Below are 57671 nucleotides of genomic sequence, written 5' to 3'. Positions count from 1 at the left end.
CGATGGGCCAAGCAGTCCGAACTGCTCATTCACGATCGCGACGCATCGCCTGCTTCGGCACGGTGGGAGCGGTCGCCGCTGCTGCAACACTGATGTTCAGTGGGGTCTCCGGCGCGGCACCGAGCTTGGGCAGCTCAGGCAGTGGCAGCGTCGGTTCCGGATCGACGGTACCGGACGCGTTCCAAGAGGACCCCGGCCCGCCGCCGGTGCTCCGCGACGACATCCTCGCTCCGGCGATCGAAAAGATCAGCCAGTCCGGAAACCACGTTCGGTACAGGGTGGAATCACCGGCACTTCGCCGTGCGGTCACACTCGATGTCCTGGTGCCCACGGATAATTCGGTGAAGCGTCCGACGCTATACATGCTCGACGGGGTGAGCGCCGGGGACAACGCCAGCGGCTGGATGTACCAGGCTGATGCCAAGGGCTTCTTCGCCGACAAAGACGTCAATGTGGTGATGCTCAATGGCGGTCGATCGAGTGTGTACACCGACTGGGAGAAGGAAGATCCGGTCCTCGGTCTGAACAGGTGGGAAACCTTCACCGCGAAAGAGTTGCCACCACTGATCGACAACGCTCTCAACACCAATGGCGTCAACGTGATCGCCGGAAACTCCATGGGTGCGCAAGGTGCAATGATGCTGGCCCACAGGAACCCGGATGTCTACGACGGGGTCGCCGCGTTCAGTGGGTGTTACTCGACCACTGATCCGGTGGGCCGTCTTTCCATCCAGCTCACCGCTTCACACCAGAAGGGCGACCCTGCCAATGTCTGGGGTGAGTTCGGCAACGAAGCGTGGAAGGCACACGACTCCGTCCGCAATGCAGAAGCGTTGCGCGGCATGCACATCTACATGTCGGCCGGGAGCGGCTTGACCGGCCCGCATGAAGATCCGAATGATGACGACTACCTGAACAGAGTGATCGTCGGCGGTGCAATCGAGGCGGGCTCGAACCACTGCACCCGGACGCTGGAGAATCGCCTGAACAGCCTCCGTATTCCTTCGACGGTGACGTACGAGCCGGTCGGGATACACAATTGGCCGTATTGGAAGGACCAACTGCCGAAGGCATGGCCGACGATCAAGGCGGGCCTGGGTCTCTAGACGCCTGGCACATCATCAACGGGCGGGCTCACCGGGACAATTGTTCTCGGTGGGCCCGCCCGTTTGTCGAACTGCTCCCGCGACTTCGCAATCGATTGTCGTACCCCTCGTTTAGAATCAAACGTATGTTCGAGGGGGAGATCGAAGATGCAGGTGGGGACGATGAAATCGGTCCTGTCGAGTCGCTGGGTGTCAACGAGTTGTTGCGTAACACTGAACTCGCGGTGGCTCAGCAGTCGCGGATGGAGTGGGAGCGCTATGCCGCTGCGGCAATGCTGCACCGACATCTCGTTGAGCCCACTGCCGGGTCTGAGGCGGAGATGCGGGCGCTTGATCCGTTCGCGCAGTGTGCGGCGAGATTGTCTGCCGCACAGGGTCTGACGCAGCGGACCGCGGAGTTGCAGATCAACCGTGGGGTGGCGCTGCGCGATCGACTGCCTGCGGTCAATGAATTGTTGAAAGCCGGGCGCATCGCCGCGCACCATATTCCTGACATCATCGCGCGGACTGAGTTGATCGAAGGCTCAGCCCATATGGTCGATATCGATGCGGCGATCGCTGAACGATTGAACCGTCCGGGGGCGTGGTCGAAGGGTCGGATGCGAGACATGGTCGATGCGATCATCTTCCGCCGGGACCCGGATCTGGTCCGTAAGAACCGGGAGGATGCGAAAAACAATCGTGGGGTGTGGGCCAACAACACCGACCACGGCATGGCGGTACTGGATGCGCATTCCACCGCTGAGGAATTGACGTTGATCATGGCCAGGTTGGAGAAGCTGGCGATGGCCACGTGCAAGGCTGATCCGCGAAAAAAGGCTGATCGGATGGCCGATGCGTTGTTCGCCACCGTGATGGGCCGCGAGTTCCGCTGTGAATGCCCGAACGATCCGAAACATCCCTGCACCGCTGAGACCATCACCGTCCCTGCCGGACAGGTCATCTCAGGGGTGGATGTGAAGATCGTTATGCATGTGATCACTGATCAGGCCACCCTCGATGGTCGCGCCGAAAATCCAGGCTTCATGGATGGGCACGGTGTCATCTCTGCTGATCATGTCCGGGATATCGCCGAGCGTCCCGAAGCCGTGCAGCGGACGATGGGCAACAAGACCGAACCTGCACCAGCGCAACCCGAGCAGCCCGAGCCGGTGGAGCCGGAACCCGAGCCGCCCGAGCCGGAGACGCCGAAGCCGAAGCGGCCGACCGTGTACATGCGTGGACCGCAGAACCCGCCAGCCGAAAGCGTTCCCGATAACGGTGATGACAATGCGATCGCAGCGCCGTTCCCGCAGGTGATTCCACTGCTGGCCACCCAACCCGGTGACCAGTACCGGCCGTCAGCTGTGCTCGACAGTTTCCTCCGGATCCGCGACGTCTACTGCATGTGGCCCGGCTGTGAGCACAAGGCCTGGGGCGCGGATCTGGACCACACGTGCGAGTACAACCACAACGATCCCGAGGCCGGTGGCTGCACCCATCCATCAGAGATGAAGACGCTGTGCCGTTTTCATCATCTGCTCAAGACCTACTCCGACTGGCTTGATGATCAGTACCCCGATCCTGAGACCGGGCGGACCCGGCTTGTCTTCACCACACCCGAACGCCGGCACTATCACGGTCCGGGATGGACCGGCGATGACCTGTTCCCGACACTGCGGTTGATCGTCTTCGACAACCAACGCGGCTCACCGAACCGGCCGCCGCCGGGACCACCGTCAAGAACGCGGCCCCGCACCGCTGCCAAACACGCACGCCGCCAACAAGAACGACTCGCCAACCGCCGCCAGCGCGAACTGGCAGACCAACTCAACCGGGAGCGCCGCGAAGAACGAGGAAGGAACGAACCACCGCCGACGTTCTGACGGTGTGGATGTCGCAGACTCCTCAGAACTTGGCGAGCAACGAGCCGAAGCCCTCGACCTGATCGTTGATCCCATTCGCCCGCAACGCATGCCAGATTGTGGCGAGGTTGATGGCGATCACCGGCTTGCCCAGTTCACGCTCGAGGTCGGCAGCGACATCCATCGCCTCCAGGTTCGTTCCGCACTGGATCAATGCGTCGACGTCAGGGCCGTCGACGGCCAGGAAGCCCGCCCGGATGGTTTCCGGGGTCTCGTCCGCGATCGACGTGGCCGACGCCGACTTCAGACCGTGCACGCCGGCCACGTCAAAACCGAGCTCGGTGAAGTACTTACGCACCTGCTCGTCGCCGACCGGCTGGTAGGGGGTCATGACGCCGATTCGGCGCGCCCCGAACGCTTTCAGTGCCTCACCGGCAGCGGTGGCCCCGGTGGACACTCCCAACCCGGTCAGTCGGCGAACGTTGGCCTCGAACTCGGCGTTGCCCGCCACACCGCCCCAGAAGGTCTCCGCAGACATCCCCATCACGATGTAATCAGGGTCGGCGGTCATCACCGTCTCCAGCGCTGCGGGTAGTGCCTCGTTCAGGTTCTCCCGGAACAGCCCGAACGCGTCGGCTGAATCCAGGGCCACGGCCTTGATCATGATCCGTCCGGTGTGCCAGGACGAGTCCTGCAACCGGATCCGGTGGAACTCGCGCTCCACCGATGTATTCGTCGAGGGAACGATCAGCCCGAACTTCTTGCCCTTGGTGATCACTGATGTACCGGTTCCTGCCATTGTGTCTCCGTCTCGATTGAAGTGGTGGGCACGGCCAGTTGGGCCTTCGCCCACCGGCCGACCTCGGCGTCGGTTGCCAGCTCTGCACCGACGCCGAGCAAATCGGTGAAACCCCGCCAATCCTGCTGGGAACGGCCCGAGGCACCGGTACGACGGATCGACCGGTACGTCTGCGCGACCGCTCCGGCCGCGGACAACAGCGGGCCCACCGGGTAGATCATCAGGGCGACACCGCATTCGGCCAGTATCCGCGTGGGCGGAAGCGCCGAGTGATCGCCGGCCTCCGACAGGTTCACCATCAGCGGCACGCCGGGCACCGCATCGCGGATCCGACGCAATTGCGCCTCCGCATAAGCACCCTCGACAAAGATCAGGTCGGCGCCGGCAGCGGCATACGCGCGGATCCTTGCCAGTGCGGCGTCCTCGCCGTCGACCGACAGCGCATCGGTCCGGGCGATCACCAGCGCGCTGCGCCTGCTGCGCACGGCCATCGCCACCTTGGCCGTCATCTCCTCGACCGGGATCAATTCCTTGCCGTCGAGATGCCCGCATCGCTTGGGAGCCAACTGGTCTTCGAACTGGATGGCCGCGGCACCGGCCCGCTCGAGACGCTCGACGGCCTCGCCGACCTGTAGGACGCCGCCATAGCCGGTGTCCCCGTCCACGACCAACGCCAGATCGGTCACCGCGGTCATGCGCCGGACCTGTTCGGTCATCTCGGCCAGCCCCAGGTAACCCAGGTCGGGACGACCCAGCGCGGTCGCCGATACGGCGGCCCCCGAGACATACGCGACACCGAACCCTGCATCGGCCGCAGCGCGTGCCGTGACCCCGTCATACACACCCGGAGCGATCACCGGGCCGTAGCAGAGCCGCTCCGACAGGATACGTCCGGCGGGGCGAGCCGTCTTCGGCACCGCATGAAGCTCGCGGGCCAAGCGTCCCAGCGTGATCCGCAACGACGTGAACATCGCCGAGGCACGCAGGTGGGCCCGCTTGTCGAGCAGCTCGATGTCCATCTCCGAGAGTTCATCGGCGCGGGCAGCCCGGGCCTCGTCGTCCTCGGAGCGCATCGAGTCGTAGTTCTTCTGCGCCTGGGCCTGCACGTGGTTGAGTGCGGCGTCACGACGCAATTCGCTGTACAACGTCGCCGCGTGGGTGTCGTCGGTGTCGGTCAGTGCCGCGTCGACACAGAGTGCCGCGGCCCACGCGTCGTGGATACCGCTGTTCATACCCATGCCACCGAGCGGGTTGTTGACGTGCGCGGCGTCTCCGACCAGCAGCGTGTGGCCGACCGAGAACGTCGCGGCCGCACGCATGTTCACCTTGTAGATGGAGGCGTGCGGGATGTCGTAGGCCGACGGCTGAGCCGCGATGCCCTGCAGTCGGGCCTCCAAGGCGGCCGGCTCGAGAGCCTGCTCGTCGGACTCGGCGTCGCGGATCGGGAACAGTGCACGCCAGTGGTTGGGGGTACGCAGCAGCACACCCCAGTCCTCGGGATCGGAAATGTACGAGACATACGCGAGATCGGGGAAGTCGTCGCGGAATTCGTGCGTGGTCGAGATGACCAGGAATCGCTCGTCATAGGTCCGGCCTTCGAACGAGACCCCGAGCGATTTGCGAATCGCCGACTGTGCGCCATCGGCGGCGATCAGCCATCGGGCCAGGATCGGATGATCACGGTCGGTGTCGGGCAGGAAGATCCGGGTGTGATCATGTCCCTGTTCGACCCGGACCACCGGACTCGAGAACCGCAAGGTCACATTGGGCATCGTGACCAGGACCTGGTGGATGATGCGGGTCAGATTGTCCTGTTCGCTCTGAATCCGGTACGGGTACTTGGTCTCTCCCTTGAGCAGACCCATGTCCATCTCGGAGAGGACCGTGCCGTCGCGCTCCCGGTATTGAAAGACCGGGGCTTCCAGGCCGACCGCGAGCAGGTCGTCGACAACACCGAGCTCTTCGAGCAATTCGAGTGTCGACGGATGAAAGGTGGACGCCCGCGATTCATCGGACAGGCGGTCGCCCGCCTCGAGAACCAGTACCTGGTGGCCCAGTTGGGCCAGCTTCAGGGCCGCGACCATACCCACCGGGCCCATGCCGGCCACGACAACCGTCTCCATGGCGCGTTCTTTGTTCACAGACATGTTCTGTCTCAGCTCTTCTCGGCAAGCAGGGGCCCGTACAACTGCGGTTGACGGCTACCGACGGGGTCCAGGTGGTACCCCATCATCTTGTTGTGCGATTCACGCAGATCCAGCCGGACGATCAGCTGCTCTTCAAAGCCGTGCCTGGTCCACTGCGCGGACGGATACCGCATGAGCGCAATCGGCTGGCCGGGAATGAACGGATCAGCGCGGACGATCTGGCTGCCGATGACGGCCGGGCTGTCGAGCCGGTTCACCGACACGAGGTGCACGCGGTTCTCTTCGGTGCGCTCCGTGGCCGCCATCTCGGGGGCCTCTCGGCGATCCCAGTTCGCCGGGTGTACAACGACTTCGGCGCCGCGCAGGGTCAGCAACCGCATCACCTCCGGTACCCACACCTCTGAGCCGATCATCATCCCGATCGCCCCGATCTCGGTATGGGCGACCTCGATGTCGTCACCGGGGCTCGCCCACTGCAGATCTGCGTGGTCGAGGTGGGTCTTGCGGTATCGGAAGACGACGGTGCCACTGTGATCGATCAGATACGCGGTGCTGTGGTGTGCCCCTCCATCGGATTCTTCGACCAGGTTGACCACCACCCACAGCGAATGTTCCTTGGCCGCGGAACAAATGGTCTCGAGAACCCGCTCCGATACCACCGCGGCGGCGGCCGGGTCCGCGGCCACCTCACCGGGCTTGAAACAGAACAGCTCCGGCAGCACACCGAGAGTCGCACCCTGCGCTGCGGCGTGGGCGATCTGCCCCACCGCACGGGTGATCGTCCACTCCTGGTTGTGGAAGTACGACACCTGCAGCGTTGCGACATCGAGGAACTGGGACGGCCGGTCCGGATCCACCGGACCGAGCATCGAGGCGACGGGCAGCGAGGCATGGTCGCTCATCAGGTCACCGTAGAGATCCGGTCGGCGCCAGCCGAGGACGTCGGCGAAACCGGGGACATCCTTGTCGTCGGCGGTGCCGGGAGTGATGTCGGCCCAGATCAGGCCTTCGTCTTCCTCACCGGCGCAGACGAGCGATTCGCCGGTGGGACTGACGATCTGCGAACCGCCCATCCACGGCCAGGCATCGGCCGGACCGCCTACGGTGTTGGCCGCAATGTGCCACACGTGATTCTCCATGGCCCGCAGGGGAACATGGACCCGCAGTTCATCCGGCCCACGGGAGTTGAGCGAGTTGCAGAAAACCTGCGCGCCAATGGTTCCCAGCACCCGGGGCACGTCGGGAACGATTCCGTCGGCACACATGAGCAGCCCGAGACAGCCGACCTCGGTGTCGATGACCTCGAGTTCCTTGCTGCCCGGGGTGAACAGCGTGTACTCGTAGTCCCAGAACACCGTCTTGTGGTGGACGTACAGCAGGTCCCCCGACGGGCCGATCAGCAGTGATGCGATGTAGACATCCGGTGCCGTGGCACCTCGCACATCCACGCCGACAACGGCATGGATACCGGCATCACGACAGGCCCGCTTGAGACCGGCGACGAACTCACCCTCGAGTGTCTCGGAGAGCTCGTGGCACTCTTCGCGGCCGCTGTAGTTCCGAAGCCGATTGCTGTTCTCGGGCAACACGACCAGCTGCGCGCCGGCCGCTGCCGCGGCCCGGATGTAGGCGGCACACAGTTCGGTGTTCGCAGCGACGTCGGTTCCGGAGAAGAATTGTGCGGCAGCTACCCGGACCGTGTCCGCGCCGCGGGACTCAAATGAGTCCAATGTTGTGATTTCCATATTGTGGTTATCGCCTTTCCAATATATGGGTAACGATACCGCTGCGAGCGGCACCGTCACCATGCGGGATGTTTCACCGCGCGACGTTCACCACCGTGCGCTGACTGTGCTCGTATACGCCGAAACCGCCGTAGTCGATACCGATTCCGGATTGGCCGGCAAACGGCATCGGGATCGCGGCGTCGAACGCGCCGTGTTGGTTCACCCAGGCCGAGCCGACGTCGAGCCGCGTGGCAACCGCCTCGGCGGCCTCCACATCGGCGCCCCACACCGAACCGCCGAGTCCGTACTCGCTCGCATTTGCCTGGGCCACAGCATCATCCACCGAGTCGAAGGCGATGATCGGGAGCACCGGGCCGAACTGTTCTTCGACCACGAGCCGATGCCCGGGTTTCAGACCCGACACCACGGTAGGTGCGATGAACAGGCCCCGGTCCGGAACCGATCCCTGATGTCCGTGAACCCGGCCGCCCGCTTCTCTTGCGGCGGCCTTCAGCCCCAGCACCCTTTCGTACTGGGGTCGATTCTGCATCGGCCCCATCTCGGTGGTGATGTCGAACGGATCGCCGAGTTGCACTGGCCGCAAACGATTGTCGAAGAGGTCGAGCATCTCGTCGATCCGGCTGCCGTGGACGTAGATCCGCTTGACGCCCGCACAGAAGGCACCGCAGTTGAGCAGACCCACCTGGGATGCCGTTTCGACGAACCGCCCGAGGTCGGCATCCGCCATGACGATCGCGGCATCGTTGCCGCCGAGCTCGAGCGTGACCCGCTTGAGCTGATCTGCAGCGGCCCTTGCGATCACCTTGCCGGTCGCCGTCGATCCGGTGAACGAGATCTTGGCCACGCCGCGGTGGGCGACCATGGCCGCCCCGACCTCGTGGCCCCCGTTGATCACGTTGAGGACGCCTGCCGGGAAGATCTCCCGGGCCAGCATTCCGAAACGTAGACCCGACAGCGGTGTGAACGGTGAACTCTTGAGCACCATCGTATTTCCGGCCATCAGGGCGTTCGCGACCTTCACCACCGCGAGCAAGACCGGGGAGTTCCACGGCGCGATCGCTCCGACGACTCCCAGGGGGCGTCCGGTCAGCCGGACCGATTTTCCGGGATGGACCATGTCCGTGTCCATCTGAGCGGTGTCGGCGATCGTGCGGACGAAGCGGGCGGCACTGAGCACCTCGCTGACGCAACGCCGCAGCGGGCGACCGGTCTCGGCGACGAGCAGGGTCGACAACGTCCGGACATCCTCTTCGAGCGCTCCGGCGAACAGATACAGTCCGGCCCGCCGCTGTGCCCACGAGATCGCCTGCCAGCCGGCGGCTGCGGCGCTTGCCGCCTCGACAGCGGTGTCGACCACATCCGGGTCGGCGAACGGCGCCAACGCGATGATCTCTTCGGTGGCCGGGAAAGGTACCGGCTGCCGGGTGCTCGCCGGCACACCGGTTCCGGCAACGGTCTGTTCGAGACCGAGTCCTTCGATCCATCCCCCGACGTCATCTGGTGTCTGGCCGTACAGCTCGTCGAGGTCAGGGGCTTGTGGCGCGCTCTGGCTCATGTCAATTCCGGGTTCTGCGGTTTGGCATGGGCGCCGGGGTTGAGGGCATCGCGGACCGCGTCGCCGATCATGTTGAAGGACAGGACGATCAGGAGCAATGCCACACCCGGGAACGCGATCGACCACCAGGCCAGACGCAACGCGGTCTGACCGTCACCCAACATCGACCCCAATGAGAACCCGGGCGCCTGCACGCCCAACCCGAGCAGACTCAATCCGCTCTCGGCCAACACGGTCACGCCCACGCTGACCGACCACAACACGATGACCGGTCCGATCACGCTGGGCACGATGTGACGCAGCATGATTCGCGAGGTCGACGCACCGAGCGTGCGGGCCGCGACCACGAAATCGAGGCGACGCACCTGGGACACCGAACGCACGATCGTGCGGGCGTAGATCGTCCACGACCACACCGACAGCACGACCACCAGGGTGACGATGCCGGGCCCGAGGACCGCGGTCAGGGCGATGCCCACTGCGATGAAGGGAATCGCGAACTGGATGTCGGCCAACCGCAGCAGGGCGGGACCGATGAATCGTTCGAAGTATCCGGCGAGTACGCCCAGGAGGAGTCCGAGCAACGCGCTGATGGTGGCCGTGACCACGCCGATGGTCAGGCTCAGCCGCAGCCCATAGAGCACGCGGCTGAACACATCTCGCCCGAGGGAGTCGGTGCCGAGAAGGTAGCCGCCCTCTCCCCCCATCCACATCGGCGGGGTGTCGGCGTCGGCAAGGATCTGCGCGGTCGGATCGTGCGGCGCGATCAGCGGTGCGAACACCGACAGGATCACCAGCACGGCCAGCAGGCCGAAGCCGATCTTTCCGGCCGGATTCGACCAGGCCTTGCCCATGATTTCGCGGACCCGGCCCTGTGACCGGCGCGGTGTGGTGGTCGTCGTCGCGCTCATGAGGACGCCTTCGCTCGGAGTCGGGGATCGAGGAGATGCACGATGGCATCCATTGCAATGTTCATCACGGTGATCAGGACCGCGATGACGAAGACACAGGCCTGCACCGTCGGAAAGTCTCGCGCCGAGACGCTACGCACCAGCAGTTGTCCGAGCCCGGCGTAGTTGAGCATCGGTTCCAGGATCAACAGCGATCCGATCAACAGCGAGAAGAGGATGCCGAGATACGCGACGATCGGCGGAATGGCCAGCGGGAATGCGTGTTTGACCAGAACAGTCCTCGGTGCGAGGCCCTTGGACTTCGCCATGGTCACCGGGCCCTGTGCGAGCGCATCGATGAGTTGTCCGCGGACCAACCGCGACAGGGTGGAGAAGCCCTGGATGGTCAGGACGATGATCGGCAGGACCAGACCGATCGTGCCACCGGCCCCGGTCGCCGGCAACCAGCCCAGGTTGATGGCAAAGACGAGTACGAGCAACAACGCGGTGATGAAGTAGGGAATGCCGTCCAGGACGAAGGCGACCGCCATCAGCAGCCGGCCCCGGGACTGGGCCTGGTGTAGCGCGGCGTATCCGCCGACCACCGCGGCCAGCAACACCGACAGCAGCAGCGCCGGGATGACCAGCGACAGACTGGGTCCCAGCCGAGACCACGCCTGCGAGCCGGAATCGAGCTTGGAGACGAACGAGGTGCCGAAGTCCATGGTGAAGGCGCCGCGCAGCGAATCGAGGTACTGCACCACGACCGGAGCGTCGAGACCGAGCCGGACTCGCGTCGCCTCGACCGTGGCCTCGCCGGCCTCGGGCGGTGACATCAGTTCGGCGGCATCGCCCGACATCCGGACGAGGATGAAGATGAACGTGGTCACGCCGACGATCACGGTCGCCAGCAGCAGTAGTTTGCGGATCAGATAGCTCGCGACTTTCATGGCCGGACCACTTCCAGGGATGCCCCGCTGGCCGCCGCCATCAGCCGCTCGGTGAGCAGGTTGCGTTGTTCGGCGAGCAGGCCGGCGAGTTCCGGGTCGGTCACCGGCTGATCGACGGCTGACAGGTCGATGCCTGCTCCGGCCAAGGTGTGCTCGATGACCGTCAACCGGTCGCGCAGAACCCACGTCTCGGACGCGAGTTCGAGCATCATGCGCATCAGGGCGTCGGTGTCACCGTTCGCGGTGAGGTACGGGGCATCCTCGCGGGCAAATCCGGGCATGGTGGAGGTCCTAACTGCTGGTCGCGGTGAGCGCTGACGAAGCCGGCGAGCCGGCCGCGAGGGAGGTGCGCATCGACGTGGGAAGTGGTGCCGCCGGAGCGGTGGCGTGGTCCGGTTTCTCGGCGAGGGTGAGTTCACCGGGGAAGTGGCAGGCGACCTGCCGTTCGGTGCGCACGTCATCGGCCGGGACCAGCGCGGGGCGCTCCACGGCGCAGATGTCGCGTGCGATCGGGCACCGCGGATGGAAGGGGCAGCCGGACGGCGGATTGCTGGGCGAGGGCAGATCGCCTTCGGGCACGATGCGCAGGTCGGGGGCGAGTTGCATCGAGGCCAGTGATGCCGCATACGGGTGCAGCGGATCATCGAATACCTCGGCTGCGGTGCCGGTTTCGACGATGCGACCGAGATACATCACGGCGATCCGGTGGCTGAGGTGCCGGACCAGCGCGAGGTCGTGACTGATGAACAGGTATCCGAGCTCGCGTTCGGCCTGGATGTCCTGCAACAGATTGACGACCTGCGCCTGCACCGAGACGTCCAGCGATGCGGTCGGCTCGTCGGCGACGATCAGCGCCGGATCGAGCATCAGCGCGCGCGCGATCCCGACCCGCTGGCGTTGTCCCCCGGAGAGCTCGTGCGGGTAGCGCGAACCCATCTCGCCGCCGAGCCCGACCAGGTCGAGTGTCTCGACCACGCGGCGTCGACGTTCGTCGCGGTCCCCGACGCGATGGACGATCAGCGGTTCGGCCAGCGCGTCCTCGATCCGCAGAAACGGATTGAGCGAGGTCGACGGGTTCTGAAAGACCATGGCGCTGCGTTGCCGCAGTGCCCGGGTCAGTGTCCGCCCTTTGAGCCGGGTGACGTCGGTGCCCTCGAACAGGATCTTCCCGTCGGTCGGCTTGTACAACCGCAGGGCGGCCCGACCGACAGTCGTTTTACCACTGCCGGATTCGCCGACGAGCCCGACGGTCTCGCCCCGCCGCACCTGCAGCGAGACGCCGTCGACCGCGCGGACGGTGGTACCGCCGGGGCCCGGGAAATGTTGCACGAGATCTTGGATGTCCAGCACCGGGCCGACACCGGGGTCTGTCTTCGATTCGCTCACGATGTCAGGCTCTTTCCGGAGAGGGCCGCCGCGGTGTCCTCCTGGACCCCGGACGACATTTCGTGCTGCACCCGCAGGCAGGCGGTGGCGTGCTCGGGTGCGGACAGCAATGGGAGCAGGCGCGGACGGGTTTTGATGCAGTCGTCGATCGCGAAGTCACAACGCTGCGCGAACGCACACCCGGGCGGCAGGTTGTCCAGCGCCGGCGGACGGCCCTCGATCGTTCGTAACCGCCTGCCCCGGTTGTGTTCCGGGGCCGTCTGCAGCAATGCCCACGTGTACGGGTGCTGCGGTTTGGTCATCAATTCCTCGACCGGCCCCTGCTCGACGACCGCCCCGGCATACATCACGACCAGCCGATCCGCGATACCCGCGATGACGTCGAGGTCATGGCTCGCGATCACGATCGTCAGCCCGGTCTCACGATTGAGGGTGCGGAGCAGTTCGAGGATCTGTGCCTGTGTGGTGACGTCGAGAGCAGTGGTCGGCTCGTCACAGAAGAGCAGGGTCGGTTTGGCGACCAAGGCCATCGCAATCACCACCCGCTGCAACTGGCCACCCGACATCTGGTGCGGATACGTCTTCATCCGCGCCTCGGGGTCGGCGATACCGACCCTTGTCAGGGTGTCGACCGCGAGTTCCCTGGCCGCCGACTTCGACAGTCCCGGTTCACCCGAGCGCGCCGATTCGATGAGCTGGGAACCGATCGTGTGCATGGGATGCAGGGAGCTCCACGGATCCTGGAGTACGACGCGGGCGTGGCGGGCCCGGAAATCTCGCAGCTCTCGCTTCGACATCGCGACCACGTCGACGCCGCCGGCCTCGATGTGGCCACCGATCCGGGCACCCCAGGGCAGCAGTCGCAACGCCGACAACATTGCCGTCGACTTGCCCGACCCGGACTCGCCGGCCAGCGCGACCACCTGGCCGGCCGGAACCTCCAGGTCGACTCCGTGCAGGATCTGCAGATCTGCACTGCCGCTGCGTGGCAGTGCGACGGTGAGCTCGCGCATCGACAGTGCGATGTCGGCGCCGGTCTGCTGCTTCGAAACATCCACGGTGGGCGCGGGATTCACGACAGTTGCTCCTGTGCGGGCTTGGTGGCGGTGATGACCCAGGGATAGGCGTCGGCGCCCAATGCCTGCTGTTGGACATCGACGAATCCGGCGGCGCGGGCCGCCGCTTCGAGGTCGAGGGTGGCGGCGGTACGCCACCATGGTTCATTTCCGTGCTCGGCATCCCAGTCGTCGAGCCAGGCCTGGTACGGAGATCGGTGTGCGTAGGGTGCCACGTCCGAGAAGTGCACGTGCCCACCGGGTTCGAGCAGACGGAACGCTTCAACGAACGTGTTCCGCGTCGCGTGTGGTGGCATTTCGTGGTGCAGGATGAATGCCGTCACCAGGTCTGCACATCCGTCCGGGAGCCCCGTGGACTCGACGTTGGCGTGGACGGCCGTGATCGCCGTGCCGGCGTCCTCGGCCCGCCGCAGCGCGTAGCGAACCTGCGTCCGCGACAGGTCGACAGCCGTGATCGCGGCCTCTGGATACTCCTGCGCCAGCTGCAGCGTGTATTGGCCGGTGCCACAACCCATATCCACGATGCGTCGGTAGTCGTCCCGGGGCGCCGCGGCGGCCACCTGACGACGTTGGGCGAACAGGTCACCTGGATAGATCTTCTTGAGCAAGAAGTGATAGATCATCTCGTGGTGCACAAAGCCCATGTCCGGGTGCCCATCCCAGCCACCCGCCGTGGCGTGGAACTCGTAGTCCCAGTACCGCGGCGGGTTCGCGCCGGTGTCGACCACGGTGCCGGCCGGAGCCGCCAGAGGTGCCAGGACCTCCCGGCGACGTTCGAATGCCGCGACCGCCCGGGGAGTCGCCGCCTGGCGACTCCACCGGAGGACGGCCCCGACGATCCGATGATCGGCGTTGTCGGCCAGAACACCATCCACCCGTTCCCGCAGATCCTCGATGCCCACGAACGGCGCCTCGAGTGCCCCGGAGTCCTGGACCGTCGCCCGGATCCGGTTGCGCAATGGCGCAAGTCCGACGCGCAACGCCTGCAGGAACTCCAGTTCGGCGCGACCGCGCTGATCGATCAACTCGCCTGCGGGAAGGGTGGTGGTGTTCATGTTCACCTTCGTTCTCGGGTCAACTTCGGCTGGTCGGGTCAGCTATCGGACGAGGTCGACACGGTGTCGAACTGCAACATGATGCCGGTGCCGAAGTCGACGCCGGAGGTTCCGGCGACAACGGCTCCGACCGACGGACGACCGTAGGTGTAGAGCACATAGTTCTTGTCGAGCAGGTACTGGCTGGCGGCAATCAGCTTCTGTTCCCGCGCATCCCGGTCCATCTCGGTCTTGGTGGCCTGGTACAGCTCGGTCCACTTCGGGTCGGTCACCAACGGACGCTCGCCCTGCGAGATGAACGAGAACGGGCGATCTGCGTCGAAGACGCCGGTGTACGAGGTGCCCCGGAAGAAGATGTCGGCATTGGTGCCCGAACGGAACTGCTGCAACCACACGGCGGTCTCGTTTGCCTCGATCGTCGGCTTGAAGCCGGCCTCGGCCAGCTGTCCGCCGACCGCCTCGAGCAGGGGCCGGTAGAGAGACATCCCGGAAATGGTGATCGGGGTTCCCTCGGCGCCGGCCTGCTTCAGCAGGGTGCGGGCCTCGTCGGGGTTGTATTCCGGACGGGAGATGGTGTCGGTGTGGCCGAAGACGCCCTCGATCGGCAACTGGCCGTCCTCGAGTGTGCCTGCCCCATAGGTCAGCGCGTCGATGAGAGCGGGTGCATCGATCGCCAGATTGGCTGCCCGACGGACTTTTTCGTTGTCGAAGGGCGCCTTGTTGGTGTTGAACTGGAACATGTTCTGGCTACCGCTGAACGATGCGGTGACCTCGTAGCGGTCATCACCCTTGAGCGTCTGCAGCGATGCGCCCGGAAGTTCGTGCGCCACCGTCAGCTGTCCGGATTCGAAAGCCGAGGCCAGCGCGCTGGAATCAGAGAAGTACCGCAGTTCGACGGTGTCGGTCGCCGGCGCCTCACCCCAGAACTCGTCGAAAGCCTCGAAGGTGACCGAGTTCTCGATGTCGAACTCGGTGATCTCGTACGGTCCGCTGCCGATCGGGTTGGCGGCGAACCCGTCCGCGCCACCGGCCGCCTCCCAGGCGGCCTCCGGCACGATGAAGACCTGCGCAACGATGTTGAGCAGCAGCGGTTCCGGGGTCTTGGTGACGATCCGAACAGTCGAATCATCCAGCGCCGTGACGCTTTCGATGTTCGCGAGGTTGGATGCCGTCACGAACTTCTCGGCGATGATCTCATTGAACGAGAACGCCACATCGCGTGCCGTCAGTGTCGTGCCATCATGGAATTTGACGCCATCACGGATGGTGAAGTCGGTGGTGAGGGGATCGACGTTGGTCCACTCGCTCGCGATACGGGGCTGGGCCTCTTCGTCATCGGCGAGCCAGCGCACCAGCGAATCGAATGCGTTGTACTGGTAGGTCTGGTACGACGAGTTCAAGCCGGTCAGCGGGTTGATCGAGGTCGAGGTACCGATCACGATGCTGTCGCTACTCGTACCGGCCGACTCGTCGGGGGCACAGGCGCTGACCAGTCCGGTCGCGACGATGACGCCGATGCCCGCGGTGCCGAGCCGGCGCAGGCGATGGCGGGTGCTCGCGCCCCGCGAGATCCCGAAATATGAAGAATGCAGCGACATGTGGCTACTCCTGGTGGGTGTGATGGGTGATGAGGATGGCGACGGTCCGCCCTACCTGGGCGGATCCGAACGAGTGGAAGAACCGTGAAAACGGTCAGTGATCGCGCAGGGCGGCAGCGGTGCGCTCTTCGGAGGGCAGCACCGCACCGAGTACCCGGCGAGCAAGAGAACGTCGCTGCGCCAACAGGTCCGAGGCCAGCTGTTCGTCGGGCTGATAGGCATCGACCTCACCTGCCGACAGCACCCCGTGTTCGGTCAGGAGCCGCTCGAGAACCACGTTGCGGTCCCGCAGGGCCCAGACCTCAGAGGTCAGTTCCAACAGCATCCGGGCCAGGTCGTCGGTCTTGGTGTCGCCGAGATAGTCGGGACGGACCGCCTGCTCGCCGGCCGGGGTGTCAACGGTGCTCATTTGGCGGTTCCGTTCGTGGTCAGGGGCTTTCGTGCCCGGGTGATCCAGGGATAGATCCCGCCACCGACGCCATAGGCTTCGATGTCGACGAATCCGGCGTCGGCGAGCACGGCCGGGAGGTCCATCGCCATCACCTCACGCCAGTAAGGTTCGCCTCTGTTCTCGGTCTCCCAGTCGAGCACCACGGCCCGGAACGCCGAATGGTGTTCGTATGGCGCGATCTCACTGATGACCAGGTCGCCACCGGGCTCGAGAACGCGGAAGGCCTCGGCGACGATCTGGCGGTTCACCTCTTCAGGGACCTCATGCATGAGGGTGTAGCTGGTGACCAGATCGGCGCAGCCATCCGGCAGCCCGGTGTTCTCGGCGGCAGCCTGTACCCAGTCGATCCCGGCATCGACCACCGACGCCTGCGCATAGGCGAACCGCAAGGCGGTCTCGGACAATTCGATGGCCGTGATCGCAGCGGACGGGTAGGCGTTGCGCAGCTTGAAGGTGTATCGCCCACCGCTGGCACCCAATTCGACGATGTGGCGATACGTCTCGCGCGGGGCCTCGGCGGCGACCATGGTGCGCTGGTCGTTCAAGTTCTCGCCGGTACGTACCGCCCCGACCCCGCCGGGGCTGAGCACGTACGCAAAGGCGAGCTCGGAGATCGCGGGTCCCATCAGATCGTGTCCGTCCCACCCGCCGGGCGTGAGGTGGAAGCCGTGCGCCCAGTAGGCCGGCGGCACCAGATCGGCGTCGAGCGTCAGGGATCCGCTCGGAGTCGTCACGTCGAGGAACTGCTCGGTCTGCGGCCGGATCGTCTCGATGGCCGGGAGTGCGCGCACGTAGATCTCTTCGGCGACCCACCGGGTCAGCAACCTGTCGAAGGCCCATGCAGACGAATTCTCAAGTGCCGCATACACAGATTCGCGCTGATCGTCGAGCCCCGTCGGCGGATTCGGAACGGCCCGCTCATATTCTTCGGCCGCCCGCTTCTGCAGGGTCCCGCCTGCGAACTCCTGGACAGCGCCGAGGAACTGGAGGCTCGCTCGTGCCTGTTGGCTCAACTCGACGTTCATAGGTTCCTATCGCAATGCGGAAACGGTTCCGCCACATAGTGGATACCGAGGAGATTATGTGGCTGGATTAACAACGTCAATACCCTGAACGTCGCTAATCATCCACTATGCGGGAATGACTGACCGTATGTTTCGTACGTGTGAACAAGCTGCGGCGCAGAAGGACTCGGGCCGAACCGAAGTGGTGCCCCGGGCGCCTGTGACCAGCGCTTTCAGTGGCGTTCCGGTCCGCGAAACGCTCGGATGCGGGCGCGAACGATCTGCATCATGCCTTCTGTAACCTTTACGTAAATCAAGTCTTCGGCGCCAGAATTCGCTGCCTATTCCCACTATCTGGAAACCACCGACTGGCGACGTCAGGCCAAATCGTCCAGATAGTGGGAAATCTCAGCGAGCGATCGGACCTCCCCGCACTTGGTGGCGATGTCCCGCAAGTTGGAGAGGTGGGCATCCGGATTCGGGTCGCCGACCGCCTCACGGACGACGACGGGCACGAACCCGTACTGCATGGCATCGATGGTGCTCGCCCGCACGCAACCGCTCGTCGACAGTCCCGCGATCAGCAAGGTGTCGATTCCACGGACGTGTAGAGCCGCAGCCAGGTCCGTTCCGAAGAACGCACTGGGATAGTGCTTGGTGACCACCACGTCACCATCGCGCGGCTCGAGGCCGGAGATGAAGTCGCCCAGCGGGTTACCTTCCACAAAACACCGCAGCGACGGCACCTTCTGGTAGAAGCGACCGCCCAGAGCCCCCGTCTCGTCGGCATAGTGGACCCGGGTGAACACGACGGGGATGCCGGCATCGGCCGCACGGGCGCGCAACGCGATCATCGCCTCCACCGCGGTGCCCACCCCGGCGAACAGTGGTGATGTCGGCTCGGTATAGGCCTTGGCCGGGTCGATGATGATCAGGGCCGGCCGATTTCCCAACGGCAGGCTGCCCCCGAAACCCGAGGTGGATCTGCCCAATTCGCCGTCGGCGCCGGCGTTACCTCCGAGGTGCTGCTGCGCAGGCGTGTTCATCAGGAGGTGACCATGGCCGCTTCGTCGTACTGGACAAAGGCTTTGGATTCCAGGACCGGAGCGATGAAGTCCTTGATCACCGCAACGTGTGCGGGATGGACCCGATAGGCCTGCCACGCGGCCGCGTCGACAAAGCTCATCCGAAACGTCAAGTGCGCGTTGCCCTCAGAGAGTCCGGCATCTCGCGCGACCTGGGCGGCGGCGACTTCGGGAATCGAGTTCGGGAGGTCGAGCAGTCCGCCGACGATGTCGTCGATCTGCGCGGCGGTGACATCACTACGTAGTGTGAGGGTGCCCTGGTGCACGAACATGCCGGTCCCACTTTCTTCTGCGCCGAAGCTCGGCGGACTGATTACCAAATTGCGACTCTAGCGTCACCATATTGTAGAAATGTTAAATTGCTGTCTTTAGCCCACTCCGCGTCATGGACGTCTGCATAATGTGGGAACTGAGAACCGACGTGGGGAAGTCATACCGAGCCCCGATCCTTGAGGAGAATGCCGCCAGATGGTCAACGGTTCGTCAGAACATCGCGTCTCAGGTGCCGGTAGCAGTCGAAAGCTACTCAACACGTTGTTGTGCTTCACCGAGCAGCGCCCGACCTGGACGGTCGCAGAGCTGTCCAGCCAACTCGACCTCTCCGCCACGTCCACCTATCGTTATGTCGCGTTGTTGCGCGAGGTCGGACTACTCGAGGGAGCGCCCGACAGCGCGTACCGCGTCACAGACAGGGTCATCGGCCTGGCCGCGGCATGCGAGGCCGCCCGGCCTCCGCTGATGGACATCGCCCTCCCGTACATCACCCGCATCCGCGACGAGATCGATGAGACCGTCCTGATCGCGCGCCGCAGCGGCGACGCCGTCTACTGTGTCGATCGCGTCGAATCCCGTCGGCCCGTTCGACTTCAGTTCGACCGCGGACAGGCGATGTCGTTGCATCGTGGATCGATGGCCCGAGTGTTACTGGCGGCCATGACGCCTCGCGAACGCGACGAACACCTCGCCAAGGTCTTGCCCACCCTGGATCCGGCGGCGGTCAGCCTCCTCGGCCACGAGTCGCTCGACGCAGTCCGCGCCGAGGGATGGACCGAGAGCTACGAAGAGGTCGACGACGGGATCTGGGGTACCGCGGCAGCCATCACCTCACACGGCAAGGTCGTCGCATCGATCGGCACGGCGGCCCCGATCTTCCGCACCGATGCCCAACGCCGGACGAGGATCATCACGCTGATCCGCGAAGCCGGCCAGGAGATATCCGCGGTGCTCACCGGTACCTGATCGGGCGAACTCGCAACGAAACCGACTGCACACGCAGCGCCATTCTGCTGTTCAAGCACCCACCACGACAGATCAATTGAGATGCAGCGGCCGTTGCTGCGCTGTACGGTGGCTTGGTGATCCATCGAGACGAGGCAGGTGCCGGCGCTGCGTGCGCCGCTGCAAGATGACTGTGCCCCGCAGCTGACCATCACGGTCGGCTGCGCAGTCATGCCCTCACCCCGGGCCTTCCGGGATTCGACCCACCGCGTCGCAGGCGCGGCTCTCCAATGGCAGGTACCACGCATAGCCATGTGCCTGCCGGAATGGATTCACGGTGCAAACCCTCACCCGTCAGCAGATCATCGACTCGTTTCGAGGCGCGACGCGCAGCGAACTCAAGCGCGTCACCTTCCCGATTGACTTTGACGACACCAACTTCGATGCACTCGACTTCTACGGATGGCGGGATTCGAAGATCCCGCATCGGGGCTACATCTGTGTGCCCCACAACGGTGAACTCGTCACACTGCTGTTGACGCGGGCTGCTGCCGTGTCGAAGCGCCGCGCGATGTGTGTCTGGTGCCGTGATGTCAACCTGTCGAGTGCAGCGGTATTGTTCTCCGCTCGCCGGGCCGGGCCTGCGGGCCGCCGCGGCGACACGATCGGTGTTCTTGTTTGCGAGGACTTCAGCTGTCCACGTAACGCCCGCCGGCTCCCGCCGGCTTTCCACAAAGACACTGATCTCGATGCGCTGCGAGCCGAATCAGTAGCGGGACTACGTCATCGCGTCGAGACATTTGTTGCCAACGTGCTCACCGGCTGAAAACCTCGGGCACTTCGGCGAACTGGTGCCGTCGGCGCATGTGATGTGCGTCGACGGGTGCCGGCTGGGTCATGACCTGCTCAGCGCCGCTGACCGGCCAAGGCCGCGGACGACGCATTTGCCAGAGACGAGCCCACCAGGGCGATACTGGCCATTCCGTCCAGCGACGCCGTACGGTCGCGTAACCGGTGCTCGCAGCGCCTCTGACCCCGAACCGCAATTGACCCGGAACACACAATCACGCGCCGCTGATGGCACGTCATTCCGCTGGTCGACTGCCAGGACTGCGAAGAGCGTCCAGGGAAGCCGATCCCCCCACGTTGTGGCGTCGTCCACATACAAGAAAGGTCAGGCTGCATTTCTGCAACCTGACCTTGGTCCCGCATGTGAGCTGAACTGCTCTTTGTGGGCGAAGGGGGACTTGAACCCCCACGTCCCGAAGGACACTGGCACCTGAAGCCAGCGCGTCTGCCATTCCGCCACTCGCCCGTGGCTGCCCCTCTCGGATCTCTCCGAAAAGGACTATGAGACGTTAACACGATTGCCCACCCGGACAGAAATCCGCTGTTCAGTTCGCCTGATTTGCTGGTCCGGGCCCACCCTCCCGGGCGTTCTATGGGTACCCTTAGCGAACCATGGAACAGGTATCGACCGCGCGCGCATCGGCACTGGATCTGATGCATTGCAGCAGTCGATCCACGATAGCCATCGGCCCCATCGCAGGCCTGGACCCACAAGTTGTGCTCGACCGGTACACCCGGCTTGCCCGCGTCGGGCCGGCTGCCCGGGTCGGCCTCTGGGCGACCTCGGACAACCGCTGGAAGTGCTCGACAGAGGTCGCGGACCGGGTTGTCGTCCTCCCGCCCTCGGACGATCCCCAGGCCCTGCTGACCTCCTTCCGCGAGCCCGGCATCACGCGCACCCGCGTCGGAGTCGCCGGCCAGTACCTGCTGATCGACTACAACCACGGCGTCGGCGACATCGCCCTGTTGTCCCGGTTCATCGAGGTCATCCTCGCCGGCGTCGACCCGCAGGCTCCCGATCTGTGGCGCCGCACGGCACTGCCACCGCTCCTCACCGCGACCGCGCGCACCTACGCCAACCCGCTCCGTCTGTTCCGGATGGCTGCCTGGTACCGTCGCAACCGCGACCTGGCGCCACCTCTCACCTCACATCAGGGCGATACCGCCCACGTCCTGCCGCAGTCCGGCGAGGTCATCCCGGCCACTGCGATCGCCCGTATCCCGGCCGGGAGCGTGCAGGGGCTCCGAGCGTGGCGGGACGAGCATCAGCCGGGCGTCTCCGTGGTGGCGTTGATCGTGTTCGCGTTGCGCGCGGCATTCGAGAAGGCCGGTATCGAACCCACCGATCGGGTGACGCTTCCCTTTGATGCGCGGGTCTATCTGCCGAAGAACACGCACACCCTCGCCAACTTCGCGGCCGGCCTCGATTTCGACTGCGGCCCCGGGGTCACTCCGCAATCGCTACAGGCCGCGATCACCGAAGCGTTCACCATCGGCCGGCCGGTCGCCAACCTCGTGGTGTCGAGCCTCAAGGTCAGGGCGGGTCGCCGGGCCGGACGAACCCGCCCGATTCCTTCGTCAGCAGATGCCGCCGAACATCGTGTGTCCCTGCTCTATTCGAGCCTGAACACTGTTCCGCGAACCGCCGCGATCCCCTGGGACGACACCGCCCCGGCCCAGTTCCTCGTCGCCAGCGACCCCGCGGCGGCCACGTCGATCACCGTGACCTCGGCGATGGCGGACGGCGACATGACGTTCACGGCAACCTTCTACGACACCGTGTACGAACCGCAATCGGTGGCAGCGGCGCTGAATCTCGCCGTCGGCGACACCATTGCGCTGCTCCGCAATCACACCTAGGCGGACCGGCTACGGCGCGTACGCCCACACGGAGACCCAGTCGACCAGCAGATTGCCCGATGCCGGACCGGTCCCCTTCGTCTCGGTCTGCAGTTGCCACCGCATCGGCGTGTCCGCCACGTTCCGCGGACTGTCGAGTACCACCGCGCCATCGAGCAGGAACCGGATCCGTCCGGGACTCCACTCGATCGTGTAGGTGTGCCAGTCGGTGAACCGTGCCGGCAGGTTGGTCGCTGCCTCCTGGCAGGCCGGGCAGGCCGCGGCCCCGGCGTAGTGGTGGTAGCCCTTGGGAGTCCCGCTCAATTCCCCCTCCGGGAAATCGAATTCGCCATCCCGGGGCCACACTTCCGATTGTGGCCACAACAACCAGGCGACGTAATACTGGCTCAGATTCGGGCTGTCGACCTTCATTCTTGCCGAATAGCGTCCGTACAACTGATTCTGGCTGTCACCGACCAGAACCGGTGACGGATTGGCTCCGGCGGGAACCCCGTCGACATTGTGGAGATTGAAATTCAGTGCCCCATTCTTCACGCTGAGCACCGCGTCCGACCGGTAGGGCCGCGCGTTGTAGGAATCGCGATAACACTTCGGATATGCCCGCCACCGCTGTCCTTGGGCGCCGGTGTAGACGATCTTGTTCGCGTCGCATTCGCTGCCCCACGACCCCACCGCGGCATTCTTCGTGAAGTCGTCCCAGAAGATGTTGCGCCAGCCCGGCAGGTTCGTCTTCGGCACCGCCTGGCCTGACGGCGAGGTGACCGGGGGCGTGGTCGGCGGGGGCGTGGTCGGCGGCGGGGTCGGCACCGGCGGGTTGGTTGTCGTCGGCGGCGTCGAGGGCGCCCCCACCAGATCCCACTGCTGCGCCTGGGCCCCGGAGCAGGAGGCCACGCGCACCGGGTTGTTGTCGACGTTCCGGTTTCCCGTGTTCTCCAGGCACAACGTCCCGACCCGGATGGTCGACCCGTCGCGGGTCCAGCGCTGGGCTGCGCTGCCCGTACACGTCGCGATGGTCGCCGTCCGCCCCGATGCGATGGTCCCGCCCTGCGGTTGCAGGCACTTGCCCTGCGTGCGCACGGTTCCGTCATCTTCCTGTGTCCAGGTCTGGTTCGCAGCCCCGTGACACGACCAGAGGACCACGGGATTGTTGTTGGCGGTCGCCGAGTTCGCGTTGTCGAGGCACCGGCCACCGACCGCCTTGACGTAGCCGACGGCCGCGGCCGAAACCGGTGAGGTCACCAGACCCGGAACAACCGCGGCCAGGGTGAAAACAATTGTTGCGAGAACAATCGTCCTGGTGCGAAGTCCATAACTGCGGAAGCCGGGCACAATTCCTCGATTTCTAATCGACATCGATTTCTGTTGAACCAACACAACATTTGGAACGTCTGTGCCGAAGTTTATCCCGCTGCATTCGATTTCGTCCCGTTGTTCGATGGAAACCGGTGCCCGTGAATTGGTGGTGACGGGGGTGGAATTGGTGCGGGATGCTCCGATGTCGTATTGTTAGGGTCACCTCACATCCGCTGGTCACAGGAGTTCCTCTCGGTGCGCACCACCCCCGCCACGGTCAGTGTGGTCATCCCGATCTACAACAGTCGCGCTTACCTCGCAGCCTGCCTCGACTCCTTGCTCGCGCAGACCCGCAAGGCTGATCAGATTGTGCTGGTGGATGATTGCGGTCAGGACGACTCGATCGCCTTCGCCTGCGATCACCTCACCGCACGCGGCGCCCCGCACATCGTGGTCGCGCACACGGAGAACCGTGGGCTCGGTTACGCCCGGAACTCCGGTCTGGAAGCGGCCACCGGCGACCTGATCTGGTTTCTCGACAGCGACGACCGAGCCGACCCCGACTTCATCGAGCTGCTCGTCACCGCGCTCGTGAACCACGACGCCGATTTCGCCTGCACCCGGACGCGGCGGGTGGACGAGGACAACAACGACCTCGGGGTGGACGAACCCCTCTACGGCACCCCACGGATGTCCGGTCGGGATTTCGCGCACCTTTTGATCAAGGGTGGCGCAAAAGCCTACGCCTGCAACAAGATTTTTCGGCGGGAGATACTCGGCAGTCGGCCCTGGGAAGAGGGTCAGAGTTACGAGGACTTCGCACCGCTGGTACGCCTCGGGTTGCGCGCCGACCGGGTGGCCCTCATCGACGAGCCGCTCTATTGGTACCTCTACCGACCGGGGTCGATCTCAACGCACTTCAGTACGCACACCTTTGACCTGTTCAAGGTGGGCGATGACGTGCTGACGGAAGTGGCCGCCCACGACCTCGACACGGCCTGGCAACCCGACCTCCGGGGCTTCCGGTACCGCGAGATCCTCACCTCGGTCGCTCATGTCGCGATGCGCGCCGACCAGTCCATGACGCCGCGACCGGCCCTGTACGACACTGCGATCGCCCGCGTGCGGACATCGATCCGACTGTCCGAGGTGCCGGCGTTGTTGCGCACCGGATTCCTCCGCGAAGCCGTCTTTGCCGTCCTCGTCAAGACCGCGCCCGGGCTCTACTCCGCGATCCTGAGGTACCGGTGACAAACCCACGAATCCCGCTCGTGACGGTCCTGGTCCCCGCCTACAACGTCGGCGAGCACGTCGGCGAGGCACTCGAAACGATCCTGCGCCAAGACTTCTCCGACTTCGAATTGTTGGTCGTGGACGATGGATCCACGGACGACACCGCACAGCGGCTGGCCGCTGTCGACGATCCGCGCCTGCGGGTGATCCACCAGGAGAACACCGGGCTGGTCGGCGCACTCAACACCGGTCTGGACCATGCCCGCGGCACCTACGTCGCGCGCATGGACGCCGACGACCTGATGCCACCGGGACGTCTGCGCGCCCAGGTGACCGCCATGAACGACGATCCCGGGCTGGTCGCGTGCGGCACCGACTACGAGATGTTCGGTGCGATGACCGGTCGCGTTCGAATGCCGGCCGGCGACAAGGCATGCCGGCAGCGACTACTGATCGCCACCTGCCACTGCGGCGCATCCCTGATGATCCGTCGGGACGTCCTCGAACGGAACCGGATCCGCTTTCGGCCCGAATATGCTCATGCCGAGGATTACCGGATGATCGTCGAACTCTCGGCCCACGGCCGTCTGCGCAATCTTCCGATCATGGGGTACCGCTACCGGATTCACCCCTCGCAGGTCAGTTCGATGCATTCGGAGCAGCAACGGCGCAATCACCTGCGGATCGCCCGCGAACATGCCGCCGCACAAAACCGGCGGCCGCTGCCCGATGATGTTCTGGCAGCTCTGCTCTGGTCACCGCGGCCGTCCGGTCCGCGCCCCATCGCCGCGGTCAAGGCGTTCACCCGGGCGGTCCGGCCCGCCGTCGCCACTGCAGCGCGGGCGCCGGGTCTGGAAACCTTCCGGTTCGTCGGCCGGAAGGTCTACGAGTCGACGGTGTCAGCCGCCCTGAGCCCGGCCAACGCCTGATCGGGCACCGCGGCAACGGTGACATCCGGTTCTGACGACCGCGTCTTGAACTCGATCGCCAACCGGCGCAAGGGGCGAAGGAGAATCAGCAGGGCCACAGTGTTGGCGGTCAAGACCGCCACGCCGATACCGGTCAAGCCCATCTGCGGTACCAGGATCGAGGCTCCGACAATGGTGATCAGCACGATGAGGCACTGAACCGCGAACATCAGCCGTAGTCGCCGCACGATCTGCGCCAGCAGGAAGTAGACGACGACCACCGAGCCGACCACCGTGTCGACGGCCATCACCAGGACCAGCTGCCAGGCCGCCGAGACGTAATCCGCGCCGACCACTGCCAGGACGATCGGTCCGCACACCGCCAGACCGACAGCAGAAACCGACGTGACGACCACCATCATCCGGATCAGCCTGCGCAGCAGTGCAGGCCGGTCGGAATCGGAGCGTGAGGCCTCGACGATGAACGACGATCCGACCGCACCCCGCAGCAGCCCCAACGCCGAGCACATCGTCCAGGCCAGGTTGAAATACGCGTTGTCGGCGGCGCCCATCGTGTTGACGACGATCAACGGCAACGTCAGTGGGGTCAGGATCAGCACCACCGACATGGCGAAGAAGACACCCTGAAACGCCCACAGCTCCCTGACCGGCGGCAGTTCGGGCGTGATGTCCCGGCGGGTGATGATGGTGCGGCGCAGTGCGTAGCCGATCGCTGCGATGGTCACGGCCACCGCCAGCACACCCCACGACCCGACCAGGATGATGGCACCGCCGGACCCGGCAACCACCAGTACCGCAACGATCTTCAGGACCGACAGCGCGATGTTCTTGGCCGCCACACCCCACGCCATCCGGAGTCCGGTGAGGATCGGATCCGACAGGGCGTACACCGCAAGCGCGGTCACCAGAAGCGGAAAGGCCACCTGTTCGGTGGTGGAGTGGAACAGCCGGTCGACCGACGGCCCGAAGAACGCAAACCCCGCTCCCAGTACAAGTCCGGCCACCGACACCACACCGATCCCGGCGATGATGAGGCGAGCCGACAGGCGCCCGGCCACCGGCAGGAAACGCTGGTAGGCCCCACCCAGGGACAGACATGACAAGGCGGCCAGCATGATCGCGGAGTTGATGACCGCCGCGGCCCGGCCCACGTCTTCGGTGGGGAAGAAACGTTCGGCGGCCGCCCAATAGACCAATCCGAGAACACCGGTGACCACCGACGAGAGCATCAGTGCCAACGCGTTGGACTCGAGGGCCGAACCGCCCTTGCGCCTGTGTTTGCTCATCGCCCGGACAGGTCCCGCCCGAACGCCGCAACCAGTTCCGCCGAATCGGGACCGATCTTGCGGGCGAAGAACGCCGGGGACTCCCGGAGATCCATCTGATCCCCGATCGACAGCACCCGGGGGCTCGACGCCGTCGGATCCGACCAGTCGATGTAGTGCATGCCGTGGAGCCGCGGGTCGGTGTCGGGACCCGCGTCCGCGAAGTTCTGTGTGATCGCCTGCGCATACGGCGAATTCGCGATGATGGACTGTACGACGATCTCGTCCGGCCCGAAGCTGTGCCGGTGGAAGCGGAGCCAGCCGGGATGGCGGTCGATGAACTCGCACACGTGCCGCGCGGCGCCCTCGGTCAGCGCCCACCATTGCGAACCCTGATACAGGTCGATCGTCTCGTCGACGGCCCGGGGAAGTCGTCCGGACAACACCCGGCCGATGAGTCCGGTGTCCCGCCGGAAGTGGCGACGCCGCACTCGCCAATTCGGTCGTCGATCAGGGCCGGTCAGCGCACGGTCGATCCTCAGGAACTCGGCGGCACTCGACCAGCCGGCGAGAATCTCGTCCAGGGGTGCGATCCGCAGGTCGGCACCGGAGAGCAGTGCATAGCGGCCGTAGTGCCGCTCCGAGGCGAGTGCCACGCGCAGCGTCGCCAGGCTCGCATCGACCAGACTGAGATCACCCCACGACACCGGACCACGGTCGTCCTCGCCGAGATAGGTCAGCTGAGGTCCGGGTGGTGCGAGGACCTCGAAGGGCGCCCGCGAGACCCGCGCATCGATGTGGACGTAGACATCGATGTCGGGATGCTCGAGTGATCGGAGCAGTGTGGCCAGTCGTTGCGGCTGTTGGTGTTCCAGGATCAGAACAGCGGCCCGGGTGGTCACGGATGCACCTCGTCCAGCACGCCCTGAACGATCTCTGCGGTCCAGCTGACATGGGGTGGCTGCAGAATCCCGTTGTGGTCGCCCTCGACGCGGGTGATCGACCGCAGCGAGGGTGCCACCGCCGGCCACCAGTCGGGATCGTCGGGGTTGTCCTGCGCCATGACCAGGTGAAGTGGCCCCTCCCACGGCCGAAGGCGATGCATGAGCGCCACCCGTCGGCCCAAGTCATGGAACAGATCCCATTGGGTCTGGGTCGGATAGCGCCACAGACCGGCGGTGACCAGCATGGCCCGGGTCCGCCAGAGCTTCTTCTTGTCCACCGGGGCCACGGTGGCAGCCGGGCCGGTGGGATGATCATCGGCAGTCCACAGCGTCGGCCCACCCGCCGACAGCGGTCCGGTCAGGATGGTGTCGAGACAGACGACAGCCGAGACGGTTTCACCCTGCTCTTCGAGCAGACGCGCGGTCTCCATCGCGATCAATCCGCCCAGCGAGTGTCCGACAAAGGCGTAGGGGCCGGTCTTCTGGACCTTCCGGATCTCCCGGAGACTGCGGCGGGCGGCCCGAGAGATCGTCCAGTCGGGGAATCCACGTCGTTCCAGACCGTGCGCCTGCAGGCCGTGGACGGGCCGATCCGCACCCAGCGCGCGAGCCAGCGGGGCCATCGACATCGCCGGGGATCCGGCGCCGGAGAACATGAAAACCTGTTGCCGGCCGCCACCGTTCTGCAACGGCACCATCACCCCCGGACGACGCGAGAATCGTTGCCGACCGGTGTTGTCGATGTGAGCGGCCAAAGCCCGAATCGTCGGTTGCAGCATCAGATCTGTGGTCGACAGGCCGGCGCCGAAGGTGACGGTCACCTGCGCCAACATCTGCTGCACCTGCAGCGAATCCCCACCGAGGGCGATGAAGTCGTCGTCCCGCCCCACTGCTTCCAACCCGAGGATCTCGGTCCACAGGGCAGCAAGCGCGGTTTCGGTTGCGCTCTGCGGCATTTCGTACGACGGCCGGGTCACCGATCCGGCCAGCGCGCTGCGGTCGACCTTGCCGCGCTCGTTGCGGGGCAGCGCCGGCAGGACCACCACCTGGGTGGGCACCATCCAATCGGGCAACGTCGTGCGCAGCTCGTTTCGGATGGTCGTGGCATCCGGGCCGTTCGGGCCGACAGCGACAAACGCGACCAGCATCGTGGTTCCGCCGGGCCGGACGCCCATCGTCACCGCATCGTCGATCCCGGGAAGGTCAAGCAGTGCGGAGGTGACCTCGGCGGGTTCCACCAGGTAGCCACGGATCTTCAGCGCATCATCGCGGCGACCGACCAGATGGAGTTCGCCGTCCGGACCGAACCGGCCCAGATCCCCCATCCGGAACAACGGGATACCGGCGTCGGTCACACCAAAAGCCTTGTGATCGCCCAATACGACCCCGGCGGCGTCGCAGTGGTAACCGGAGGCGATGTACACCGACTCGACAACGATCGAACCGATCTCGCCGGCCGGGACCGGTCGACCCGCCTCGTCGAGGAGGTGCACGGTCTTACGGTCGGACACCCGGCCGGCGGGCAGGTTTCCCAAAGGGATCTCGTCGGCGGCGGAGATCATGTTGAAAGCCAGGTTTCCGGTCTCCGAGGAACCCGACAGATTGCAGTAGCTCGCGGACGGCCCGAGTTTGCGTCGCAGCTCCCGGATCTGGCTGCCGTGCACGGCCTCTCCACATGTGGTGACCAGTCGCAGATCCATCAGCTCACCGCCCACACAAGCCTCCACTGCGGCGCGGAGCAGAGAGGGTGTGGCGTGCAAGGAGGTGGGCCGGGTGGCCGCGAGCCACGCCGGCAACGCGTCGATACCGGACACACGTGGATCGGTCACGTGGAGCTCGGCACCACACAGCAGCGCGGTGACCAGCATGTCGAGGCCACCGCCGAAACTCATCGGCAGGATTGCCGCCATCCGGTCCCCGGCCCGCAGACCGAGAACCTCGGCCAGCTCGGAGGCCTGGTTGAGCCAGAGCCGGTGACTGTGCCGGACACCCTTCGGTTCCCCGGTCGAGCCAGAGGTGAAGAGCAGTACCGCACAGTCCTCCTCACCCAGACTCGGCAGTTCATGCGTCGGTGCCGAGACAAGTTCGCTCACGTCTCGGGCGGACAGGCGCGTCGCGCCGGTCCGCGCCACGATCTGCGCGCGACGCTCCTCGGGCAGTTGTTGATCGAGCAGGATCAACGGGCGTCCGGACCGGAAGACGGCCATGACCGAGGCGATCGCACCTGCCGTGCATTCCATCTCCAGGGCCACCGGCGTGCGGTCACCGCCGGTGGCCGCGGCCAACGCCGCACCCCGGTCCGCAACCTGCGCCTGCAGGTCGCGGTAGGTCAGCGATGTACCGCCACACACCACCGCGATCGAATTTCCGTGGCGCGCCGCGATCTCCTCGAAGCGGTCCGGCACACCGGTGCCGCGCAGATCTGCTTCGCGGGTCATCTCGGGCTGCCGGTCCGCGACCTACCCGAGAGCGCCGGCGGGAACTCGAAACCCAACTGCGGGAACAGGAGTTCGGCGGTGATCGCCGCCTCACCCACCAGCGGCCATCCGGACAGCAACCAGTAGTCGATGCCGGCGATCCGGGCCATCTCCTGCATCCGGGCCGCCACATTCTCGGCGCTCCCGACCAGGTAGGTGCCGGTCCCCTTGCCCGCGATGTCAAAAGGGGGTTCGGCGCCGGTCCAGGTGGTCAGCCCGGCTGCCATGTTCGGCGCGAACTCGAGTTCGTCGCGGCTGGGCAACCGGCCGGCGCGAAGCGCGTCGATTCTGCTCTGCACCTGCGGATCCGGTGAGGTGAGCTCAGCCAGCGGCGGGAAACCGAAGCTCTGGAGGTTTCGGTCGGCGGTTGCCAGCACCGCCTGCGGTGACGTGTTGGCCAGCTGCCACTCGAAGTGGTCCCAGGCCTCCTTCTCGGTCTCGCGCACGATGACACTGGTCAGTACACCGAACTGCAGTTCCTTGCCTGCGGCACCAGCCGCCTGCCGGACCCGGCCGAACAGCTCCGCGGTGGTCTCGATCGGACCGAGGAACGACAGATAGACGTCCAGCACGGCGGCAGCGTGGTCGATGCCGGCCGCCGAGGCACCGGTCCCCCACACCGGCACGCCCGTGCGCTGGCGATCACCCGCGATCGGCGGTTTGAAGCGCGGGCCATATTTCAGGAACGGGCCGTCGTGGCCCTCGGTGTCGTCGAGATAGAGCGACTTGACCTGTCGCCAATACTCTTTGGAGAGTTCGTAACGCTCGTCTTTCGATTCGAAGCGTCCGTACCGCGCAAGGACCGGGTCGGCTCCGTTGACCTGATTGAAGATCAGCCGGCCACCGGAATAGCTGTCGAAGACCTGCGCCTGCTCGGCGAGCAGGGCAGGCGGTTTGATGCCCGGGTACTCCGGCACCACGAACCGCAAATGCTTGGTGTCGCCGATCAACGCGATCGGCTCACGCGCCGTGGTCAGCGCGCCGAAGTAGCCGAGATCGTCGAGATTCTGCGCCTGGGCGCGCAGCTCATCGAAAGACGCCGGCCGGCCGTGCCTCGGATCCCAGGGCACTTCGCCGTCAACTGCCCCGATGTACCACAGGATGTTCGGGGCGGATGGCCCCTCGGTCACCGCTCGTCGCAGAATTCTGTGATCGGCAGGCCGACGTGACGGGCCTCGGTCGGCACGTAGCCGAGCAGCTTGTCACCGGGCTTGAGCTCGGTCACGTTGTTGACGCTGCCACCGGGCCCGAGGAGTCGCACATGCCAATCATCCTGTGCGATCAGGTTCATGGTGGCACCGTTCGGTGCGATCGCGGTGATGGAGATCAGCGGTCGCTTCTCGATCTTGACCCTCCCGATCCGGACCTCACGGACCGAACCGTCCGACCGTACGGCCAGGATCGGGAACCCGGCCTGCAGCTCGCTGACGTACCGGGTGCGGTTGTCGGGTCCGAGAACGTACGAGTGGACCGCGCCGGCGTTCCAGCGGAACGGGCGGGTGGGCATGTACGGCAGCGGGTGGGTCTCGCTGCAGGACAGGAAGAGTCCGGTGGAGAAGGATCCGATCAGGCAGCCTTCGTCCTTCTCCAGCAGCGATGTGGTGTCGATGCAGGCACGATCGCCCATGCCGATGTGCTCCACGCGCTCGACAACGATCTCCGAGAGCTGCATGCTCTCGGACTGCGGACGAACGATGGCGGCCAGCTTCAGCACGTCGTCGGCGCTACGGGGCGCGAGGAGCAGACCGTCCGAGCCGTGTTCGAGAACCAGTTTGACGATCTCGGCGTCTTCGATGTCGCTGACCGTGGTGACGATGTGGTTACCCGAGTTCTCGGCCGCGGCGATCACGATCTCCAGCGGGATCTTGGTCGGATCGGTGAATGTCAGTGCGGTCCAGGGCACCTCGCGGACGACCTCGCACGCGGTCTGCAGCGAAGGCGCGTCCGACACCGTGACATGAATGCCGAGCTCGAGCTTCGCGGTCTCCGGCACCGACGCCAGCACATCGCGGTCGGTGGCGATCAGCAGGTCGACCGAGCTGAGGTCGTCGTCGTCCGAAAAGGCCTGCGACGTGGCGAGAATACGACGCATCGTCGGGGGCAGCGCCTCGAGGACATCGATCCGATCGCTGACGATGCCATCGACACCCTGGTGGATGGCGGCCTGCACAATGGCGGCGCTCAAACCGGGAGCGACATCGCGGACGTCGACCCAGGCGAAGTGTCCGGCCCGGCTTTCCGGGGTGCGCCGTCCGTCGGTGCCCGCCCCGGCAGCCGGGATGATGTGGTCGGTGACGATTGTGTTTTCCATGGTCTTCCTCAACTCGTTCTCAAGCATTTGTCACAGGCCGGGTATCGCCCGGCAGCAGAAAGGCTCGCCTCAGGCGGATTCCAGGGCCGGGGCCGGATGCCCGAACGCCTCGCGCTCGGCCTCACCACGGGCGCCGTGGACGATCTGGGCCAGCTGCGCGGTCACCGCGTACGGGTTGGTGGCCGCAAAGATATTGCGGCCGAAGCTCAGTCCGGCCACCCCGCCACTCATGATCTCGGCCCCGAGCGACACGGCGTCGTCGTCGCTGCCTTCCCGGCTCCCGCCGGCGACATAAATGGGTATCGGGCAGCTGTCGACCACCGTGCGCATCGACTCGGGGTCGCCGGTGTAGTTGACCTTCACCAGATCCGCGCCGAGGTCGGTGGCGATGGCCGCGAGGTGGGCCACTTCATCCGCGTCTTCCGCACCGGCAGGCCGCAGTGGGCCACGGCTGTACATCATGGCCAGCAACGGAACACCGAGGATCTCGCATTCACGGGACACGGCCCAGAAGTCTTCGAGCTGACGATGTTCGGTGGTCGATCCGATGTTCACGTGGATGCTGACCGCGTCGGCGCCGACCCGCAGTGCGTCCTCGACACCGCCCACCATGACTTTTGCATCGGTGTCCAGACTGCGGTTGGTGCCTGCCGAGAGGTGCACGATCAAGCCCATCCGGGCGAATGCTCCGGCGTCGGCCTGCGTCGCGCGTCCGCGGTGCAGGACCACCGCGTCGGCACCGGCCCGGGCGATGGACTGCAGCACATTCGCGACGCGGTCGACCGAGCCGAGTGGGCCGATCGTCACCGAGTGATCCATCGGCACGATGAGTGCATGACCGGTGGCGATGTTCGAGATACGGGACAGCCGCACGCTTTTGCCGCCGCGGCAACCACGGAAGTATCGCGAATCGTCGGACATCGGATCTCCAATCATGCGCCGACCGCACTTCTTCGGCGGGGAGCTCTGCTTAGCTTAGGGTAAGCTTTGTCAATATGCGAACGCTGGGTGACCGATCTGACAGGCGGCCGGCCGAGCATCGGCCATCCGGTGTTGATGGCTCTGATCTGGCCTTTGTCGATGCGTATCTCAACCGGATCGGACTGAGCCGCGCGGACGTCTTCGATCCTGATCTTGACGATCAGCTCGTTCTCGAACGAGTTGTCCGGGCCCAGTCGGCAACCGTCCCGTTCGAGAATCTGATGATCCATGCCGGGCAGATCGTCGACGTCGACCCGCTCGCGATCACGCGAAAGATTCTCGGCGACAAACGCGGAGGCATCTGTTACGAGGTCAACGGCCTGCTCGCCCGCGCCCTGCAAGACCTGGGGTTCACCGTTCATCTGGTCGGAGCGGCCGTCGCACGTGATTCCGGCGAGTTCGGACCTGCGCTGGCACATGTGGCCGTGATCGCCACCCGCGACAACCGGCATTGGCTGGTGGACACCGGTTTCGGTGGATCGTCGGTACTGATGCCCATCTCCGCCGATCAGATCGGCCGGCCCATCGACGTCCGGACCGCCACCGGCCGCTATCGCACCGACGGTATGGCCCACCGGCCGACCGACTTCGCCGATATCGCGCGCTGGCACAGCACCAGTCCGGCATCCCGGTTCACCGGGTCGATCATCTGCTCGATCACCGACGACACCCACCGGATCACGATGTCGCGGGGCCCGGGCGAGCAATTCGTGCTGACCCGAACGGATCTGGCCACCGGCGAGCGAGACCGGAGCACCGTCTCCGACGATGCGGTGTGCGCAACCTTCGCCAACCGGTTCGGGATCTCCCTCCAGGCCCCACCGGGCATTGCGGAGTTCGACTAGTTCCGCGCGTACTGCCAGCCGACCGGGAACGGAAGACCCAGGTAGACCTCGCCCAGGGCCCGCTGCTGCGCTTCTGAGGAGACCCAGCTCTGCAGTCGGGCGCGATTGAGCCGCCACTGCAACGGGTCATCGGTGAGTGTGTGCAGGGTGGTCGTCAGCGTGGCCGAAAACAGCTGGGCCTGCCAGATTCTCGGCAGGCAGGTTGCCGAGTAGTCGTCCAGCCACCGGCGCTCTCCACCGAGAAAGTGGGCGGCCAGTGCGTGGGCGAGGACCGTTGCGTCCGATACCGCCAGGTTGAGACCCTTTGCGCCGGTGGGCGGCACGATATGCGCGGCGTCGCCGAGCAGGAAGACCCGCCGGTGCTGCATCGTCTCGTTGACATAACTGCGCAACGGCGCGATCGAGCGGTCGAAGATCTCACCGCGTTCGAGTCCACCGGCACCGGCACTACGGATGGCCAGTTCGTCCCAGATCCGGTCATCGGACCAGTCCGCCAGGTCGGTGCCGGCGGGGACCTGGAGATACTGCCGGGTGATCCGCGCGCCACGCATACTGTGGACGGACAACCCGTTCTCGTGCGCGCAGTACATCCCCTCGGGCGTGACCGGCGTTGTGCGCGCGAGGATCCCCAACCACGCCACCGGGTAGGTCTGTTCGATCTCGACCCGATCGGCCGCCGGGATCGCCTCACGGCCGACACCGTGAAAACCATCGCAACAGGCGACGAAATCTGCGTCCACCTCGAACGTTCTGCCCGCCTGCCGGACCGTCACCCGCGCCCCGTCGACACGGTTGTCGATCGCCGTCACATCGGCGTCGAACAACAGTGGCAGGCCCCTACCCACGCGATCGGCGACGAGATCCTTGACGAGCTCCTGCTGGGCGTAGACGGTGGCGTGGCCGCCGACCAACGCGTTGAAATCGAGGTGGTGAGTGGTCTGATCGAAGGTGAGGTAGAAGCCGGCGTGTTTGATGCCCTCGGCCAGGATGCGGTCCGCCAGACCGATGTCGACCATCAGATCGACGGTCGGCTGTTCCAGAATTCCTGCACGCGTGCGCTGTTCGATGTAGTCACGGCCGCGCTGCTCCAGAACTACGCAGTCGACACCCTGTAGCTCGAGCAATTTGGCAAGGGTCAAACCGGCCGGGCCGGAACCGACGATGGCCACCTGGGTACGCACGAAATTGCTCCTGGTTCGAGATGGTTGCGACAGAAGATCACAAACAGTGTGACGCTCGACACAATAGACTATGCGGACTTTGCTTAGGCTTGCCTGCCTTCTAATGTAAACCTTAAGTAATCATTAGAGCGGAGTGGCCAGCGGTGTACGTTTCAACCCCGAATAGCGACGTGGGTCATCCACCGGCAACACTGCCGCCGACGCCCGACGGCGACCAGAATCCCTCACGCCCAACGGTATCGGTGATCATCCCGGCCATGAACGAGGCGAAGAATCTTCCCTACGTGGCTTCACGGATGCCCGAAGGCGTCGACCAGATCGTGTTCGTCGACGGCAATTCCGCCGACGACACCGTCGCCGTCGCCGAAAAGCTCTGGCCGGAGGCCACATTCATCACCCAGACCCGCAAGGGTAAGGGCAACGCGCTGGCCTGCGGTATTGCCGCTTCGACGGGCGACATCATCGTCACCATCGACGCCGATGGGTCCACCGACCCCGCTGAGATCCCGCTGTTCGTCGAAGCACTCGTGGCAGGGGCCGACCTGGCCAAGGGCAGCCGGTTCGTCGGGGCCGGTGGCAGCACCGACATCACCACGCTCCGCCGGATCGGCAACAAGGGTCTCAACGGTCTGGTCAATCTCATCTTCAAGACCGAGTTCACCGATCTCTGCTACGGCTACAACGCATTCTGGGCCCGGCATGCGGTGGCGCTCGAGCTCGCGCCCGTCGAATACCAACGCGCCCAGTGGGGCGACGGCTTCGAGATCGAGACCGTGATCAACGTCCGCCTGGCCACCTGCGATCTCGCCATCACCGAGGTCGGCAGCTTCGAGGGCCCCCGCCTGCACGGACGTAGCAACCTCAACGCCTACAGCGACGGCATGCGGGTCCTGCGGACCATCAACCAGGAATGGAAGCACTGGCGCGCACGTCCCAAGTCGGTGGCGGCCTCGGTCACCAGTGTGTCGACCACCCCGGTGGTCACCAATTCGCCCGTGTGACAACCTCCGAACCCGCCCCGACCGCGCTCGGCATCAAAGCGGATCGGGTCGAGGCGGATCGGTCCGATGAGCCGGGTCTGGGCCGGAACTCGCTGGCGCTCGCGATCTCTGCAGCGGTCACCGGGGTCCTGGGCCTGGTGTACTGGGCCCTGATCGGACGGATGTACCCGGCCCGAGAAGTCGGTGCCGCCGCGGCGATCATCACCACCGCGACGATGCTGTCGGCCTTCGGGAACCTGTCCTTCGGCGCATTGTTCGAGCGGTTCGTTCCCGTGGCCGGGCGCAAACTCCCGGCGCTGGTCCGGACCGGATTCGTGACCGGCGCCGTCGTCGGCGCGCTGCTCGCTGTCGGCTTTCTCTGGATCGGACCCACCGACAGTCTGTTCACCGGGTGGCTCGACCGGGCCCTGTTCCCGGTTGTGGTCGTGTCCTTCTCGGTATTCGCACTCCTCGATCACACCGCTGTCGGCCTGCGGCGGGGCACCTGGGCGGCTCAGAAGAACATCTCCCACGCGGTCATCAAATGCGTGCTCGTGCTGGCCTGCGCCGCGGTGGCCACGCGGGCGACGATCGTCTGGACCTGGGTTGGCCCGGCGGTTGTGCTGTCGGCGGTCCTCGGCGTGGTGGTGATCCGCCGGATCCGCACGGAACCCGCGTTGGCCGGTGGCGAAACCCTCCCCCCGACAAGGGAGCTCGGCGGCTACCTGGCCGGAACGTACCTGCTCTATGTCGTCGGCGCGCTGGCGCCGTTACTGCTGCCACTGATCGTCGTCGCCCACCTCGGTACCGAACTCAACGCCTACTTCGCGATCGCGTGGTCGCTGGTGACCGCGCTGGTGGTGCTGCTGACGATCCTGATGGGCCCGTATATCGCTGCCGCGGCCGCCGATTCGGCAAATGCCTACCGACTGACCCGGCGCTTCCTGCTGATCATGGGAATCGTCGGCGGGGGCGGCGCAGCGTTCCTCGGCCTCGCCGGCCCGGCACTGCTCTCACTCGTCGGCCCGCAGTACCGCGAGTTCGGTGGTCCGCTGCTCCAGTTGGCCGCACTCGGCATCGTGCCGGCACTGTTCGGATATGCCTACTCGGCCATCTCCCGACTGCTCGGCAGGCTTCGTTATGCCGTGGCCGCCCAGTGCGTCAACGCAGCGCTCATGCTCGGGCTCGGCGTTGCCTGGGTGGATGTCGACGGACTCCGCGGACTGGCGTACGCCTTCATCACCGCCGAAGTGACCACCGCTCTGCTGGTGATCATTCCACTGGCCCTCGCGATCCGCCGGGTCCGACAGTCGGTGTCGGAGGCCTGAGGAATCCGGGTTCGCAGTTGCGACCCGGTGCTCAGCGTTCGGTCAACTCGGCGGTGGTCGACTCCCGATCGAACTCGCCTTGCCCATACATCGTCTCGAGCGTCGGCAGATCGGCTTCATAGACCGCCACCCAGTCGATCTCGACCGACAGCTCGTCGGGGTGCAGGTCACCGACACCGGTACACGGCGCCATGGCCCAGTCGATGCGGCGCTCACAGGCACCGGCCTCGGCCTGCAATGCCAGCCACATCGGGATGTCCGGAACCATGATCTCGGAATCGGCCTGCGCCCAGACCTTTCCGTCGAGCAGGTAACGGATGATGCCCGGCCCCCATTCGACGCCCACGGTATGCCACTGCGAGAAGTCCCCGTTGATCTCGGCATTGGTCTTCGCGTTCTCACCGTCGGCGCCGACCCAGTGCAGGAACGCCGACATCTCCGACCGGTCACCACTGACGCTCTCAGCGAAATCGATTTCGGGAGGCCAGGTTTCGTTCTGTGGCCACAACAGCATGTGATACGAGATGTCGGCACTCGGGTCGGCCCGCATCCGAACCAGCCACCGCCCGTAGAGCTGAGTCACCGGATAGTTCGAGACACCGCCGGTGACCCATCCGTCGGACTGCTGCGCGGCCTTGAGGTCAAGCACCCCATTCCCCAGTGCGACCATCGAATCGTCCCAGCGGCTGTTCGGATTCCCACCGGGTTGGCCCGTGTAGGTGCTCCAGTTCTCGCCCAGCTCACACCGATTGAAGTCGTCGGTGAACCGCAGGATCCACCCTTTCTCGTCCCGGTCCGGAACTCCCAGTCCGCCCGGAGGGTCCTGTGCCACACACGAATCCGATGCCCCGTCGGCGCCCGCTGCGGTCCCGTCTGCCAACACGGTGTCCGCATCGGGTACATCGCTGCTGACATCGCTCGCACAACCGGCCACCATGAGCGCGGCCACCGCAAGCGTTCCGAGCCGGCGCCACCCGCGACGCAGTGGCCTCACAGTGCCATCACGATCAACCGCTGGAGTGTGAAAGCCGCAGCGCCGACGGCCGCCACGGTGATCGCCGCGCTCAGCAACCGGCCACGCTTACCGCGACCGATCGACCCGAACGCGGGCACCTCGAGCTCCCGCAGAACCACACCGGCAATGATCAGGACTCCGGCAACGACAAAACAGATCACCGCACTCATCTGGTACCGACCTCCGGGGCATCGACATTCCGCATGATCAGCACACTGCCGTCACGCACATCTTCGACGAATCGTCCGCTGTCCAACATCATCGTGATCTGACGATCCAATTCGGCCTCGTCGAATCCGTACTGCAACTCCAACATTCCCTTGCCCTGCTCGGTGACGTAGATGTAGTCGGGGTTGCGCTCGAGCGCACATCCCGAAAGGTTGTTCAGGCACGGGAAGCTGTCGATGAAACCGAGTTTCGGTCCGGCCGGATCCAGGGTGCGGCGGACGCCGACGGTATGTGGCGCGTAGCTCCACGACATGACCGTGGCGTTGTCCCCGACCTCGGAGATGAAGGCGTGTGTCACCGAGACGTCCTCGTCGGTCGAGGCCTCGAATGCGGTGTTCAGCCCGCGATTGGTCGTCCCGATCAATCCGAACACCAACAACAGTGCCGCGGCTGCGATCACCCCGACGATTCCGGGCCTGCGCAGGGAACCGAACCACGTCAGGGCTCGTACCCGGCCGAACACCACCGCGATCGCCATCGCCGCGAACGGCGCCAGCACCGGCGAGGCCAGCAGGAAACAGCGGATCAGCATCTCGCCGCCATAGCTCTGCAACGCGACCAGCAAGAACGGGGAACCACAGAGGGCGCCACCGACCAGCCAGGTCCGCTTGCGGCGGAAGCACAACCACCCGGCGAACGCGACCAACACGAACAATCCCGAGGCACCGATGCGCAGATATTGCATCTGCTTGTACGTCGGATCGCCGCTCAGTCGCTGGCCGACACCGCGATTGACCGAGTTCCCCACCTGTCCGATCTCATCGAACAGGGACTGCAGGTGGCCGAGCCAAAAATCCGAGGCCCCGTAGCTGAACCAGGCGGCGAAGATCAAACCCGCAGCCAGCCAAAGGGTTCGGTACCGGGTGGCTCCGAGCAGCGAGAACCAGGCGAGCGCAACGATCAGCAGGATCGGCGTGATCTGATGGGTGACCGTGTTCGCGGTGATCAAGACCAGCAGCACCCCACCGACGGCCGCCGTCCGGAGCGGGCCGAATCCCGGTACCCGACCCGGGGTGCGGCGCACGATCGCCCGACCGGCGCGCAGACCGGGTCGGCCCAGCGCAGGCAGCGGCGCGCAGCGCAGTTGCCAGAGCAGGGTCGCCACCACGGTGCCGTAGAAGAACATCGCAATCGACTGCGGTGCAAAGTAATCCTGCTGATACCAGTTGAAGAGCTGGTAGAGGACCACCGCCGTCCAGGCCAGACGAACCCGCCCGGTGATGAGGATCGCGATGGCATAGAGCGGGACCATGAACAGGGCGCCAGTGACCAACGGAGCCCAGACGAGTAGTCCTTCGACCCCCGCGGTCCCGGCCACCTCCACCAGATGGGCTGACGCCGAGAACATTCCGGCCCAGCTGAACCGCGCATCCACCTGTTGCGGTAACTCGCCACCGGCGACGATCACGTCGATGAAACCGCTGTGCACAAAAGCCGTGGGTACCGAGGTCTGTCCGGTCGCCGCGCCCACCAGCATCGTGTTGTAGCCGATGAGCAGCACGGTGCCCAGCGCCATCGTCAGATGGTCGATCCGCCGGGCCAGCAGCGACGAGGCCAGACTTGCGGCCAAAACCGCCAGTCCGACGACGAAGGCGGGACTGATGGCGCTGATGATCCCGAAATGTCCGGCCTCGTCGATGTCGGTGCGCACAGCCGCCAGCACGAACAGGCCGGACGAGACCGCCAGTGCGGCCAGGTGTCCCCATCGACGGCGTGACCACGATGTCGGGGCGAAGATCCGATTGTTCACACTTGCCGCATCGCGCGGGACCACCGCACCGGCCACGACGCACAACGCGAGACCACCGGCGACCAGGCCGAATTGGGTCCAGAGCGGATTCCACCACTGCGCCACCATGAGCGCCTGCGACACCAGGATGTTCACCGCGAAGGAGACACCGATCACCAACGCGATCGAGATCGAGCGCGCCGGGATCCGGAGCATCGTGATCACGGGTAATCCGGGCAGCACACCCATGCCCACCAGCACCAGCAGCATCCGGACGGGCGCCGGGATCACGTCCTCGGAAGAGGTGGCGACCAGTAGGTTCTGCAGCAACAGAACCAGCGCCAGGGCGGCGGCCGACTGCAGGCCCCGCCGGGGATTCCACGGATACCGGACCTGCACGGTCGACGACGCGTCTGCCGGACCCGGTCCCGGTTGCCGGGATGCGGGTCGGTCGAGCTGCGCGGTCATCGTTGACGGCCGGCTTTGCGATGACGGAAATGACTGCGTACGAACAGCACCGGACCGGTCAGATATCCCCACACCTCGATCAGCCGTAACTGCAACGGCCATTCGGCCGGGACGTCCTTGTTCTTCACCGAGTTCGGCGCCAGCAACCGGTGCAGACCCACTGGGATCCGGATCAGGATCGCCGGGCCCGAACGGCTCAGCGCCAGCTTTGTCAGCGACGCCGCCATGCCGGTCCCGTATCCGTAACTCTGATCACGAAGATCCGGGATGTTGTCCCGGTGGTAATGGTAGACAACAGCTTTCGGGTTGTAGGCGATGACACCACCCTGCAGGAGCAGTGAGCGGAACGCGTCGAGGTCCTCACCCCCGCGGGCCGGTGTACCGGTTCCCAGGCGCAGATCGAAGCCGTTGATCAGCTTGAGGGCCTCGGGGCGGAACGCCATGTTGTTGCCGCTGCCGCATTCACCGGCGGTGTAGGGAAAGAAGATGTTGTGGGGGCCGAAGTCGCCGAGGACATCGAGCTCCGGATCGTGGCGCAGCGCCCACACCACCGGCTCTGGACCCTTGTCGAAGACGCCCGCCTCCTCGAACCAGCTCTGCAGCTGGGTCGGGGACTCCGTCGACAGAACCCGGCCGGTGACCGCACCCACCCGCCCGGTCGGGTCGGCCCGGAAGCTCTCCAGGATCGACCCCACCCACCCGGGATCGGGCAGTGCGTCGTCGTCGGTGAACGCCACCACCCGACCGGCGGCGGCCTCGGTGCCCCGGTTACGGGCCGCGGACACGCCGGGTACCGCTTCGTCGACGATCCGGATCCGGGGATCGGCGACATCGGCGAGCAGTGCCGCCACGTCGGATCGACCCGGCCGGTTGTTGACGACCAGGATCTCGATCCGGTCGTGATCCTGATCGAGCAGCGCCGACACGGTCCGCCGCAGCGATTCGCGTCCGACGGTGGGGATCACCACGGTCACCAGTTCGTCGGGGCCCAGCGCGGCGGTCGGAACATCGTGGCGCCCTTCGGGTTCGGTCCCGACAGCGCCGATCTTGGCCACCAGCGAGGACGTCAGCGTCGCGGCTGCGGTGACAATCAACCCGACGACCATCATCAGGGCCCGGGCCAAGCCGTGAACATCTCCGCCGAGCACGGCCCTGAACTGATTCCACATCCCCGAGGACAGGGTCCGCAGGACGTAGGAGCGCTCGGAGGCAAGGCCGCGTCCCGAGCCCACCATCGAGGCGAGCACGGCCTTCGAACGCCCCTCATGCAGGCAGCGGGACAAGAAGTAGCGCACCGTGCTCCGTCGGGCGGTCACCAGATGGTCGACGACCAGGCCCTCGTGGCGGATGATCCGGGCGGCCGGATCCTGCCGCTGCAGTTCGATGCCCATCAAGGTCTCTTCGCACCCGGCCGGCACCGCGCCGACCCGCCCGAGCCGGTTGCTGAATCCGCCGGCCGCGGTCAGTGCTGCCCTGCGGACCGCCATCGCCGCACCGATCGGATTACGGATCGATCCGCCATCGGCCGGCAGGCCCCGGTAATCGCAGCCGACAACCCAGCCGAACTCGTCGGGGAACCAGCCCGGCCGGCCGGACTCCCAATCCGCGACCACCCGGCCGCCGATGCACACGACGTCCGGTGCGGCGAAGGCCTGGCGGGCCGCGGCCAGCGAACCCGCGCGCAGTCGGGCATCGTCGTCGAGGAAGACGATCACCTCGCCGTCGGCCAGTGCGGCGCCGGTGTTCCGGGCGCCCGACAACCCCTGCGGGCCGGCGTTCTCCACGACCCGGGGTGTGGAGCCGGGTGTGGAGTCGTATCGCTTCGTCAACTCCGCATGCAGCCCGCTGTTGTGATCGACGACAACAATGACCTCATCATCCGGCATCAACTGCACGGTGGCGGCGTCGATGGCCCCGATCAGTCCGGAGAGCCGTTCATCCGCAAAGCAACAGATGACCACTGAAAGTCTCAGGGCAGACGTGTCCATCGATGTCACTACAGAACTCCGGGTGTTCGATCAGCTGGGGCGACGCGCTACACACCTTCGAGTACAAGGCATTCGAAGCTTAGGCTACGTTTACTTTCCCGCCCAAGTCCGCGGTGACCCCGGCGCCGCCAAAAAGTCCATGACCTGCGCGAATCTCGCGGTGTCGACTCGCCCGCACCACGCGCCCGCGACATCGCGTCGAGATGACGGCAGTATTGAGGGACAAACATGGGGCATCTGTGGCGGACGGTGCAGATGTTCTCCCTGGAGTGCCCATGCGACAGTTGAGTCGCTATCATCAAAAAGCACGATTGGCACGCCGACACGCTGACATTGCGGAAGGAGGTCGTCGGTGATGGGGATTCTGCAAAGAATCGAACGCAAGCTCGAAGGTGCGGTAGATGACGGCTTCGCCCGGGTCTTCGGCGGCAAAGTAGCACCTCAAGAGGTCGAGAACGCGCTTTTTCGCGAGGCCGAAGACCGTCTCGAAGACCTCGGGGACGGCAGCAAACTGGCCCCCAACGCCTACACCCTGGTGGTCAGTTCGACGGACCATCAGGAGATGGCGGCCGAGTACGAGCTCAATCGCAAGACCTTCTCCAAGCACCTCGAGAACTTCATCCGGGACAACGGGTGGCAGACGTACGGCGAAGTGGTTGTCGAGTTCGCCCAGTCGCCCACCTTGCACACGGGTCAATTCCGGGCACGCGGTGCTGTCAACCCCGATGCCCGCCCGATGCCCGTACCCTCACCGGGTGACCAACAGGTAGGCCCACCCGGGCCGCCCCCGCCCCGTCCACAGGCTGGGCCGCAACCCGCAGGACCAAACCGAATCCCACAAGTAGGAGCCGTTCCCATGACCAAGAACTCCGGATACGACCAGCGCGGAGGTTACGAACAGGGCTCCTATCCACCTCCCGGTTACGGTCAGCAGCCCTATCAGCCCGATGACCAGAACGCCGATGCCCCGGCGTACAGCCGCCAGGAAGGTTACGACCCGCAGGGTTATGACCAGCGCGGCTACGACCAGGGCTACCAGCAGGGCGGCGGCTATGCCCAGCAGCCCGGCTATGACCAGGGTGGCTACGCCGCACAGCAGCCCGGCTACGACCAGGGCTACCCGCAGGGCGGTTACGACCAGGGCTACCCCGCCGAACAGCCCGGTGCCGGTGCACCGGACCAGCAGGGATACGACCAGCGCGGCTACGACCAGGGATATGACCAGGGCTACCCACAGCAGCCCGCCTACGACCAAGGGTTCCAGCAGGGCGGCTACGCCCAGCAGCCCGCCTACGGTCAGCAGGGCGGCTACGCACAGCCCGGATACGACCAGGGTTACCAGCAGGGCGGCTACGACCAGGGCTACGGGGACCAGCAGGGCTACCCGGCTCCGGATCAGCAGGGCGGCTACGCCGGACAGGGTTACGCACCGCAGGCCGGGTATGCGCCCAGCTCCATCACCTTGCTGCTCGAAGACGGCAGCAACCGCACCTTTCAATTGCGTAACGGTTCCAATGTCATCGGCCGCGGACAGGACGCCCAGTTCCGGCTCCCGGACACCGGCGTCTCGCGTCGACACGTGGAAATCCGGTGGGACGGGTCGAGCGCGTTGCTCAACGACCTGAACTCCACCAACGGCACCACGGTCAACGATGTCCAGGTCAGCAGCTGGGAACTGGCCGACGGCGACCGCATCCGCGTCGGGCATTCGGACATCACCGTTCGCTTCCAGTAGCCGCATCACCCGACGGGCGCGGGGGCTCCGGCCACCGATCCCGTCATGACCCGACCCACTTTCTTCGCGCGTTGGCACGTCCGACTACCTACATAGAGGCCACTGGGCCATAAGATGCATTGGACTTTGATGGCTGGCCCAGGAGGTGAGAAAACGTGCAAGGCATAGTGCTGCAGCTGACGCGTGTCGGTTTCCTGCTGCTGTTGTGGCTGATGATCTGGGCTGTCCTCCGGGTGATCCGCAGCGATGTCTATGCCGCGACGGGCCAACGACCGCCGACCCGGTTCGAACGGCGCACCCAGGGCTCCCCTGCCCGGGTCAAAGGCGCCGCCCGATATCTGGTGGTCACCCATGGTGCTCTGGCCAACACCCGCATCACGCTGGGCACCCAGCCCGTCCTGCTCGGACGGGCCGACGACTCCACCCTCGTCCTCACCGACGAATACGCCTCCGAGCGTCACGCACGCCTGATCCGCCGCGGCGACGACTGGTACGTCGAAGACCTCGGATCCACCAACGGCACGTACCTCGACCGGTCAAAAGTGACCACCGCCGTGCGGGTGCCCCTCGCAACTCCGGTACGCGTGGGCAAAACCGTGATTGAGTTGCGCCCGTGACACTGGTTTTGCGCTATATCGCGCGGAGCGACCGTGGCCTGGTCCGCGCCAACAACGAAGATTCGGTTTACGCCGGTGCCCGACTACTCGCCCTCGCCGACGGCATGGGCGGTCACGCGGCCGGTGAGGTCGCCAGCCAGCTGGTGATCCAGGCGCTGCGTCCCCTCGACGACGACGAGCCCGGTGGGGACCTGCTCGCCAAACTCGACGCCGCCACCAGGCGCGGCAATCAGGCGATCGCCGACCAGGTCGCCGAGGCCCCCGAGCTCGACGGCATGGGGACCACACTGACCGCGATCCTGTTCGCCGGCTCCCGGCTGGGGCTCTGCCACATCGGTGATTCCCGCGGGTATCTGCTACGCGACGGCCAGCTCACCCAGATCACCCGCGACGACACGTTTGTGCAGACCCTCGTCGAAGAAGGCCGGATCACGGCCGAGGAAGCCCACACGCATCCACAACGCTCACTGATCATGCGGGCCCTGACCGGCACCGAGGTCGAACCGACGCTGACCGTGCGCGAAGCCCGGGCCGGCGACCGTTATCTGCTCTGCAGCGACGGCCTGTCCGACGTGGTCAGCGAAGAGACGATCCGGGACACCATGTCGTCGGTCGAGAACCACCGCGAGTGCGCGGATCGGCTCATCGAACTCGCGCTGCGCGGCGGCGGTCCCGACAACGTCACCGTGGTCGTCGCCGATGTCGTCGACGTCGACTACGGCGAGAGCCGGCCGATCGTCGGTGGCGCCGCCGGTGGCGACGACCAGGAGTACGTCCCCGATCCGAGCACCTCGGCCGGACGGGCAGCGGCGTTGCGCCCGCCCGCGCAGTCCCCGCGTCGCCCGACGATCGGCACCCCCGACCCCGCGCCGCGCCCGGCGCACCCCCGTCGTAAATGGATCCTGGCCGGCATCGCCGTGGCGATCATCGCCCTGCTGATCGGCGGACTGTTCATCGGCCGGGCGATCGTCCGCTCGAACTACTATGTGGGCCAATCCGACAGTCAGGTCGTGGTCTACCGGGGACTGCAGGGCTCGGTCCTCGGGATGAGTCTGCACGAGCTGAGCAAGATCACCTGCACCCATGACATGGACACCGACAACCCCACAGTCACCCTGGCCGATTACGACAACCGGCCCGACGACTGCGTGCCCCTGGAGGTCTCCGACCTGACCGGCACGGCGCCGGCCTCCCTCGACGGCCGCGACCCGGTGTCACTCGGGGACGCCGAAGCACAGGTCCGCGCCCTGATGGACAACCTGCTGCCGTTGTGCCCGGAAGAAGCATCGGCCTCCACCGAAGCGGTCACCCCGCAACCACAGACACCGGCGCCGCAAACCGGTTCACCGCGGCCCGGTGAGTCGACCGCACCCTCCACCGTCGCTCCGCAATCCGGCACGGCCGGCACGATGCCGCCGCTGTCGACGACACCGGCAACACCGCCGGGGAACTGTCGGGGCCGCTGATGTCACAGGCCGCCGTCACCCAACAGCCACCGGCAGCGGGGCCCGCCCGCCCCTACACCGGACGTAATTTCGAGCTCGCCCTGCTCGGCCTGTCCACCGTCATCGTCTTCGCCGCGTTGATCCTGGTGCAGGTTGCCCAATCCCAAAGCGTCACTTGGGATATCGCCAAATACATCGGCGCCTATATGCTGCTCTTCGGGTTCGCGCACCTGGTGGTCCGCCGGTTCGCGCCGTACGCCGACCCGGTGATCCTGCCGTTGGTGGCGACCCTGAACGGGCTGGGCCTGGTGATCATCCATCGCCTCGACCTCGGCACCGGACAGAACGGCGAGACCGCCAGTCCCATCGACCGCACCCACGACGCCGATCAGCAGGTGCTGTGGGCGATCTTGGGCATCATCGCGTTCGTCGCGGTCCTGATCCTGATCCGCGACCACCGCACGTTGTCGCGGTACAGCTACATCCTCGGCCTGGGTGGCCTGATCTTCCTGGCCATCCCGGCGATCCTGCCGTCGTCGATGTCGGAGATCAACGGTTCCAAGATCTGGATCCGCACGCCGCTGTTCAACATCCAGCCCGGTGAGTTCTCGAAGATCCTGATCATCATCTTCACCGCGTCCCTGCTCGTCTCGAAGCGCGACCTGTTCACCACCGCGGGCAAGCATTTCCTCGGCATGGACCTGCCCCGCGCCCGCGACCTCGGTCCGCTGCTGGCCGCCTGGGTCATCTCGATCGGGGTCCTCGCGTTCGAGCGCGACCTGGGCACGTCACTGCTCGTCTTCACGACGATGTTGGTGATGCTCTACGTGGCGACCGAACGGGTCAGCTGGCTCATCATCGGCATCAGTCTGTTCTCGCTCGGGGCGATCTTCGCCTACCAACTGTTCTCGCATCTGCAGGTGCGGGTCAGCATCTGGCAGGACCCGTTCAACGACTTCTACGGTCAGGGATATCAAGTCGGCCAGGGACTGTTCGGCCTGGCCACCGGCGGGGTTTTCGGGACCGGGCTCGGTTCGGGCCGGCCGAACATCGTGCCGTTCGCCAACACCGACTTCATCATCGCGACGATCGGCGAGGAACTCGGTCTGGTCGGGCTGGCCGCGATCCTGATGCTCTTCCTCATCCTGATCACCCGCGGTCTGCGAACCGGGATCATGGTCCGCGACAGCTTCGGCAAACTGCTCGCCACCGGCCTGTCGTTCACCCTGGTGATGCAGATCTTCGTGGTGGTCGGTGGTGTCACCAAACTGATTCCGCTGACCGGTCTGACCACGCCGTTCATGTCGTACGGCGGTTCGTCGCTGCTGGCGAACTACATCCTGGTGGCGCTGCTGCTCCGCGTGTCCAACGCCGCGCGTGAACCCGACCCGACCAAGAAGAAACCGACTCCGATCGCAGATGCACCCACGCAAATGGTGAAACGCCCATGAACATCCCCATCCGTCGTGTGGTGACGGCAGTCATGGTGATCATCCTCGCGCTGCTGATCAACGCCACCTATGTCCAGGTCTTCAAGGCCGACGACCTCCGCGCCGATCCCCGCAACCAGCGGGTGCTGCTCGACGAGTACTCCCGCCAGCGGGGGCAGATCACCGCGGGCAACGACGTCATCGCCCAGTCCGTCCCCACCGACGACCGACTGCAGTACCTGCGCACCTACCCGAACCCGTGGGCAGACGCATATGCGCCGGTCACCGGCTATTACTCGTTCCAGTACGGCAGTTCCGGTCTCGAACAAGCCGAGGATTCATTCCTCAACGGCAACGACGACCGGCTGTTCGGGCAACGGTTCGCCGACATGTTCTCCGGGCGCGACCCGCGCGGCGGCAACGTGATCACTACCATCAACCCGCGGGCTCAGCAGGTCGCCTACGACCAGATGTCGGCAGGCTGCAACGGGGGTTGTCGCGGGGCCGTGGTCGCCCTCGATCCCAGCACCGGCGCGATCCTGGCGATGGTCTCCACCCCCAGCTACAACCCGAACCTGCTGGCCAGCCACGACGCGACCGTGCGGGAAGACGCCTGGGCCGCGTGGAATCCGGGCGATGCCACCGGATACCAGCCGATGCTGAACCGCGCACTGAACGAGACCTACCCACCCGGTTCGACGTTCAAGGTGATCACCGCGGCAGCCGCGCTCGAGGAGGGCATCGACGAGAGCACCCGGCTGACCGCCGACAACAGCATCGTCCTGCCGAACACGCAGACCTCGCTGACCAACTACGGCAACCAGACCTGCCCCGCCTCCAGTGGCGGCACCGTCACGATGCACCAGGCGCTGGAGTATTCGTGCAACACGGCGTTCGTCGACCTGTCGACCTCGAAGCTGCAGAATCCGGTCGAGACGGTCAAGAAGCAGGCCAATGCCTTCGGCGTCGACGCCAAGCTGCCCGACACGCCGCTCCCGGTCGCCGAGTCGACCGTCGGCCCGATCCCCGACCTCGCCGCACTCGGCCAGAGCTCCATCGGCCAGCGTGATGTCCGGTTCACCCCGATCCAGAATGCGATGATCGCGGCAACGATCGCCAACGGTGGAGTTCGCATGCAGCCGTATCTCGTGGATAAACTCCAGGCTCCCGACCTCAAGACACTGCACACCACCCGACCGAACGCGCTCAACGAACCGATCTCCGCACAGACAGCGGCCACGCTGACCGAGATGATGATCGATTCCGAGCGCAACACCACGGGTGCCGGCGGACCGGTGCCGATCGCATCGAAGACCGGCACCGCCGAACACTCCGACACCCAGGGCGCCGACGAGACCCCGTACGCCTGGTACATCGCGTTCGGGCCGTCGAGCAATGCCAAGGTCGCGGTTGCGGTGATCGTCGAGAACGGCGACGGGGGACTACAGGCAACGGGCGGCTCCTCGGCCGCTCCAATCGGGCGCGCGGTCATCAACGCGCTCGTAGGTGAAGGGTGACCGCGTGAGTTTGCAAGGTGGGACGACCATCGCCGGCCGATATCGGCTGATGCGGTTGATCGCGACCGGCGGTATGGGCCAGGTGTGGGAAACCATGGACACCAGGCTGGGCCGGCGCGTCGCCGTGAAGGTGCTCAAGGCAGAGTTCTCCGACGACCCCGAGTTCCTCGAGCGTTTCCGCACCGAGGCCCGCACCACCGCCCAGCTGAATCATCCGGGCATCGCCAACGTCTTCGACTACGGCGAGGCGCAGGACCCGGGTGCCGGGTCCGTCGCCTACCTGGTGATGGAACTGGTCAACGGTGAGCCGCTCAATGCGGTGCTGTCCCGCGTCGGACGCCTGTCGTTGCACAACGCCCTGGACATGCTCGAGCAGACCGGCCGGGCTCTCAAGGCCGCGCACGATGCCGGCCTGGTGCACCGCGACGTCAAACCCGGCAACATCCTGATCACCCCCACCGGGCAGGTGAAGATCACCGACTTCGGCATCGCCAAGGCCGTCGACGCCGCACCGGTCACCCAGACCGGCATGGTGATGGGCACCGCGCAGTACATCTCTCCCGAGCAGGCCCTCGGTGAAGACGCGACCGCGGCCTCGGACGTGTACTCGCTCGGAGTTGTCGGCTACGAGGCGATCTCCGGTCGTCGGCCGTTCCTCGGGGACGGCGCCATCACCGTGGCGATGAAGCACATCCGCGAGGAAGCGCCCCCGCTGCCGACGGATCTGCCTGCCAATGTCCGTGAACTCATCGAGATCACGATGGCCAAGGACCCCCATCAGCGGTACGCCGACGGCGGCGAGTTCGCCAACGCCGTCGCAGCCGTACGTGCCGGCCGTCGTCCACCGCCGCCCGGGTCGGCAGCGGCAGCAGCGGCCGTGTCCCGCCCCGCCACCGCGGCAATGGCTCCGCCGGCCACCACCAGCGCCGTTCGCGCCACCCCGCCCCCGAATGGGCCGGTAACGCCGCCGCCCGGGTCGCAGGACGGCTGGTCGGGCGGACAGAAAGCGCTGGCTGCCGTCGCCGTGCTGCTGCTCCTCGGCGCGCTCATCGCGGTCGGTTTCCTGCTGATGTCGTCCAACGACGACTCCGACACCCCGACACCGAGTTCGTCGCGGCCCCGGACCACGACGACCACCACGGTGGCACCGACCACCGAGGAAACGACCACCACCACCACGCGGACCACCACCACGACCACCACGACGACCACCGAGGACACCACGACCACCACCACGCCGGAGCCGACCACCACGACGACCACGGAACGAAGCCCGATCTTCACCCTGCCGACCATCTCGATCCCAGGGTTGCCGGCCCGTGAAGAGAGCGATTCCGAGCCAGACGACGACGCGTCCACGACCACGACCACGCGTCCTGATTCAGGGAACGGTGGTTGATGGCTGTCCCGAGGCAGGTTTCAGAACGCTATGAGCTGGGCGAGACGCTCGGTTTCGGTGGCATGTCCGAGGTGCACCTCGCCCGCGACCTGCTGCTGCATCGCGACGTCGCGATCAAGGTGCTGCGCGCCGACCTCGCGCGCGACCCCACCTTCTACCTCCGCTTCCGGCGGGAGGCGCAGAACGCGGCGGCGCTGAATCACCCGACCATCGTGTCGGTGTTCGACACCGGCGAGGCCGAGACACCAGAGGGGCCCCTGCCCTTCATCGTGATGGAGTTCGTCGACGGCGAAACCCTGCGCGACGTGCTGCGGGCCGAAGGCCATGTCAGTCCCCGCCAGGCGATGACCTGGATCGCCGATGTTGCTGCCGCCCTGCACTTCTCGCACCAGAACGGCATCGTCCACCGCGACGTGAAGCCGGCGAACATCATGATCGACAAGTCCGGCGCGGTCAAGGTGATGGACTTCGGTATCGCCCGCGCGATGTCGGACACCGGTAACTCGATGACCCAGACGGCTGCGGTCATCGGCACCGCACAGTACCTGTCGCCGGAACAAGCCCGCGGAGAGAGTGTCGACGCCCGCAGCGACGTGTACTCGCTGGGCTGTGTGCTCTTCGAGCTGCTCACCGGAGAGCCGCCGTTCACCGGTGACTCCCCCGTGGCCGTGGCGTACCAGCACGTCCGGGAGGATCCGCCCATCCCGTCGGCGGTGCGTCCGGGTATCCCACCCGAACTCGACTCGATCGTGCTCAAGGCCATGAGCAAGAACCCGGCCAACCGATACCAGTCGGCCGCCGAGATGCGGTCGGATCTGATCAAGGTGCTCGCCGGCGGCAAGCCGAGTGCACCGATGGTGATGAGCGACGAGGACCGGACCTCGCTGATCGACACCGGGCCGCGCGCCCGCGTTGCCCGGGTCGGCGCGACCGGCTCACATGGCCGCGACGATGACGACCCGCCGCCGAAGAGCCGCAAGGCCCTGAAATATGCGGCGATGAGCGCACTTGCGTTACTGGCGGTCGTGGCCGTCACCTTGCTGTTGATCCAGCCCTGGGCGTCGGATGAGACGCCACAGATCTCCATCCCACGGGTCACGGACATGTCCGCCGCCGATGCGCGCGCCGAACTGGAGACACTCGGCTTCCGCGTCAATCAGCGGGACGAACCGAGCGACAGCGTGCCCGAAGGGAATCCGACCCGGACCACACCCGGTGAGGGCGTGTCGGCCGACAAGGGGTCGACGGTCACGCTGTACGTCTCGGCCGGCCCGCAACGTCAGCAGGTGCCCGATCTTCGGGGACGCACCCTCGAGGCGGCGACCGCCGAACTGAACAATCTCGGGTTCGGGAACGTCAGATCGGTCGAGATCAACTCCACCGCCGACCTCACGGGCAAGGTGGTCGGCACCAATCCGGCCGCCCGCAGCACCCAGCCCGTCACCACGCTGATCACCATCCAGGTCGGCACCGGTCCCCGCCTTGTCACCGTGCCGGACCTCACCGGGCAGCGACTGGAGCAGGCGCGGACCAACCTGACGCAGCTGGACCTGGAGATCTCACCGATCGAGGCCGATTCCGAACTGCCCCAGGGCACGGTCATCAGCACTTCACCGAACGCCGGTGAAGAGGTCGAGGAGGGCAGCGTCATCCAGGTGACGGTCAGTCGCGGCAACATGTACGTGGTGCCCGATCTGCGTGGACGTACCGCCGCCCAGGCAGAGACACAGCTGACGACGGCCGGGTGGGAACGCGGCACCGTCACGACGGTCCCGCGCAACGTCCCGCTGGGCAGTTCCGACGACGGCAAGATCCTCGATCAGACCCCGTCACCAGGCACCTTGGCACGGAAGGATGGAGCGGTCACGATCACGGTCGGCCGAGCCGCGCTGCTGCCGTAGGACCAGCGCGTTCGGCCCCTCGCCGCGCCGCCAGGTGTGACGAGGTGGTACACCCTTCATTAGTGAGATTTGACGCACACGTACCGAACGAAGGGTCCCCGCACCGATGACAAGCCTGTTCCGCGCACCGAAATCCGACCACACCGCCGTGCAGTTGCTGCTTCGTGCCGCCATCGGCGGGACCATGATCGCCCATGGCCTCAAGCACGGCCGCAGCCTGGACGGCACTGCCGGCTGGTTCGGTTCGATCGGTTTCCGTCAGCCAAAACTGCAGGCGCAGGCCTCTGCCGTGGTGGAGGTCGGGGCCGGAACGGCGATCGTCGCCGGAGCCGGCACTCCGCTCGCCGCGGCCGCCGTGGTCGGCACCATGGCGGTGGCCGCCCGGTCGGTGCATCAGCCGAACGGTTTCTTCATCACCTCTGAGGGCTGGGAGTACGTCGCCAACCTGGCTGCGGCCGCTGTGGCCCTGGCGGCCATCGGACCCGGCCGCTTCAGCGTCGACCGCGCCCTCGGGTTGGACGGCAAGCTCAGCCCGAACCAGGGTGCGGCCCTGGCCGCGGGCGTCGGACTGGTGGCAGCCGGCGCGCAGCTGGCCGCATTCCATCGGCCGGTCGCCAAGTAATCCAGACACAAAAACACAGGCCGGCGACCCGTCATCGGGTGGCCGGCCTGTGTCGTGTGAGGCGGTCAGCGGGTCACAGGTGCATTCCAGATACCCGCGATCGCATCGATCAGTTCTGTTCCGAAATCGTCCCAGCTCGCCGCATCGGCATTGTCGTCGGAGGCGAGCTGGAGTTCGCGTTCGGCGGTCATGTGGGTCATCAGGTGCCGGCCCATGGTGGCGCGCGCCTTGCGGGTCTCGGGCGGCAGATGTTCGACGGCCGAACCAAGGCCCTGTACCAGGGTGGTCAGCGACGGGGAGACCCGTTCGGTCTCCTGGTACGCCAGCACGCGGAGCGACGGATCGGTCTGCACCTGTGCGTTGAACCGGGCGTACCAGCTCGGGGTCCCGAGCTGCGCCATGTGTTGGGTCGACGGCAGGACCAGACACGAGATCCACGCGCGGATGTCGGTCAACCCCTCGGTCGATTCCAACATTCGCGCGCGGGCCTCCTCGACCTGCAACGAGTGCTTGTTGACAATCGCCAGGACCAGATCGGTCTTGGTACCGAAGTGATAGCCGACGGCCGCATTGTTGCCTTGTCCCGCCGCCTCGCTCACCTGACGATTCGAAATCGCAAAGACACCCTCTTCGGCGAAGAGCCGTTCGGCAGCGGTGAGGATGAGCTCTCGCGTCGCCGCTGCACGCGTCGATTTTGATCCAGCCGTCGCAGTCATCGACTCACTTCCGAGTTGTGATTGGAGACCAGGACCCACAGGATGAGCCCTGTTCCTGAGGCCATTCAACCGCCATTCGGGCACATGGTCAATCAGCTGCTTTAGCAGTGATTCACAATGTCCAAATTTGGGCATCGATGACGTAGGTCACGTACGAGGACTGTTAGTTGACTAAACCACAATCCGGATCTAGTTTTACCTAAGTCAATTGACTGATGTACTCGAACGCGCGCCTGATGGAGTCTGCCGATGTCGACCGCCGAACGCTCCGGCCCCGAACCGCAGACCGATGCCAAACCGACGGCGATCGTCGCTGTCCTGGCGTTCTCCGGGGTGGTCGCCGCCCTGACGCACACCATGATCATTCCGGTCATACCCCTGTTGCCGGGACTGTTGAACGCGTCGGCGTCCAACACCGCCTGGGCGATCACCGCCACGCTCCTGGCCGCCGGTGTCTCCGTCCCGATGATGGGCCGTCTCGGCGACATGTTCGGTAAACGCCGCATACTGCTGATCTGCTTCTCACTCCTGATCGCCGGTTCCATGGTCAGCGCCCTGGCCGCCGATGTCGTCACGCTCATCGTGGGACGGTCACTGCAGGGCATGGCGGCCGGTGTCATCCCCCTCGGCATCAGCGTCATGCGCGACATGCTGCCGGTCAAGAAGCTTCCCGGTGCCGTCGCGACCATGAGCTCATCTCTCGGCGTCGGCAGCGCACTGGGTCTGCCCATCGCCGCCCTGATCGCCGAGTTCTCCAACTGGCACGTCCTGTTCTGGACCGGGGCCGCCCTCGGTGTCATCGCCGCCGTGCTGGTGATCATCGTCGTCCCCGAGACGAACATCCGAACCGGAGGACGCTTCGATTTCGGTGGGGCACTGTCGCTGTCGGTCGCCCTGGTCTCCATGCTGCTCGCGATCTCCAAGGGCGGCGACTGGGGTTGGACCTCACCGACGACCATCGGCCTGGCGATCCTGGCCGCGATTTCCTTTGTCCTGTGGGCCTGGTGGGAACTACGGGTACGGCACCCGCTGGTCGATCTGCGGGTCAGTGTCCGACCCCAGGTGCTCTTCACCAACATGGCCTCGATCGTCCTGGGGTTCGCCATGTTCTCGATGAGTCTGGTCTTTCCGCAGGTCTTGCAGTTGCCGACCGCCACCGGCTACGGCCTCGGACAGTCGATGCTGGTCGCGGGCGTCGTGATGGCACCCTCCGGGTTGATGATGATGCTGGTCTCTCCACTGTCCGCGCACATCACCACCACCCGAGGCCCCAAGACCACGCTGATGTGTGGTGCGGTCGCCGTGGCCATCGCCTACGGGACCGGCGTGATGTTCATGCACTCGGTCTGGCAGATGGTGCTCATCTCGATCATCATCGGCTTCGGCATCGGTTTGGCCTACGGCGCCATGCCGGCGCTGATCATGGGTGCGGTGCCGGCGACCGAAACCGGCGCGGCGAACAGCTTCAACACGTTGATGCGCTCTCTCGGAACATCTTTCGCCAGCGCCATCGCCGGGGTGATCCTGGCACAGATGACGATGACCCTGGGGTCGACGGACGTTCCGACCGAGAACGCATTCCGCATCGTCATGGCCTGTGGCGGTGCCGCCGCGCTCCTTGCCTTCGGGATCGCCTGGTTCATCCCCAAGTTCGTCACGGCCGGCCCTGAACTCGAGGTGAACACGGCAGGCGAGAACAGCCTGCCGGTGCCCTCGGTCCGCTGACCAGAGTTCCGTCCTCGCAGAAGCGGACTTCCCGGGTTCAGTGGGGCGTCCGCCCCGACTTCTCGGCACCCATGCCGGAGAACCCGACCGAGTAGCCGCCGTCGGCCGGCATCAGCACCCCGGTGATGTACGACGAGGCATCACCGGCGAAAAACAAGGCTGCCGAGGCTATTTCGTCAGGCATCCCCCAGCGATCCATCGGGATGCCCGGCACCCGACTGGCTTCCGGAGGCGGCGTCGGATGATCCTTGGACATCGCGACCAGTCCGGTCCACACCGTCCCGGGGCAGACCGCGTTGACCCGGATGTTGTCGTCGACGTAGTCGAGCGCCCCGGTTCGGGTCAGCTGATTGACGCCGGCCTTCGCCGCGCCGTAGACGCCGTGATGTTTGAAGCCGACCATCGCGGTCATCGAGGAGATGTTCACAATGGATCCACCGCCGGACTTCAGCATCGAGCGGACCCCGTACTTCATGCACAGGAAGACCCCGCGCAGGTTCACGTCGTGAATCCGGTCCCAGTCCTCGGTGCTCTGCAGATGCAGCGGCATCATGCTGCCGCCGAACCCGGCGTTGTTGACCAGGATGTCGACCCGGCCGAACGATTCCTCCGCGGTCGCGATCATGCGTTGGACATCCTCTTCGACGCTGATGTCCGCCTTCACGCCCACCGCCGCCTCACCGATGTCCGCGGCCACATCGAGGGCCCGCCCGGTTACGCTCGCGCACACCACCTTTGCGCCCTCGGC

General features: G+C 65.6%; 49 protein-coding genes and 1 tRNA gene (1 of these 50 cut by a window edge). 19 read left to right on the top strand and 31 right to left on the bottom strand.

The features are described 5' to 3' along the window. Nucleotides 1-25: 25 nt before the first annotated feature. Entirely contained in the window at nucleotides 26-310 is a 285-nt protein-coding gene (locus AC51GT_RS10560) for a hypothetical protein (RefSeq protein WP_496324447.1), read from the bottom strand. Between the two features lie 31 nt (nucleotides 311-341). Here AC51GT_RS10560 and AC51GT_RS10555 point away from each other — a divergent pair, with 31 nt between their 5' ends. After that, nucleotides 342-1106 carry an alpha/beta hydrolase gene (locus tag AC51GT_RS10555; protein WP_496328718.1) on the top strand — a complete coding sequence of 255 codons (765 nt, stop codon included), beginning with the start codon at nucleotides 342-344 and terminating at the stop codon, nucleotides 1104-1106. A 125-nt stretch (nucleotides 1107-1231) separates the two neighbouring features. Further along, the gene (locus AC51GT_RS10550; RefSeq protein WP_496328717.1) at nucleotides 1232-2971 is read left to right on the top strand and encodes an HNH endonuclease signature motif containing protein; all 1740 of its coding nucleotides are present in this window, start codon (nucleotides 1232-1234) and stop codon (nucleotides 2969-2971) included. Nucleotides 2972-2993: 22 nt separating this feature from the next. On the opposite strand, the gene AC51GT_RS10545 is transcribed toward AC51GT_RS10550, so the two are convergent. From AC51GT_RS10545 to AC51GT_RS10475, 15 genes are all read right to left on the bottom strand, one after another. Further along, nucleotides 2994-3749, bottom strand: a complete 756-nt coding sequence (locus AC51GT_RS10545) for a maleate cis-trans isomerase family protein (RefSeq protein WP_496324444.1) — start codon at nucleotides 3747-3749, stop codon at nucleotides 2994-2996. After that, entirely contained in the window at nucleotides 3725-5896 is a 2172-nt protein-coding gene (locus AC51GT_RS10540; RefSeq protein WP_496328716.1) for an FAD-dependent monooxygenase, read from the bottom strand. The genes AC51GT_RS10545 and AC51GT_RS10540 overlap by 25 nt, the downstream gene beginning before the upstream one ends. Nucleotides 5897-5904: 8 nt before the next feature. Beyond that, a complete protein-coding gene (locus tag AC51GT_RS10535) occupies nucleotides 5905-7641 on the bottom strand; it encodes a nitrilase-related carbon-nitrogen hydrolase (RefSeq protein WP_496328715.1) in 1737 nt (578 codons plus the stop codon). 73 nt (nucleotides 7642-7714) lie between these two features. Continuing rightward, a complete protein-coding gene (locus AC51GT_RS10530) occupies nucleotides 7715-9199 on the bottom strand; it encodes an aldehyde dehydrogenase family protein (protein WP_496328714.1) in 1485 nt (494 codons plus the stop codon). Further along, nucleotides 9196-10110: an ABC transporter permease gene (locus tag AC51GT_RS10525; protein WP_496324440.1), complete on the bottom strand. Its 915-nt coding sequence runs from the start codon at nucleotides 10108-10110 to the stop codon at nucleotides 9196-9198. Before AC51GT_RS10525 ends, AC51GT_RS10530 begins: the two co-directional genes overlap by 4 nt. After that, nucleotides 10107-11039, bottom strand: coding sequence for an ABC transporter permease (locus AC51GT_RS10520; protein WP_496328713.1), 933 nt, complete (start codon nucleotides 11037-11039; stop codon nucleotides 10107-10109). Before AC51GT_RS10520 ends, AC51GT_RS10525 begins: the two co-directional genes overlap by 4 nt. Then, complete coding sequence (locus AC51GT_RS10515; protein ID WP_496328712.1) at nucleotides 11036-11320, bottom strand: hypothetical protein; 285 nt, start codon at nucleotides 11318-11320, stop codon at nucleotides 11036-11038. Before AC51GT_RS10515 ends, AC51GT_RS10520 begins: the two co-directional genes overlap by 4 nt. Nucleotides 11321-11330: 10 nt before the next feature. Continuing rightward, nucleotides 11331-12425, bottom strand: coding sequence for an ABC transporter ATP-binding protein (locus AC51GT_RS10510; protein ID WP_496328711.1), 1095 nt, complete (start codon nucleotides 12423-12425; stop codon nucleotides 11331-11333). Next, a complete protein-coding gene (locus tag AC51GT_RS10505; protein WP_496324436.1) occupies nucleotides 12422-13501 on the bottom strand; it encodes an ABC transporter ATP-binding protein in 1080 nt (359 codons plus the stop codon). The genes AC51GT_RS10510 and AC51GT_RS10505 overlap by 4 nt, the downstream gene beginning before the upstream one ends. Next, nucleotides 13498-14556 carry a class I SAM-dependent methyltransferase gene (locus AC51GT_RS10500; protein ID WP_496324435.1) on the bottom strand — a complete coding sequence of 353 codons (1059 nt, stop codon included), beginning with the start codon at nucleotides 14554-14556 and terminating at the stop codon, nucleotides 13498-13500. Before AC51GT_RS10500 ends, AC51GT_RS10505 begins: the two co-directional genes overlap by 4 nt. Before the next feature lie 38 nt (nucleotides 14557-14594). Further along, nucleotides 14595-16154, bottom strand: coding sequence for an ABC transporter substrate-binding protein (locus AC51GT_RS10495; protein ID WP_496328710.1), 1560 nt, complete (start codon nucleotides 16152-16154; stop codon nucleotides 14595-14597). Nucleotides 16155-16248: 94 nt separating this feature from the next. Continuing rightward, nucleotides 16249-16563 carry a hypothetical protein gene (locus AC51GT_RS10490; RefSeq protein ID WP_496324433.1) on the bottom strand — a complete coding sequence of 105 codons (315 nt, stop codon included), beginning with the start codon at nucleotides 16561-16563 and terminating at the stop codon, nucleotides 16249-16251. Beyond that, complete coding sequence (locus tag AC51GT_RS10485) at nucleotides 16560-17630, bottom strand: class I SAM-dependent methyltransferase (protein ID WP_496328709.1); 1071 nt, start codon at nucleotides 17628-17630, stop codon at nucleotides 16560-16562. Before AC51GT_RS10485 ends, AC51GT_RS10490 begins: the two co-directional genes overlap by 4 nt. A 356-nt stretch (nucleotides 17631-17986) precedes the next feature. Next, nucleotides 17987-18655, bottom strand: coding sequence for an isochorismatase family protein (locus tag AC51GT_RS10480; protein WP_496324431.1), 669 nt, complete (start codon nucleotides 18653-18655; stop codon nucleotides 17987-17989). Continuing rightward, nucleotides 18655-19014, bottom strand: a complete 360-nt coding sequence (locus AC51GT_RS10475; RefSeq protein WP_496324430.1) for a Dabb family protein — start codon at nucleotides 19012-19014, stop codon at nucleotides 18655-18657. The genes AC51GT_RS10480 and AC51GT_RS10475 overlap by 1 nt, the downstream gene beginning before the upstream one ends. Before the next feature lie 148 nt (nucleotides 19015-19162). On the opposite strand from AC51GT_RS10475, the gene AC51GT_RS10470 reads away from it, so the two are divergent. Both AC51GT_RS10470 and AC51GT_RS10465 read left to right on the top strand, forming a co-directional pair. Further along, entirely contained in the window at nucleotides 19163-19933 is a 771-nt protein-coding gene (locus tag AC51GT_RS10470; RefSeq protein WP_496324429.1) for an IclR family transcriptional regulator, read from the top strand. Nucleotides 19934-20249: 316 nt separating this feature from the next. Next, nucleotides 20250-20738 carry an FBP domain-containing protein gene (locus tag AC51GT_RS10465; RefSeq protein WP_496328708.1) on the top strand — a complete coding sequence of 163 codons (489 nt, stop codon included), beginning with the start codon at nucleotides 20250-20252 and terminating at the stop codon, nucleotides 20736-20738. Nucleotides 20739-21144: 406 nt separating this feature from the next. Here the strand turns inward: AC51GT_RS10465 and AC51GT_RS10460 are convergent. Beyond that, a tRNA-Leu gene (locus AC51GT_RS10460) sits at nucleotides 21145-21227 on the bottom strand. Nucleotides 21228-21373: 146 nt separating this feature from the next. On the opposite strand from AC51GT_RS10460, the gene AC51GT_RS10455 reads away from it, so the two are divergent. Further along, on the top strand, nucleotides 21374-22621 hold the full coding sequence (locus tag AC51GT_RS10455; protein ID WP_496328707.1) for a hypothetical protein: 1248 nt from the start codon (nucleotides 21374-21376) through the stop codon (nucleotides 22619-22621). Between the two features lie 9 nt (nucleotides 22622-22630). Here AC51GT_RS10455 and AC51GT_RS10450 read toward each other — a convergent pair whose 3' ends face one another. Next, complete coding sequence (locus AC51GT_RS10450) at nucleotides 22631-23974, bottom strand: ricin-type beta-trefoil lectin domain protein (RefSeq protein WP_496328706.1); 1344 nt, start codon at nucleotides 23972-23974, stop codon at nucleotides 22631-22633. Nucleotides 23975-24169: 195 nt separating this feature from the next. Here AC51GT_RS10450 and AC51GT_RS10445 point away from each other — a divergent pair, with 195 nt between their 5' ends. After that, nucleotides 24170-25165, top strand: coding sequence for a glycosyltransferase family 2 protein (locus AC51GT_RS10445; protein WP_496328705.1), 996 nt, complete (start codon nucleotides 24170-24172; stop codon nucleotides 25163-25165). Next, on the top strand, nucleotides 25162-26076 hold the full coding sequence (locus AC51GT_RS10440) for a glycosyltransferase family 2 protein (RefSeq protein WP_496328704.1): 915 nt from the start codon (nucleotides 25162-25164) through the stop codon (nucleotides 26074-26076). The genes AC51GT_RS10445 and AC51GT_RS10440 overlap by 4 nt, the downstream gene beginning before the upstream one ends. Here AC51GT_RS10440 and AC51GT_RS10435 read toward each other — a convergent pair. The 6 genes from AC51GT_RS10435 to AC51GT_RS10410 all read right to left on the bottom strand — a co-directional run bounded on the left by AC51GT_RS10435 (nucleotide 26031) and on the right by AC51GT_RS10410 (nucleotide 33994). Continuing rightward, nucleotides 26031-27362: a lipopolysaccharide biosynthesis protein gene (locus tag AC51GT_RS10435; protein WP_496328703.1), complete on the bottom strand. Its 1332-nt coding sequence runs from the start codon at nucleotides 27360-27362 to the stop codon at nucleotides 26031-26033. The two genes, AC51GT_RS10440 and AC51GT_RS10435, sit on opposite strands and share 46 nt — an antisense overlap. Beyond that, on the bottom strand, nucleotides 27359-28243 hold the full coding sequence (locus AC51GT_RS10430; protein WP_496328702.1) for a beta-1,6-N-acetylglucosaminyltransferase: 885 nt from the start codon (nucleotides 28241-28243) through the stop codon (nucleotides 27359-27361). The genes AC51GT_RS10435 and AC51GT_RS10430 overlap by 4 nt, the downstream gene beginning before the upstream one ends. Continuing rightward, entirely contained in the window at nucleotides 28240-30723 is a 2484-nt protein-coding gene (locus AC51GT_RS10425; RefSeq protein WP_496328701.1) for an alpha/beta fold hydrolase, read from the bottom strand. The genes AC51GT_RS10430 and AC51GT_RS10425 overlap by 4 nt, the downstream gene beginning before the upstream one ends. Next, the gene (locus AC51GT_RS10420) at nucleotides 30720-31892 is read right to left on the bottom strand and encodes an LLM class flavin-dependent oxidoreductase (RefSeq protein WP_496328700.1); all 1173 of its coding nucleotides are present in this window, start codon (nucleotides 31890-31892) and stop codon (nucleotides 30720-30722) included. Before AC51GT_RS10420 ends, AC51GT_RS10425 begins: the two co-directional genes overlap by 4 nt. Further along, entirely contained in the window at nucleotides 31889-33073 is a 1185-nt protein-coding gene (locus tag AC51GT_RS10415; protein ID WP_496328699.1) for a 3-dehydroquinate synthase II family protein, read from the bottom strand. The genes AC51GT_RS10420 and AC51GT_RS10415 overlap by 4 nt, the downstream gene beginning before the upstream one ends. Before the next feature lie 69 nt (nucleotides 33074-33142). Next, complete coding sequence (locus AC51GT_RS10410; protein WP_496324418.1) at nucleotides 33143-33994, bottom strand: 2-amino-3,7-dideoxy-D-threo-hept-6-ulosonate synthase; 852 nt, start codon at nucleotides 33992-33994, stop codon at nucleotides 33143-33145. A gap of 74 nt (nucleotides 33995-34068) precedes the next feature. Between AC51GT_RS10410 and AC51GT_RS10405 the strand changes: the two genes are divergently transcribed. Continuing rightward, nucleotides 34069-34899, top strand: a complete 831-nt coding sequence (locus tag AC51GT_RS10405; protein ID WP_496328698.1) for an arylamine N-acetyltransferase family protein — start codon at nucleotides 34069-34071, stop codon at nucleotides 34897-34899. Here the strand turns inward: AC51GT_RS10405 and AC51GT_RS10400 are convergent. After that, nucleotides 34896-36080 (bottom strand): 4-hydroxybenzoate 3-monooxygenase, encoded by a 1185-nt coding sequence (locus AC51GT_RS10400; RefSeq protein WP_496328697.1) that lies wholly within the window; start codon nucleotides 36078-36080, stop codon nucleotides 34896-34898. The genes AC51GT_RS10405 and AC51GT_RS10400 overlap by 4 nt on opposite strands. A 170-nt stretch (nucleotides 36081-36250) precedes the next feature. Between AC51GT_RS10400 and AC51GT_RS10395 the strand changes: the two genes are divergently transcribed. Together AC51GT_RS10395 and AC51GT_RS10390 are read left to right on the top strand one after the other, a co-directional pair. Continuing rightward, on the top strand, nucleotides 36251-37081 hold the full coding sequence (locus AC51GT_RS10395) for a glycosyltransferase family 2 protein (RefSeq protein WP_496324627.1): 831 nt from the start codon (nucleotides 36251-36253) through the stop codon (nucleotides 37079-37081). After that, nucleotides 37078-38388 carry a lipopolysaccharide biosynthesis protein gene (locus AC51GT_RS10390; protein WP_496328696.1) on the top strand — a complete coding sequence of 437 codons (1311 nt, stop codon included), beginning with the start codon at nucleotides 37078-37080 and terminating at the stop codon, nucleotides 38386-38388. Before AC51GT_RS10395 ends, AC51GT_RS10390 begins: the two co-directional genes overlap by 4 nt. A gap of 31 nt (nucleotides 38389-38419) precedes the next feature. Here AC51GT_RS10390 and AC51GT_RS10385 read toward each other — a convergent pair whose 3' ends face one another. The 4 genes from AC51GT_RS10385 to AC51GT_RS10370 are packed head-to-tail and all read right to left on the bottom strand — an operon-like array spanning nucleotide 38420 to nucleotide 43816. Further along, nucleotides 38420-39382 (bottom strand): glycoside hydrolase family 16 protein, encoded by a 963-nt coding sequence (locus AC51GT_RS10385; RefSeq protein WP_496328695.1) that lies wholly within the window; start codon nucleotides 39380-39382, stop codon nucleotides 38420-38422. After that, complete coding sequence (locus tag AC51GT_RS10380; RefSeq protein ID WP_496324413.1) at nucleotides 39379-39573, bottom strand: hypothetical protein; 195 nt, start codon at nucleotides 39571-39573, stop codon at nucleotides 39379-39381. Before AC51GT_RS10380 ends, AC51GT_RS10385 begins: the two co-directional genes overlap by 4 nt. Continuing rightward, the gene (locus AC51GT_RS10375; protein ID WP_496328694.1) at nucleotides 39570-41828 is read right to left on the bottom strand and encodes a hypothetical protein; all 2259 of its coding nucleotides are present in this window, start codon (nucleotides 41826-41828) and stop codon (nucleotides 39570-39572) included. Before AC51GT_RS10375 ends, AC51GT_RS10380 begins: the two co-directional genes overlap by 4 nt. Next, complete coding sequence (locus tag AC51GT_RS10370) at nucleotides 41825-43816, bottom strand: glycosyltransferase (RefSeq protein ID WP_496328693.1); 1992 nt, start codon at nucleotides 43814-43816, stop codon at nucleotides 41825-41827. The genes AC51GT_RS10375 and AC51GT_RS10370 overlap by 4 nt, the downstream gene beginning before the upstream one ends. Before the next feature lie 355 nt (nucleotides 43817-44171). Here AC51GT_RS10370 and AC51GT_RS10365 point away from each other — a divergent pair, with 355 nt between their 5' ends. The 8 genes from AC51GT_RS10365 to AC51GT_RS10330 all read left to right on the top strand — a co-directional run bounded on the left by AC51GT_RS10365 (nucleotide 44172) and on the right by AC51GT_RS10330 (nucleotide 54482). Next, nucleotides 44172-45551, top strand: coding sequence for an FHA domain-containing protein (locus AC51GT_RS10365; protein WP_496324410.1), 1380 nt, complete (start codon nucleotides 44172-44174; stop codon nucleotides 45549-45551). Between the two features lie 155 nt (nucleotides 45552-45706). Then, entirely contained in the window at nucleotides 45707-46168 is a 462-nt protein-coding gene (locus AC51GT_RS10360) for an FHA domain-containing protein FhaB/FipA (protein ID WP_495513842.1), read from the top strand. Further along, a complete protein-coding gene (locus tag AC51GT_RS10355) occupies nucleotides 46165-47634 on the top strand; it encodes a PP2C family protein-serine/threonine phosphatase (protein ID WP_496328692.1) in 1470 nt (489 codons plus the stop codon). Before AC51GT_RS10360 ends, AC51GT_RS10355 begins: the two co-directional genes overlap by 4 nt. Next, on the top strand, nucleotides 47634-49064 hold the full coding sequence (locus AC51GT_RS10350) for an FtsW/RodA/SpoVE family cell cycle protein (protein WP_496328691.1): 1431 nt from the start codon (nucleotides 47634-47636) through the stop codon (nucleotides 49062-49064). Before AC51GT_RS10355 ends, AC51GT_RS10350 begins: the two co-directional genes overlap by 1 nt. Next, on the top strand, nucleotides 49061-50560 hold the full coding sequence (locus AC51GT_RS10345) for a peptidoglycan D,D-transpeptidase FtsI family protein (protein ID WP_496324407.1): 1500 nt from the start codon (nucleotides 49061-49063) through the stop codon (nucleotides 50558-50560). Before AC51GT_RS10350 ends, AC51GT_RS10345 begins: the two co-directional genes overlap by 4 nt. A gap of 4 nt (nucleotides 50561-50564) precedes the next feature. Beyond that, entirely contained in the window at nucleotides 50565-51959 is a 1395-nt protein-coding gene (locus AC51GT_RS10340; protein ID WP_496324406.1) for a protein kinase domain-containing protein, read from the top strand. After that, on the top strand, nucleotides 51959-53860 hold the full coding sequence (gene pknB, locus AC51GT_RS10335) for a Stk1 family PASTA domain-containing Ser/Thr kinase (protein ID WP_496328690.1): 1902 nt from the start codon (nucleotides 51959-51961) through the stop codon (nucleotides 53858-53860). Before AC51GT_RS10340 ends, pknB begins: the two co-directional genes overlap by 1 nt. Nucleotides 53861-53966: 106 nt before the next feature. After that, a complete protein-coding gene (locus AC51GT_RS10330) occupies nucleotides 53967-54482 on the top strand; it encodes a DoxX family protein (RefSeq protein ID WP_496324404.1) in 516 nt (171 codons plus the stop codon). A gap of 65 nt (nucleotides 54483-54547) precedes the next feature. Here AC51GT_RS10330 and AC51GT_RS10325 read toward each other — a convergent pair whose 3' ends face one another. Continuing rightward, a complete protein-coding gene (locus tag AC51GT_RS10325) occupies nucleotides 54548-55198 on the bottom strand; it encodes a TetR/AcrR family transcriptional regulator (protein WP_496324403.1) in 651 nt (216 codons plus the stop codon). A 249-nt stretch (nucleotides 55199-55447) separates the two neighbouring features. Between AC51GT_RS10325 and AC51GT_RS10320 the strand changes: the two genes are divergently transcribed. Continuing rightward, nucleotides 55448-56923 (top strand): MFS transporter, encoded by a 1476-nt coding sequence (locus AC51GT_RS10320; RefSeq protein ID WP_496328689.1) that lies wholly within the window; start codon nucleotides 55448-55450, stop codon nucleotides 56921-56923. Nucleotides 56924-56960: 37 nt separating this feature from the next. On the opposite strand, the gene AC51GT_RS10315 is transcribed toward AC51GT_RS10320, so the two are convergent. After that, nucleotides 56961-57671, bottom strand: the 3' portion of a protein-coding gene (locus AC51GT_RS10315) for an SDR family NAD(P)-dependent oxidoreductase (RefSeq protein ID WP_496324401.1). The gene runs 78 nt beyond the window's last position; the window shows 711 of its 789 coding nt (coding positions 79-789); its start codon lies off the right edge, out of view — the gene reads right to left on this strand; its stop codon occupies nucleotides 56961-56963.

This window comes from Williamsia sp. z34 (assembly GCF_059553395.1).
The sequence above is the reverse complement of the archived record's forward strand: the minus strand, read 5'-3'. Positions and strand labels throughout refer to the sequence as shown.

Bases quoted from the DNA above. Each gene is read 5' to 3' on its own strand.
- AC51GT_RS10520 (WP_496328713.1), bottom strand. From the start codon at position 11,039: ATGAAAGTCGCGAGCTATCTGATCCGCAAACTACTGCTGCTGGCGACC.
- AC51GT_RS10320 (WP_496328689.1), top strand. From the start codon at position 55,448: ATGTCGACCGCCGAACGCTCCGGCCCCGAACCGCAGACCGATGCCAAA.
- AC51GT_RS10345 (WP_496324407.1), top strand. From the start codon at position 49,061: ATGAACATCCCCATCCGTCGTGTGGTGACGGCAGTCATGGTGATCATC.
- AC51GT_RS10500 (WP_496324435.1), bottom strand. From the start codon at position 14,556: ATGAACACCACCACCCTTCCCGCAGGCGAGTTGATCGATCAGCGCGGT.
- AC51GT_RS10545 (WP_496324444.1), bottom strand. From the start codon at position 3,749: ATGGCAGGAACCGGTACATCAGTGATCACCAAGGGCAAGAAGTTCGGG.
- AC51GT_RS10325 (WP_496324403.1), bottom strand. From the start codon at position 55,198: ATGACTGCGACGGCTGGATCAAAATCGACGCGTGCAGCGGCGACGCGA.
- AC51GT_RS10525 (WP_496324440.1), bottom strand. From the start codon at position 10,110: ATGAGCGCGACGACGACCACCACACCGCGCCGGTCACAGGGCCGGGTC.
- AC51GT_RS10410 (WP_496324418.1), bottom strand. From the start codon at position 33,994: ATGTCCGACGATTCGCGATACTTCCGTGGTTGCCGCGGCGGCAAAAGC.
- AC51GT_RS10490 (WP_496324433.1), bottom strand. From the start codon at position 16,563: ATGAGCACCGTTGACACCCCGGCCGGCGAGCAGGCGGTCCGTCCCGAC.
- AC51GT_RS10405 (WP_496328698.1), top strand. From the start codon at position 34,069: ATGCGAACGCTGGGTGACCGATCTGACAGGCGGCCGGCCGAGCATCGG.
- AC51GT_RS10535 (WP_496328715.1), bottom strand. From the start codon at position 7,641: ATGGAAATCACAACATTGGACTCATTTGAGTCCCGCGGCGCGGACACG.
- AC51GT_RS10370 (WP_496328693.1), bottom strand. From the start codon at position 43,816: ATGGACACGTCTGCCCTGAGACTTTCAGTGGTCATCTGTTGCTTTGCG.
- AC51GT_RS10480 (WP_496324431.1), bottom strand. From the start codon at position 18,655: ATGAACACGCCTGCGCAGCAGCACCTCGGAGGTAACGCCGGCGCCGAC.
- AC51GT_RS10495 (WP_496328710.1), bottom strand. From the start codon at position 16,154: ATGTCGCTGCATTCTTCATATTTCGGGATCTCGCGGGGCGCGAGCACC.
- AC51GT_RS10365 (WP_496324410.1), top strand. From the start codon at position 44,172: ATGGGGATTCTGCAAAGAATCGAACGCAAGCTCGAAGGTGCGGTAGAT.
- AC51GT_RS10485 (WP_496328709.1), bottom strand. From the start codon at position 17,630: ATGAACGTCGAGTTGAGCCAACAGGCACGAGCGAGCCTCCAGTTCCTC.
- AC51GT_RS10375 (WP_496328694.1), bottom strand. From the start codon at position 41,828: ATGACCGCGCAGCTCGACCGACCCGCATCCCGGCAACCGGGACCGGGT.
- AC51GT_RS10470 (WP_496324429.1), top strand. From the start codon at position 19,163: ATGGTCAACGGTTCGTCAGAACATCGCGTCTCAGGTGCCGGTAGCAGT.
- pknB (WP_496328690.1), top strand. From the start codon at position 51,959: ATGGCTGTCCCGAGGCAGGTTTCAGAACGCTATGAGCTGGGCGAGACG.
- AC51GT_RS10380 (WP_496324413.1), bottom strand. From the start codon at position 39,573: ATGAGTGCGGTGATCTGTTTTGTCGTTGCCGGAGTCCTGATCATTGCC.
- AC51GT_RS10515 (WP_496328712.1), bottom strand. From the start codon at position 11,320: ATGCCCGGATTTGCCCGCGAGGATGCCCCGTACCTCACCGCGAACGGT.
- AC51GT_RS10540 (WP_496328716.1), bottom strand. From the start codon at position 5,896: ATGTCTGTGAACAAAGAACGCGCCATGGAGACGGTTGTCGTGGCCGGC.
- AC51GT_RS10455 (WP_496328707.1), top strand. From the start codon at position 21,374: ATGGAACAGGTATCGACCGCGCGCGCATCGGCACTGGATCTGATGCAT.
- AC51GT_RS10450 (WP_496328706.1), bottom strand. From the start codon at position 23,974: ATGTCGATTAGAAATCGAGGAATTGTGCCCGGCTTCCGCAGTTATGGA.
- AC51GT_RS10530 (WP_496328714.1), bottom strand. From the start codon at position 9,199: ATGAGCCAGAGCGCGCCACAAGCCCCTGACCTCGACGAGCTGTACGGC.
- AC51GT_RS10550 (WP_496328717.1), top strand. From the start codon at position 1,232: ATGTTCGAGGGGGAGATCGAAGATGCAGGTGGGGACGATGAAATCGGT.
- AC51GT_RS10425 (WP_496328701.1), bottom strand. From the start codon at position 30,723: ATGACCCGCGAAGCAGATCTGCGCGGCACCGGTGTGCCGGACCGCTTC.
- AC51GT_RS10330 (WP_496324404.1), top strand. From the start codon at position 53,967: ATGACAAGCCTGTTCCGCGCACCGAAATCCGACCACACCGCCGTGCAG.
- AC51GT_RS10415 (WP_496328699.1), bottom strand. From the start codon at position 33,073: ATGGAAAACACAATCGTCACCGACCACATCATCCCGGCTGCCGGGGCG.
- AC51GT_RS10435 (WP_496328703.1), bottom strand. From the start codon at position 27,362: ATGAGCAAACACAGGCGCAAGGGCGGTTCGGCCCTCGAGTCCAACGCG.
- AC51GT_RS10350 (WP_496328691.1), top strand. From the start codon at position 47,634: ATGTCACAGGCCGCCGTCACCCAACAGCCACCGGCAGCGGGGCCCGCC.